The 55,150-nt window shown below is 62.4% G+C and carries 56 protein-coding genes and 2 tRNA genes (1 of these 58 cut by a window edge); 36 read left to right on the top strand and 22 right to left on the bottom strand.

Features of this window, described 5'->3' with window-relative positions:
- The 8 genes from ligA to WA904_RS06985 all read left to right on the top strand — a co-directional run.
- Positions 1 to 389, top strand: the 3' portion of a protein-coding gene (gene ligA / locus WA904_RS07020) for a protocatechuate 4,5-dioxygenase subunit alpha (protein WP_425196409.1). It extends 55 nt beyond the left edge of the window; 389 of the gene's 444 nt are visible here — the last part of the coding sequence; the start codon falls outside the window, past its left edge; its stop codon occupies positions 387 to 389.
- 2 nt (positions 390 to 391) lie between these two features.
- Complete coding sequence (locus WA904_RS07015) at positions 392 to 1,246, top strand: class III extradiol dioxygenase subunit beta (protein WP_425196408.1); 855 nt, start codon at positions 392 to 394, stop codon at positions 1,244 to 1,246.
- A complete protein-coding gene (locus tag WA904_RS07010) occupies positions 1,246 to 2,199 on the top strand; it encodes a Gfo/Idh/MocA family oxidoreductase (protein ID WP_425196407.1) in 954 nt (317 codons plus the stop codon). Before WA904_RS07015 ends, WA904_RS07010 begins: the two co-directional genes overlap by 1 nt.
- Before the next feature lie 144 nt (positions 2,200 to 2,343).
- A complete protein-coding gene (locus WA904_RS07005) occupies positions 2,344 to 2,715 on the top strand; it encodes a GIY-YIG nuclease family protein (RefSeq protein WP_425196406.1) in 372 nt (123 codons plus the stop codon).
- Positions 2,712 to 3,137, top strand: coding sequence for a MarR family winged helix-turn-helix transcriptional regulator (locus WA904_RS07000; RefSeq protein ID WP_425196405.1), 426 nt, complete (start codon positions 2,712 to 2,714; stop codon positions 3,135 to 3,137). The genes WA904_RS07005 and WA904_RS07000 overlap by 4 nt, the downstream gene beginning before the upstream one ends.
- The gene (locus tag WA904_RS06995; RefSeq protein ID WP_425196404.1) at positions 3,134 to 3,616 is read left to right on the top strand and encodes a hypothetical protein; all 483 of its coding nucleotides are present in this window, start codon (positions 3,134 to 3,136) and stop codon (positions 3,614 to 3,616) included. Before WA904_RS07000 ends, WA904_RS06995 begins: the two co-directional genes overlap by 4 nt.
- Positions 3,617 to 3,625: 9 nt before the next feature.
- The gene (locus WA904_RS06990; protein WP_425196403.1) at positions 3,626 to 4,624 is read left to right on the top strand and encodes an aldo/keto reductase; all 999 of its coding nucleotides are present in this window, start codon (positions 3,626 to 3,628) and stop codon (positions 4,622 to 4,624) included.
- Positions 4,625 to 4,795: 171 nt separating this feature from the next.
- Positions 4,796 to 5,503 (top strand): alpha/beta fold hydrolase, encoded by a 708-nt coding sequence (locus tag WA904_RS06985; RefSeq protein WP_425196402.1) that lies wholly within the window; start codon positions 4,796 to 4,798, stop codon positions 5,501 to 5,503.
- A gap of 47 nt (positions 5,504 to 5,550) precedes the next feature.
- Here the strand turns inward: WA904_RS06985 and WA904_RS06980 are convergent, their stop codons facing one another.
- Positions 5,551 to 6,501 carry a LysR family transcriptional regulator gene (locus tag WA904_RS06980; protein ID WP_425196401.1) on the bottom strand — a complete coding sequence of 317 codons (951 nt, stop codon included), beginning with the start codon at positions 6,499 to 6,501 and terminating at the stop codon, positions 5,551 to 5,553.
- A 77-nt stretch (positions 6,502 to 6,578) separates the two neighbouring features.
- Here WA904_RS06980 and WA904_RS06975 point away from each other — a divergent pair, with 77 nt between their 5' ends.
- Positions 6,579 to 6,953: a protocatechuate 4,5-dioxygenase subunit alpha gene (locus WA904_RS06975; RefSeq protein WP_425196400.1), complete on the top strand. Its 375-nt coding sequence runs from the start codon at positions 6,579 to 6,581 to the stop codon at positions 6,951 to 6,953.
- A gap of 11 nt (positions 6,954 to 6,964) precedes the next feature.
- A complete protein-coding gene (locus WA904_RS06970) occupies positions 6,965 to 7,804 on the top strand; it encodes a class III extradiol dioxygenase family protein (protein ID WP_425196399.1) in 840 nt (279 codons plus the stop codon).
- Between the two features lie 101 nt (positions 7,805 to 7,905).
- On the opposite strand, the gene rpoD is transcribed toward WA904_RS06970, so the two are convergent.
- Together rpoD and dnaG are read right to left on the bottom strand one after the other, a co-directional pair.
- Positions 7,906 to 10,305, bottom strand: coding sequence for an RNA polymerase sigma factor RpoD (rpoD, locus tag WA904_RS06965; RefSeq protein ID WP_425196398.1), 2,400 nt, complete (start codon positions 10,303 to 10,305; stop codon positions 7,906 to 7,908).
- A 287-nt stretch (positions 10,306 to 10,592) separates the two neighbouring features.
- A complete protein-coding gene (gene dnaG / locus WA904_RS06960; RefSeq protein ID WP_425196397.1) occupies positions 10,593 to 12,533 on the bottom strand; it encodes a DNA primase in 1,941 nt (646 codons plus the stop codon).
- 78 nt (positions 12,534 to 12,611) lie between these two features.
- Here dnaG and WA904_RS06955 point away from each other — a divergent pair, with 78 nt between their 5' ends.
- On the top strand, positions 12,612 to 13,517 hold the full coding sequence (locus WA904_RS06955; RefSeq protein WP_425196489.1) for a YihY/virulence factor BrkB family protein: 906 nt from the start codon (positions 12,612 to 12,614) through the stop codon (positions 13,515 to 13,517).
- 112 nt (positions 13,518 to 13,629) lie between these two features.
- Here the strand turns inward: WA904_RS06955 and ggt are convergent, their stop codons facing one another.
- Positions 13,630 to 15,498, bottom strand: coding sequence for a gamma-glutamyltransferase (gene ggt, locus WA904_RS06950; protein ID WP_425196396.1), 1,869 nt, complete (start codon positions 15,496 to 15,498; stop codon positions 13,630 to 13,632).
- Between the two features lie 222 nt (positions 15,499 to 15,720).
- On the opposite strand from ggt, the gene WA904_RS06945 reads away from it, so the two are divergent.
- Positions 15,721 to 16,293 (top strand): hypothetical protein, encoded by a 573-nt coding sequence (locus WA904_RS06945; protein WP_425196395.1) that lies wholly within the window; start codon positions 15,721 to 15,723, stop codon positions 16,291 to 16,293.
- A gap of 110 nt (positions 16,294 to 16,403) precedes the next feature.
- On the opposite strand, the gene WA904_RS06940 is transcribed toward WA904_RS06945, so the two are convergent.
- Together WA904_RS06940 and WA904_RS06935 are read right to left on the bottom strand one after the other, a co-directional pair.
- Positions 16,404 to 17,162 (bottom strand): 3-hydroxyacyl-CoA dehydrogenase, encoded by a 759-nt coding sequence (locus WA904_RS06940; protein ID WP_425196394.1) that lies wholly within the window; start codon positions 17,160 to 17,162, stop codon positions 16,404 to 16,406.
- Positions 17,163 to 17,305: 143 nt separating this feature from the next.
- Positions 17,306 to 18,361 carry an extracellular solute-binding protein gene (locus WA904_RS06935; RefSeq protein WP_425196393.1) on the bottom strand — a complete coding sequence of 352 codons (1,056 nt, stop codon included), beginning with the start codon at positions 18,359 to 18,361 and terminating at the stop codon, positions 17,306 to 17,308.
- Positions 18,362 to 18,462: 101 nt separating this feature from the next.
- On the opposite strand from WA904_RS06935, the gene WA904_RS06930 reads away from it, so the two are divergent.
- A complete protein-coding gene (locus WA904_RS06930) occupies positions 18,463 to 19,380 on the top strand; it encodes a patatin-like phospholipase family protein (RefSeq protein ID WP_425196488.1) in 918 nt (305 codons plus the stop codon).
- A 287-nt stretch (positions 19,381 to 19,667) separates the two neighbouring features.
- Here the strand turns inward: WA904_RS06930 and WA904_RS06925 are convergent, their stop codons facing one another.
- The 3 genes from WA904_RS06925 to WA904_RS06915 form a co-directional block, all read right to left on the bottom strand.
- Positions 19,668 to 20,210: a phasin family protein gene (locus WA904_RS06925; protein ID WP_348068079.1), complete on the bottom strand. Its 543-nt coding sequence runs from the start codon at positions 20,208 to 20,210 to the stop codon at positions 19,668 to 19,670.
- Between the two features lie 258 nt (positions 20,211 to 20,468).
- On the bottom strand, positions 20,469 to 21,599 hold the full coding sequence (locus WA904_RS06920; RefSeq protein ID WP_425196392.1) for an ABC transporter substrate-binding protein: 1,131 nt from the start codon (positions 21,597 to 21,599) through the stop codon (positions 20,469 to 20,471).
- Between the two features lie 26 nt (positions 21,600 to 21,625).
- Positions 21,626 to 22,018, bottom strand: a complete 393-nt coding sequence (locus tag WA904_RS06915; protein WP_425196391.1) for a hypothetical protein — start codon at positions 22,016 to 22,018, stop codon at positions 21,626 to 21,628.
- A 187-nt stretch (positions 22,019 to 22,205) separates the two neighbouring features.
- Between WA904_RS06915 and WA904_RS06910 the strand changes: the two genes are divergently transcribed.
- From WA904_RS06910 to WA904_RS06870, 9 genes are all read left to right on the top strand, one after another.
- Positions 22,206 to 23,159, top strand: a complete 954-nt coding sequence (locus WA904_RS06910) for a histone deacetylase family protein (protein ID WP_425196390.1) — start codon at positions 22,206 to 22,208, stop codon at positions 23,157 to 23,159.
- Between the two features lie 6 nt (positions 23,160 to 23,165).
- Positions 23,166 to 23,621, top strand: coding sequence for an acyl-CoA thioesterase (locus WA904_RS06905; protein ID WP_425196389.1), 456 nt, complete (start codon positions 23,166 to 23,168; stop codon positions 23,619 to 23,621).
- Positions 23,622 to 23,662: 41 nt separating this feature from the next.
- Entirely contained in the window at positions 23,663 to 24,319 is a 657-nt protein-coding gene (locus WA904_RS06900) for a nitroreductase (protein ID WP_425196487.1), read from the top strand.
- Positions 24,320 to 24,432: 113 nt separating this feature from the next.
- A complete protein-coding gene (locus tag WA904_RS06895; RefSeq protein ID WP_077591948.1) occupies positions 24,433 to 24,783 on the top strand; it encodes an FKBP-type peptidyl-prolyl cis-trans isomerase in 351 nt (116 codons plus the stop codon).
- A 171-nt stretch (positions 24,784 to 24,954) separates the two neighbouring features.
- Positions 24,955 to 26,142, top strand: coding sequence for a nicotinate phosphoribosyltransferase (pncB, locus tag WA904_RS06890; RefSeq protein WP_425196388.1), 1,188 nt, complete (start codon positions 24,955 to 24,957; stop codon positions 26,140 to 26,142).
- Between the two features lie 59 nt (positions 26,143 to 26,201).
- Positions 26,202 to 27,611 carry a sodium:proton antiporter gene (locus WA904_RS06885; RefSeq protein ID WP_425196387.1) on the top strand — a complete coding sequence of 470 codons (1,410 nt, stop codon included), beginning with the start codon at positions 26,202 to 26,204 and terminating at the stop codon, positions 27,609 to 27,611.
- A 23-nt stretch (positions 27,612 to 27,634) separates the two neighbouring features.
- The gene (locus tag WA904_RS06880) at positions 27,635 to 28,621 is read left to right on the top strand and encodes a 2-hydroxyacid dehydrogenase (RefSeq protein ID WP_425196386.1); all 987 of its coding nucleotides are present in this window, start codon (positions 27,635 to 27,637) and stop codon (positions 28,619 to 28,621) included.
- 9 nt (positions 28,622 to 28,630) lie between these two features.
- Complete coding sequence (locus WA904_RS06875; RefSeq protein ID WP_425196385.1) at positions 28,631 to 29,983, top strand: DNA recombination protein RmuC; 1,353 nt, start codon at positions 28,631 to 28,633, stop codon at positions 29,981 to 29,983.
- A 79-nt stretch (positions 29,984 to 30,062) separates the two neighbouring features.
- The gene (locus WA904_RS06870; protein ID WP_425196384.1) at positions 30,063 to 31,256 is read left to right on the top strand and encodes an MFS transporter; all 1,194 of its coding nucleotides are present in this window, start codon (positions 30,063 to 30,065) and stop codon (positions 31,254 to 31,256) included.
- Here WA904_RS06870 and WA904_RS06865 read toward each other — a convergent pair.
- The 3 genes from WA904_RS06865 to earP form a co-directional block, all read right to left on the bottom strand.
- Positions 31,234 to 32,097 (bottom strand): TIGR00730 family Rossman fold protein, encoded by an 864-nt coding sequence (locus tag WA904_RS06865; RefSeq protein ID WP_425196383.1) that lies wholly within the window; start codon positions 32,095 to 32,097, stop codon positions 31,234 to 31,236. The two genes, WA904_RS06870 and WA904_RS06865, sit on opposite strands and share 23 nt — an antisense overlap.
- 75 nt (positions 32,098 to 32,172) lie before the next feature.
- Positions 32,173 to 32,727, bottom strand: coding sequence for an elongation factor P (efp, locus tag WA904_RS06860; protein WP_425196382.1), 555 nt, complete (start codon positions 32,725 to 32,727; stop codon positions 32,173 to 32,175).
- Between the two features lie 180 nt (positions 32,728 to 32,907).
- Positions 32,908 to 34,032, bottom strand: a complete 1,125-nt coding sequence (gene earP, locus WA904_RS06855; protein WP_425196381.1) for an elongation factor P maturation arginine rhamnosyltransferase EarP — start codon at positions 34,030 to 34,032, stop codon at positions 32,908 to 32,910.
- Positions 34,033 to 34,070: 38 nt separating this feature from the next.
- On the opposite strand from earP, the gene uvrC reads away from it, so the two are divergent.
- The 3 genes from uvrC (at position 34,071) to WA904_RS06840 (ending at position 37,570) form a co-directional block, all read left to right on the top strand.
- A complete protein-coding gene (gene uvrC / locus WA904_RS06850; protein ID WP_425196380.1) occupies positions 34,071 to 35,978 on the top strand; it encodes an excinuclease ABC subunit UvrC in 1,908 nt (635 codons plus the stop codon).
- Between the two features lie 117 nt (positions 35,979 to 36,095).
- Positions 36,096 to 36,662, top strand: a complete 567-nt coding sequence (pgsA, locus tag WA904_RS06845) for a CDP-diacylglycerol--glycerol-3-phosphate 3-phosphatidyltransferase (protein ID WP_425196379.1) — start codon at positions 36,096 to 36,098, stop codon at positions 36,660 to 36,662.
- On the top strand, positions 36,659 to 37,570 hold the full coding sequence (locus WA904_RS06840) for a DMT family transporter (protein WP_425196378.1): 912 nt from the start codon (positions 36,659 to 36,661) through the stop codon (positions 37,568 to 37,570). The genes pgsA and WA904_RS06840 overlap by 4 nt, the downstream gene beginning before the upstream one ends.
- Positions 37,571 to 37,594: 24 nt before the next feature.
- Here the strand turns inward: WA904_RS06840 and WA904_RS06835 are convergent, their stop codons facing one another.
- Positions 37,595 to 38,551, bottom strand: a complete 957-nt coding sequence (locus tag WA904_RS06835) for a LysR family transcriptional regulator (RefSeq protein WP_425196377.1) — start codon at positions 38,549 to 38,551, stop codon at positions 37,595 to 37,597.
- A gap of 65 nt (positions 38,552 to 38,616) precedes the next feature.
- Here WA904_RS06835 and WA904_RS06830 point away from each other — a divergent pair, with 65 nt between their 5' ends.
- The 6 genes from WA904_RS06830 to WA904_RS06805 all read left to right on the top strand — a co-directional run bounded on the left by WA904_RS06830 (position 38,617) and on the right by WA904_RS06805 (position 43,391).
- Positions 38,617 to 39,516 (top strand): alpha/beta fold hydrolase, encoded by a 900-nt coding sequence (locus WA904_RS06830; protein ID WP_425196376.1) that lies wholly within the window; start codon positions 38,617 to 38,619, stop codon positions 39,514 to 39,516.
- A complete protein-coding gene (locus WA904_RS06825) occupies positions 39,513 to 40,613 on the top strand; it encodes a tartrate dehydrogenase (protein ID WP_425196375.1) in 1,101 nt (366 codons plus the stop codon). Before WA904_RS06830 ends, WA904_RS06825 begins: the two co-directional genes overlap by 4 nt.
- A gap of 264 nt (positions 40,614 to 40,877) precedes the next feature.
- Positions 40,878 to 41,150, top strand: a complete 273-nt coding sequence (locus WA904_RS06820; RefSeq protein ID WP_026779519.1) for an HU family DNA-binding protein — start codon at positions 40,878 to 40,880, stop codon at positions 41,148 to 41,150.
- 25 nt (positions 41,151 to 41,175) lie between these two features.
- Positions 41,176 to 41,251, top strand: a tRNA-Val gene (locus WA904_RS06815).
- Between the two features lie 99 nt (positions 41,252 to 41,350).
- Complete coding sequence (locus tag WA904_RS06810) at positions 41,351 to 43,261, top strand: SurA N-terminal domain-containing protein (RefSeq protein ID WP_425196374.1); 1,911 nt, start codon at positions 41,351 to 41,353, stop codon at positions 43,259 to 43,261.
- Positions 43,262 to 43,315: 54 nt separating this feature from the next.
- Positions 43,316 to 43,391: transfer RNA gene (locus WA904_RS06805), tRNA-His, on the top strand.
- Between the two features lie 67 nt (positions 43,392 to 43,458).
- Here the strand turns inward: WA904_RS06805 and WA904_RS06800 are convergent.
- Entirely contained in the window at positions 43,459 to 43,899 is a 441-nt protein-coding gene (locus WA904_RS06800) for a response regulator (RefSeq protein ID WP_425196373.1), read from the bottom strand.
- 119 nt (positions 43,900 to 44,018) lie between these two features.
- A complete protein-coding gene (locus tag WA904_RS06795) occupies positions 44,019 to 45,002 on the bottom strand; it encodes an NADPH:quinone oxidoreductase family protein (RefSeq protein WP_425196372.1) in 984 nt (327 codons plus the stop codon).
- Between the two features lie 105 nt (positions 45,003 to 45,107).
- Between WA904_RS06795 and surE the strand changes: the two genes are divergently transcribed.
- From surE to WA904_RS06780, 3 genes are all read left to right on the top strand, one after another.
- Positions 45,108 to 45,929, top strand: a complete 822-nt coding sequence (gene surE / locus WA904_RS06790; RefSeq protein ID WP_425196371.1) for a 5'/3'-nucleotidase SurE — start codon at positions 45,108 to 45,110, stop codon at positions 45,927 to 45,929.
- Complete coding sequence (locus WA904_RS06785) at positions 45,926 to 46,789, top strand: protein-L-isoaspartate(D-aspartate) O-methyltransferase (RefSeq protein WP_425196370.1); 864 nt, start codon at positions 45,926 to 45,928, stop codon at positions 46,787 to 46,789. Before surE ends, WA904_RS06785 begins: the two co-directional genes overlap by 4 nt.
- A gap of 113 nt (positions 46,790 to 46,902) precedes the next feature.
- Complete coding sequence (locus WA904_RS06780; RefSeq protein ID WP_425196369.1) at positions 46,903 to 47,793, top strand: peptidoglycan DD-metalloendopeptidase family protein; 891 nt, start codon at positions 46,903 to 46,905, stop codon at positions 47,791 to 47,793.
- A 119-nt stretch (positions 47,794 to 47,912) separates the two neighbouring features.
- On the opposite strand, the gene WA904_RS06775 is transcribed toward WA904_RS06780, so the two are convergent.
- The gene (locus tag WA904_RS06775; protein WP_425196368.1) at positions 47,913 to 48,338 is read right to left on the bottom strand and encodes a VOC family protein; all 426 of its coding nucleotides are present in this window, start codon (positions 48,336 to 48,338) and stop codon (positions 47,913 to 47,915) included.
- A 64-nt stretch (positions 48,339 to 48,402) separates the two neighbouring features.
- Here WA904_RS06775 and rlmD point away from each other — a divergent pair, with 64 nt between their 5' ends.
- Complete coding sequence (gene rlmD, locus WA904_RS06770) at positions 48,403 to 49,893, top strand: 23S rRNA (uracil(1939)-C(5))-methyltransferase RlmD (protein WP_425196367.1); 1,491 nt, start codon at positions 48,403 to 48,405, stop codon at positions 49,891 to 49,893.
- 69 nt (positions 49,894 to 49,962) lie between these two features.
- Here rlmD and nirK read toward each other — a convergent pair whose 3' ends face one another.
- Together nirK and WA904_RS06760 are read right to left on the bottom strand one after the other, a co-directional pair.
- Positions 49,963 to 51,456, bottom strand: a complete 1,494-nt coding sequence (gene nirK / locus WA904_RS06765; protein ID WP_425196366.1) for a copper-containing nitrite reductase — start codon at positions 51,454 to 51,456, stop codon at positions 49,963 to 49,965.
- 303 nt (positions 51,457 to 51,759) lie between these two features.
- Positions 51,760 to 52,449 carry a Bax inhibitor-1/YccA family protein gene (locus WA904_RS06760; protein WP_425196365.1) on the bottom strand — a complete coding sequence of 230 codons (690 nt, stop codon included), beginning with the start codon at positions 52,447 to 52,449 and terminating at the stop codon, positions 51,760 to 51,762.
- Between the two features lie 194 nt (positions 52,450 to 52,643).
- On the opposite strand from WA904_RS06760, the gene WA904_RS06755 reads away from it, so the two are divergent.
- Positions 52,644 to 53,051 (top strand): GlcG/HbpS family heme-binding protein, encoded by a 408-nt coding sequence (locus WA904_RS06755; RefSeq protein ID WP_425196364.1) that lies wholly within the window; start codon positions 52,644 to 52,646, stop codon positions 53,049 to 53,051.
- Positions 53,052 to 53,222: 171 nt separating this feature from the next.
- Here the strand turns inward: WA904_RS06755 and hemP are convergent, their stop codons facing one another.
- The 4 genes from hemP to WA904_RS06735 form a co-directional block, all read right to left on the bottom strand.
- A complete protein-coding gene (hemP, locus tag WA904_RS06750; RefSeq protein ID WP_425196363.1) occupies positions 53,223 to 53,444 on the bottom strand; it encodes a hemin uptake protein HemP in 222 nt (73 codons plus the stop codon).
- Positions 53,445 to 53,654: 210 nt separating this feature from the next.
- On the bottom strand, positions 53,655 to 54,068 hold the full coding sequence (locus WA904_RS06745; protein WP_425196362.1) for an ExbD/TolR family protein: 414 nt from the start codon (positions 54,066 to 54,068) through the stop codon (positions 53,655 to 53,657).
- A 17-nt stretch (positions 54,069 to 54,085) separates the two neighbouring features.
- Complete coding sequence (locus WA904_RS06740; protein ID WP_425196361.1) at positions 54,086 to 54,799, bottom strand: MotA/TolQ/ExbB proton channel family protein; 714 nt, start codon at positions 54,797 to 54,799, stop codon at positions 54,086 to 54,088.
- A gap of 3 nt (positions 54,800 to 54,802) precedes the next feature.
- The coding region (locus WA904_RS06735; protein ID WP_425196360.1) for an energy transducer TonB at positions 54,803 to 55,150 on the bottom strand (348 nt) is incomplete at its 5' end.

Genomic DNA, 55,150 nt, shown 5'->3' with positions numbered 1-55,150 from the left:
AGCAGTCGCGCCTGGGCTACCACCTGAACCAGTTTTGCATGTCGCTCATGAAAGCCGAGAACCGTGCGCGCTTCAAGGCCAACGAACGTGCCTACCTCGACGAGTGGCCCATGAGCGAAGAGCAGAAGCAGGCGGTGCTGGTGCGTGACCTGAATCGCTGCATCAAGGCGGGCGGCAACATTTATTTCCTGGCCAAGATCGGCGCCACCGACGGCAAGAGCTTCCAGCAGATGGCGGGCAGCATGACCGGCATGACCGAGGAGGAATACCGCGACATGATGATTGGCGGAGGCCGCTCTGTCGAGGGCAACCGCGTGGTCGGTGAAGACGGAACCGCGCAGGCCCACCGCCAACCCCAAGGCCGAGCCGGCCAGACCCGGAATACCTGAACATGGCCAAAATCACCGCATCCGTTTACACCTCCCACGTGCCAGCCATCGGCGCGGCGCTGGACCTGGGCAAAAGCGGCGAGCCTTACTGGCAGCCCGTGTTCAAGGGTTACGACTTCTCCAAACAATGGCTCAAGGACAACACGCCCGACGTGATTTTCCTGGTCTACAACGACCATGCCACGGCCTTCAGCCTGGAGATGATTCCCACCTTCGCCATCGGCACCGCTGCCGAGTTCACGCCGGCCGACGAGGGCTGGGGCCCGCGCCCGGTGCCCAAGGTCATCGGCCACCCCGAACTGGCCGCGCACATTGCGCAGTCGGTGATCCAGCAGGACTTCGACCTGACCATCGTCAACAAAATGGACGTGGACCACGGCCTGACCGTGCCCTTGTCGCTGATGTGCGGCCAGCCGCAGGCCTGGCCCTGCCCGGTGATTCCGTTTGCCGTCAACGTGGTGCAGTACCCTGTGCCCTCGGGCCGGCGCTGCTTCGAACTGGGCAAGGCCATCCGCAAGGCGGTCGAGAGTTTTGACAAGCCGCTGAAGGTGCAGATCTGGGGCACGGGCGGCATGAGCCACCAGCTGCAGGGCCCGCGAGCCGGCCTGATCAACAAGGAGTTCGACAACGCTTTCCTGGACCAGCTGATTGCCGACCCCGAGAGTCTGGCGTCCAAGCCGCACATCGACTATGTACGCGAAGCCGGCTCCGAAGGGATCGAGCTTGTGATGTGGCTGATCGCCCGTGGCGCCATGGCCGATGTGGCCGGCGGCCCCGCGCCAAAAGTCGCGCACCGCTTCTACCATGTGCCTGCCAGCAACACCGCGGTAGGCCACCTGATTCTGGAGAACAAGTAATGGCAAAAACCATCAAAGTCGCGCTGGCAGGCGCCGGTGCCTTCGGCATCAAACACCTCGACGGCATCAAGAACATCGAAGGCGTGGAGGTTGTCTCGCTGGTCAGCCGCGAGCTGGAGAAAACAAAAGAAGTCGCCGCCAAATACGGCATTGCCCATGTCACCACCGACCTGGCCGACAGCCTGGCGCTCAAGGAGGTGGATGCCGTCATCCTGTGCACGCCGACCCAGATGCATGCCGAACAAAGCATGGCTTGCATGAAGGCCGGTAAACATGTGCAGGTGGAAATTCCACTGGCCGACACTCTCAAAGGTGCGCAGGAGGTGGTGGCCCTGCAGAAGCAGACCGGGCTGGTTGCCATGTGCGGCCACACGCGCCGCTTCAACCCCAGCCACCAGTACGTGCACAAGGAAATTGCGGCGGGCAGGTTCAACATCCAGCAGATGGATGTGCAGACCTATTTCTTCCGCCGCAGCAACATGAATGCGCTGGGCCAGCCACGCAGCTGGACCGACCACCTGCTGTGGCATCACGCGGCCCACACGGTGGACCTGTTCGCTTACCAGTGCGGCAGCCCCATCGTGAAAGCCAATGCCATCCAGGGCCCGATTCACCCGACGCTGGGCATTGCGATGGACATGAGCATCCAGCTCAAGGCGGCCAACGGCGCCATCTGCACGCTGTCACTGAGTTTCAACAACGACGGCCCGCTGGGCACCTTCTTCCGCTACATCGGCGACCGCGCTACCTACATTGCGCGGTATGACGACCTCTTCAACGGCAAGGAAGAAAAAATCGATGTGAGCAAGGTGGATGTGTCCATGAACGGCATCGAGCTGCAGGACCGCGAGTTTTTCGCCGCCATTCGCGAAGGCCGCGAGCCGAACAGCAGCGTGGCCAAAGTGCTGCCGTGCTACCAGGTGCTGCATGATCTTGAACAGCAACTGAGCTAATCGATATAATTGCGGTTCAGGCGCTGAGGGGCGCCTGCCCGCACAAGAGGCTCTCACCCTCCTTCAATTTTTTCTTCAACCTGACAGATCACGGGTTCGTTGGCCAAGCGCGGGATTGGCCTATACGCACCCAGGAGTCTTGTCATGGCATCAATCCCTTCTTTTCCCCATCTTCCCGCGCCGGCTTCTGCCGGCCGCACCCGCAGCGAGCTGAAAAAGCAGTACCGGGAAACCCCGCCGCCCATGGGCGTCTACGCCATCCGCAGCCTGTCCAGTGGCCGCTTGATCGTGGAGGCAAGCACGAACGTGCACGCGGCGATGAACCGCGCCCGCTTCGAGCTGGACCGCAAGTCCTACCGCGACAAGCAACTGCAGCAGGACTGGCTGGCCTTCGGGCCGGACCATTGCCGCTTCGAAGTCATCGACCTCGTCAAGCAACGGGAAGACCCGGCCTTCGATTACAAGGCGGAGCTGGCCGGGCTGCTGACGATGTGGCGCGAGGAGCTGGGCGTATGAAAGCCAATGCACTTGACGATTGCCTGCAGGTCAGCTTGGCTCATGCAAGCCTCACACTGAAACTGGACGACGTTCTGGGCCTCTTCCATGGCCTGAGCCTCGGGGAGTTCATTCTGCTGCGCCTGCTGTCGCAGGCCGAAGGCGGGCGCTTGCCCCTGGCCGGCCTGGTGCGACCTCTGGGTGTGCGTATGTCGGCCGTGCTCCGGCAGCTTGCACCTCTGGAAAAGACGGGCTATCTCCAGCGTGAACCCGGGCGCATGGTGGCCGTGCGGCCGGCCGGACGGGCACGGGTGACCGAGGCTGCAGTGACCGCCGAGGCTGTTTGTTCGGAAGCGCTGGCGGGCATGGATGCCGCGGCGCGCGAGAGCGTGAAGACCGTGTTGTCACAGCTGTGCCGCAGCACCGCACTGGAGCTCGCATGACGGCGATGCTTGATGAACTGAAGACACGCGCGCGGCTTAGTCTCAATGCCGCCCGGCGGGAGGAGGCGGACTCTGCCGGGGTGCGCTTGCGCCATTGTCTGAACCAGGTGGCGCGTGATGTGGGCTTTGCCCACTGGGAGCACGCGCGGGCCGTGCTGGGAGGTTTGGCGACGCGGGAGGACGACATGGGGACGTTCTGGCACGCGCCGCGGACCGGTATTTTGCTGAATCTGTGGCTGGCAAGGTACGAGGAAGCGCGGGCGGCGCTGGAGGCTGACCCGCGGGCCTACCTGCTGCCTTACCGGCGCCAGTTCATGGTCGTTCAGGCAGATTTCATTCAGGAACTGGGCGTGGACGCGAACCATCCCGCATGGGCCGAGACCAACCATGACCTGGTGGCTGCTTATGGCGGCAGCCCCTGGTTGACATTGGCCGGCCAGCGGCTGAGGGCTCCACGGACGAGCTTCGTTTCCAGTTAAGCTTGAGTGATGCAAGAGCGAACCATAGGCCCTTTCCACGTTTCAGCCATCGGCCTGGGCTGCATGAACCTGAGCCACGCTTACGGCACGCCGCCGTCGGCAGAGCAGGGCGAACGTGTGCTGCTGGCGGCGCTGGACGCCGGTGTCACGCTGTTCGACACGGCGGCGCTGTACGGCTTTGGCGCCAACGAAACTCTGGTGGGCAAGGTGTTGTCAAAGCACCGCAGCCGCTTCACGCTGGCCAGCAAGGGCGGCATGGCAGGCGTTCAGTTTGAAGATGGCGTCAAGCGTGTCATCGACGGCCGGCCCGAGGCCATCCGGAAAAACTGCGAAGACAGCCTGAAGCGCCTGCAGACCGATGTGATTGATCTGTACTACCTGCATCGCTGGGACAAGAAGGTGCCGATTGAAGACAGCGTGGGCGCCATGGCCGAGCTGGTGCGTGCGGGCAAGGTGCGCAGCATCGGCCTGTCCGAGGTGTCGGCAGCCGCCTTGCGCAAAGCCCATGCCGTGCATCCCATCGCGGCCGTGCAGACCGAGTATTCGCTGTGGACGCGCAACCCCGAAATCGCGGTGCTCGAGGCCTGCCGCGAACTGGGCGCAACCTTCGTGGCCTTCAGCCCGGTGGCGCGCGGTTTTCTGTGCGACGCGGTGCACGACGTCGGCACCCTGGACGCGAAAGACATCCGGCGTTCGATGCCGCGTTTCGATGCGGCCAACCATGCAGCCAACCTGCGGCTTCTGCCGGGGTACAAGGCGCTGGCGGCGGAGGCCGGGTGCACGCCTGCCCAGTTGGCGCTGGCCTGGCTGCTGCACAAAGCGCCGCACATCATCCCGATTCCCGGCACCACTTCTGTGGAGCATCTGACAGAAGATCTCGCCGCCGCCGACGTGAAGCTCGATGCCGGCCTGCTCGCGCGGGTGCAAGTCCTGATCAACCAGCACACCGTGGCGGGCAATCGCTACAGCGCGCAGTCGCAGAGCGAAGTCGATACCGAAACGTACTAGTACTGCAACCCGAAAATATCGAAACATGAAAGCGCGTCTTCGCACCCATGGCGGCGTTGCAACCCTTGCGAAGGCGGCCAGCCTTCGCTGCGGTTTGCGCCTTGCCCTGGGCACGAATCCATCACTTTCATCTTGTTCCGATACTTCCAGGTTGCAGCACTAGGCGGCGGCATGCAAGGCACGCTGATGCTTCTGCCGGGCCTGATGTGCGACGCCGCCGCCTGGGCGCACCAGGTGGCGGCCTTGCCGGCCCGCTGCGTGGTACCGGCCTGGGGCTTGCGCAGTTCCCTTTCCGACATGGCCCGGCAAGTGCTGCAGGAAGCACCCACCGAACGTTTTGCGCTGGCCGGGCATTCCATGGGCGGGCGCGTTGCGCTGGAGGTGATGCGCCTGGCACCCCAGCGCGTCGACCGTCTGGCGCTACTGGATACCGGCACGCATCCCCTGGCCCCGGGTGAGGCTGGCGAGAAGGAGCGGGCAGGGCGCATGACCCTGCTGATGCTGGCCCGCAGCCGCGGCATGCGCGCGCTTGGCGAGCAGTGGGCGCGCGGCATGGTTCACCCGGACCAGCTGGACACGCCGCTTTTTGAATCCATTCTGGATATGCTGGAGCGCAGCAACCCCGACCAGTTCGCAGCACAGATCCACGCACTGCTGAACCGGCTCGATGCCGCCGCGCTGTTGCCCGGCATCGAGTGCCCCACACTGGTTTTGTGCGGACGCGACGACGCCTGGAGCCCGCCGCCGCAGCACCAGGCCATGCATGCCGCCATTGCCGGTTCCAGCCTGCGCCTTGTAGACCATTGCGGCCACATGAGCACCATGGAGCGGCCGGCAGAAGTCAGCGCCGCCATGGCGGACTGGCTGGCGCGCGACTGAATCTGATGCTTCAAAAACAATAGCGACTACGACCCGACTGACAAAGGCTAGCGGCCGATTTGACTTGAAAACTGACCCGACGCGGCGTCGGCCAGCGCAGGGGTTACCACGGCGTCCAGTTGCTGACGCAGCCAGCGGTGGGCCGGATCTTGCCGGTAGCGCAGGTGCCAGATCGCGTACATGGGCATGCCCGGGCAGGGCAGGGGCGGCGGGCAACTGACCAGGCCTTGCAGGGTGTGGCGCGCCAGCAGCCCGGGCACCGTCGCAAGCAGCGGGGTGCCGCGCAGAAAGGCGGGCAGTGCGCTGAAGGACGGCACCATCACCGTGAAGTTCCGCTTCAGGCCGCGTGCTGCGAGGACGCGGTCCAGCTCCAGGCTGCGGCGCGGCTCGTAGACCACCGTGGCATGACTGGCGGCCAGGTAGTCGGCCTCGGTACGCGGGGCCTCGCGCACCGCCGGGTCGTAGAAAACCCGGTACTGGTCTTCGAACAGCCGTTTTTGCACGATGTCGCTGCCTTCGGGCGGGCGCGGGCTGATGGCCAGTTGGCAGTCGTCGCTGCGCAGCATTTCCAGCCGCGGCACTGCCGACGGAATCACGCGCAGCACCACACCCGGCGCCTGCGCGCGCAGGCGCGCGGCCAGAGCAGGCAGCAGCAGGTCGCGCTGGAAGTCATTGGCGGCGATCGTGAAGTTGGTTTGCCACTGCGCGGGGTCGAAGTTGCCGAGCCGTGCAAAACGTCCCATGGCGCCCAGCAGTTCTCGCGCCGGTGCGGCCAGGGCCTCGGCGCGCGCGGTGGCCACGATGCCGCGGCCAGCCTTCACAAACAGCGGGTCACCGGTGATGGTGCGCAGCCGGTCCAGGCCGTGGCTCACGGCGGACTGCGTCACGCCCAGGCGCTGCGCCGCCACGGTCACGCTACCGGTTTCGATCACGCTCAGCAGCAGCTGCAACAGCCGGGCGTCCAGGCCGGACCCATCGGTTTCATTCATCTGTTTCATGAGCCTCCATCGGTTTATCTTTTGTAATCGGACGGCAATACTGGGGTACTGATACAGGTCAAGCTCAGGAGATTTCCGTGTCCCAATCCCCGCCGCTACCACCGATTCCCGGCACCACGCTGTTTGATGGCGAGCAGGCCCAAAAAGGGTATGCGCTCAACAAGATGTGTTTTTCCTTCAACAACGCGGACAGCCGTGCGGCCTTCAAGGCCGATGAGGTGGGCTACATGCTTCGCTACGGGCTGAACGAGCAGCAGGCCCAAGCCATACGCACGCGCAACGTCTTGGGCCTGCTGGCGGCCGGCGGCAATGTGTATTACCTGGCCAAGTTCGCCGGCATCCTGGGGCTGGACGTGCAGGACCTGGGCGCCGCGCAGACCGGCCTGAGCAAGGAGGCCTTCAAGGCGCGGCTGCTCGCGCAGAACGATCAACCCGCCACATTGTTGGCCTGAGGAAAAGCACCATGGCAAAAATCATCGGTGGCCTGACCACCTCCCACGTGCCCGCCATCGGCGGCGCGATCGCCCGGGGCGCCCAGCAGGAGCCTTACTGGAAACCTTTTTTTGACGGCTTCCTGCCGGTGCGGGCCTGGCTCGACGAGGTCAGGCCCGACATTGCCGTGGTGTTCTACAACGACCACGGCCTGAACTTCTTCCTGGACAAAATGCCGACCTTTGCCGTGGGCGCCGCGCCCGAGTACCGCAATGCCGACGAAGGCTGGGGCATTCCCACGCTGCCGCCGTTCAAGGGGGTGCCCACGCTGTCCTGGCACATCATCAACGAACTGGTGGACAAGGAGTTCGACATCACGACCTGCCAGGAAATGCTGGTGGACCATGCCTTCACGCTGCCGCTCAAGCTGTTCTGGCCCGAAGGCCCGTGCCCGGTGCTGACGGTGCCTATCTGCATCAACACCGTGCAGTTTCCGCTGCCCAGCGCCAAGCGCTGCCTGGCCCTTGGCAAGGCGGTGGGTGAGGCGATTGCCTCGTGGGACAGCGACAAGAAGGTGGTGGTGATAGGTACCGGCGGCCTGAGCCACCAGCTCGACGGCGAACGCGCCGGTTTCATCAACAAGGCCTTTGACCTGAAGTTCATGGACAGCCTGATCAGCGAGCCCGACTGGGCCGCGCAGTACAGCATCCATGAACTCGTCGAAAAAACCGGCACCCAGGGTGTGGAGCTGCTGATGTGGCTGGCCACGCGTGCTGCCGTGCCGGGCCGCGTGCGCAAGGTGCACACCAATTACCATATCCCGATCTCCAATACGGCCGCCGGCATGATGGCGCTGGCTGCGCTGGACTAGGCAAGCACTTCTGCTCCCAAAAAAATAGCGCCTCACGCCCGTTGAATAAGGGCCTGAGGCGCTTTTTATGCTGAATCCCGGGCCAGGCCCGGGATGGCTGTTTACAGCGTGTCGATGAAGCTGCGCAGCTTGTCCGAACGCGAAGGGTGCTTGAGCTTGCGCAGCGCCTTGGCTTCGATCTGGCGGATGCGTTCGCGCGTCACGTCGAACTGCTTGCCGACTTCTTCCAGCGTGTGGTCGGTGCTCATCTCGATGCCGAAACGCATGCGCAGCACCTTGGCTTCGCGCGGTGTCAGGCTGTCGAGGATGTCTTTGACCACATCGCGCAGGCCGGCCTGCATCGCCGCTTCCAGCGGTGCGGTGTTGGCGCTGTCCTCGATGAAGTCGCCGAGGTGCGAATCATCGTCGTCGCCGATCGGCGTTTCCATCGAGATCGGCTCTTTGGCGATCTTCATGATCTTGCGGATCTTGTCTTCAGGAATCTCCATCTTCTCGGCCAGGATGCTGGCGTCGGGCTCGAAGCCGAACTCCTGCAAGTGCTGGCGCGACAGACGGTTCATCTTGTTGATGGTCTCGATCATGTGCACCGGGATGCGGATGGTGCGCGCCTGGTCGGCGATCGAACGCGTGATCGCCTGGCGGATCCACCACGTGGCGTAGGTCGAGAACTTGTAGCCGCGGCGGTATTCAAACTTGTCGACCGCCTTCATCAGGCCGATGTTGCCCTCCTGGATCAAATCCAGGAACTGCAGGCCGCGGTTGGTGTACTTCTTCGCGATCGAAATCACCAGGCGCAAGTTGGCCTCGATCATCTCTTTCTTGGCGTCGCGCGAGTTGGTCTCGCCTTCGTTCATGCGCTTGTTGATGTCTTTCAGCTGGCCCAGGGGCACGACCACGCGGGCCTGCAGTTCACCGAGCTTGGTCTGCAGTTCCTGGATGGGCGGAACGTTGCGCGCCATGATGGTGGACCAGGGCTTGCCGGAAGCCACCTGTTTCTCGACCCATTTCAGGTTCAGCAGGTTGGGCGGAAAGTCCTTGATGAAGACTTCCTGCGGCATGCCGCATTTCTCGACGATGATGCGGCGCAGCTCGCGCTCTTTCTTGCGCACGTCCAGCACCTGGCCGCGCAGCAGGTCGCACAGCTTTTCAATCGTCTTGGCGGTGAAACGCACGGTCATGAGCTCGTCGCTCAGCGCTTTCTGTGCTTTCGTGTAGGCGGGCGTGCCCCAGCCTTCCTTGTCGTAGGTCTTGTGGACTTTTTCGAACAGGGAGGCGATGGTGTCGAAGCGGCTCAGCGCTTCCTTCTTCAGTTCCTCGAGTTTTTTGGTCAGCGCTTTGGAGCCGCCCTTGCCGTCGTCGTCGTCTTCCTCGTCGAACTCGTCGAAGTCTTCCTCGGCCACGTAATCGTCGGCTTCGTTGGGGTTGGAAAAACCGTCCACCACGGTGGAGATGACCACCTTGCCTTCGCGGATGTCTTCACCCAGGCGCAGGATCTCGGCAATCGTGGCCGGGCTTTCGGAGATGGCTTCCATCATCTTCATCAGGCCGCCCTCGATGCGCTTGGCGATCTCGATTTCGCCTTCGCGCGTGAGCAGCTCGACCGTACCCATTTCACGCATGTACATGCGGACCGGGTCGGTGGTGCGGCCGAACTCGCTGTCCACGGTGGACAGGGCGGCTTCGGCTTCTTCCTCGGCCTCTTCTTCGGTGGCCACCGTCGGGCCGGTGTTGTTCAGCAGCAGGGTTTCGGCGTCGGGCGCCTGTTCGTACACCGCCACGCCCATGTCGTTGAGCATGTTGACCACGACTTCCAGGGTCTCGGCATCGACCAGCTTGTCGGGCAGGTGGTCGGAGATTTCGCCGTGGGTCAGGTAGCCGCGTGTCTTGCCGAGCTTGATCAGGGTTTTCAGGCGCAGGCGGCGCTTGAGCATGTCTTCTTCGGACAGCACGGTTTCATCCAGGCCGAATTCCTTCATCAAGGCACGTTCCTTGGCCTTGCTGATTTTCATGCGCAGCGGCTTGACCTTCTCGGTCGTTTCCGCCACGGGTTCGCCGACCAGGTCGTCTTCGATGTCGGACAGGTCCTCGTCAATGTCGCCCTTGATGGCGATTTTCGGCTTGCGGCCGCGCTTGGCGCCGCCGGCTTCCACGGCTACGGCCGGGTTTTTCGGTGGGCGGCCGGGTTTCTTTTTCACGGGCACATCGGTGCCGGCTGCGGCCGGGGTGACCTTCAGTTCGGCTTCTTTTTTGGCAGCGGGCTTGGCAGTGGAGGCGGGAGACTTTGTCGGCACGGGGGACACTTTCTTGACTGGCTTTTCGGATTTCAGGGGAGCTTTGGGGACTGCGGTCTTTTTGCCGGGAACTGCTGTGGATATGGCGGTTTTTCGGGGTTTTTCAAGCTTGCTGGCCGCCTTCTTGACGGGCGGTCGGGCCGCAGGTTTGGCTGCGGCTTTGGACTTGGGCACGGCTTTGACGGACTTGCTGGACTTCTGGGCAGGCATGGCGAACTCCCGATGTAAAACTTCCTTCAACAGACTGGGTTCCCGGGCACCTGACGGAAGTCAGGACGCGGGCACAAAAAATGCCCGCGCCGGATGGCTGGGCATTTGCAGGCAAGTTGTTTGGGCGAACATTTGGTGTGCAGTCCTTGCGGGGAAGTTGCCCTTCAACCTGTGAGGTCCCGTTCTTGCGGGGGGCGGGTGCCGGAGGTGCTGCTGTCGCGCTTGCCGTAGCGGAAAATCGGATTATACCCTTCTGCCTCATTTTTGGGCAGAAAAACAAGGGAAATTCAGCTTGTTTTCAGGAGGGCGGAAAGTTCTTCATAACGCCGCCGGGCGGAAGGGTCGGCCATGACCTGGGGCAGCAAATCAACCATTTCCTGCTGGCGCTTGAGCTTGAGGAGCTGGTCCAGGATGCTGCGGACCTCGTCCCAGTCGCATTCGATGCCCTCGGGAAGCTGGGCGATCTGGTCAATCGCGTGTTTCTCGTGCGGGTGCTCGCGCAGGCCTTCGCGCAGGGCCGCCCAGGGCTGGGGGCCATGTTCATGCAGCTGGCTCTCCAGCCAGACAAACAGCGGGCCGTGCGGGGCCGGCAGCTCGCACAGCAGCACATGTTCCTCGCTGCTGAGCTTGTCCCAGCTCTGCGGGTCGGTCAGCATCAGGCGCAGCACGCGGTCTTCGCGGCTGGCGGGCAGCACCCGGCCTGCAATGCGCCGCGCAGGACGGCTTCGGCTGGTGCTGGCCGGCCCTGCCAGCGCCGGCAGCGAGGCGGCGTAGGCGCCTTCGTCATGCAGGTCGGCAAAGTTTCCCGAGAAATCCTCGAAATGCGGGGCGGCGCCTGATGTTTCAGGTGTTTTTTGTCGTTGACCCTTGCCAGGCGGGCGCTGACTGCTATTGTTTTTATAGCCTGTGACGGCTGGCTGCCAGATCTGCAGCAGTTCGCGGCTGTCGATCAGCACCTGGTCGGCGATTTCGGCCAGCAGCTGGCGCTTGAGCGTGCCGTCGGGCAGCAGGCTCCAAAGTGGCCTGGCATTGCTGGCCATGTGGGCGCGGCCTTCGGCGGTGTCCAGGTCGCAGCCTTCGCCGGCGGCTTCGAGCATGAATTTGCTCAGCGGCACGGCCTTGGCGACATAGGCGGCAAAGGCTTCCTGGCCGTGTTCGCGGATGTAGCTGTCGGGGTCGTGTTCCTGGGGCAGGAACAAAAACTTGACGGTGCGCACGTCGGTGGCAAAGGGCAGGGCCGCATCGAGTGCCTTGCGCGCCGCGCGGCGGCCGGCGCTGTCGCCGTCGAAGCTGAAGACCACCGAGTCGGTGAAACGGAAGAGTTTTTGAACATGGTCGGCCGTGCAGGCGGTGCCCAGGGTGGCCACCGCATTGGCAAAGCCGAGCTGGGCCAGCGCCACCACGTCCATATAGCCCTCGGTCACCAGCGCATAGCCGTGTTCGCGCAGGGCGGTACGTGCCTCGAACAGTCCGTAGAGCTCGCGGCCCTTGCTGAACACCGGAGTTTCCGGGGAGTTGAGGTATTTGGGTTTTTCGTCGCCCAGCACGCGCCCGCCGAAACCGATGCATTCGCCCTTGACGTTGCGGATGGGGAACATGATGCGGTCGCGGAAACGGTCGTAACGCTTGGCCTCGCCCTGCGCGTTTTCCTCGCCAGGCTCGCCGGTGATAACCAGGCCGCTTTCGACCAGCAGTGCGTCGTTGTAGTCGGGGAACACGCTGGCCAGCGCGCGCCAGCCTTCGGGCGCGTAACCCAGGCCGAAGGCCTTCGCGATTTCACCCGACAGGCCGCGGCCCTTGAGGTAGTCGACGGCGCGCGGCGAGCTGCGCAAATGCTTGATGTAGGCGATGCCGGCTTTTTCCAGCACGCTGGTCAGCGTGGCCTGCTGCTCGCGCGCCTGGGCGGCGCGGGCGCGCTCCTGCGGCGAGACATCGTCTTCCGGCACCTGCAGGCCGTACTGCTGGGCCAGGTCTTTCACGGCTTCGACAAAAGTCATGCCGCCGTGCTCCATCAGAAAACTGATGGCGTTGCCGTTTTTTCCGCAGCCGAAGCAGTGGTAGAACTGCTTGGACGGGCTGACGCTGAAGGAGGGGGATTTTTCGCCGTGGAAGGGGCACAGCCCCATGAAATTGGCCCCGCCTTTTTTGAGCTGCACATAACGCCCGACGATGTCCACCACGTCGGCGCGCGCTAAAAGCTCCTGGATAAACGATTGGGGAATGGCCACGGCTGTATTGTGCCTTCCCGACTCCGTGATTGGGCCGCCCGGGACTGCATGGCCCGGCTTCTGCGGCTACCATGGGCCATGCAGATCCTCAGCCACCAGGCCGCCCATGTGATGGCCAACCCGGCGGCCTTCGCCTGGCGGGTGCTCAAAAGCTTCCGGGCCAACCAGGGCCTGTTGCTGGCCGGCGCGGTGGCCTATTACGCGCTGCTGTCGATTGTTCCGTTGCTGATCCTGGCTGTGATCGCGCTGTCGCATGTGATCGACCAGGCCGAGCTGCTGCAGACCCTGGGCCGTTATCTGGAGTGGTTGATGCCGGTGCAGTCGCGCGCGGTGGTGGCCGAGCTGGCGACCTTTCTCGAACATCGCGACGTGGTCGGCTGGGTGCTGCTGGTGACCATGCTGTTTTTCAGCTCGCTGGCCTTCACGGTGCTGGAAAACGCGATGTCGGTGATCTTCCTGCACCGCATTGCGGTGCGGCGCCGGCACTTCATCGTCTCGGCCCTGCTGCCTTACTGCTACATCGTCAGCCTGGGCGCCGGGCTGCTGGTGGTGACGCTGGTCTCGGGCGGCCTGCGTGCCATGGGCGAAGAGAGCGTGGACGTGCTGGGCCGCGAATGGTCGCTCAGCGGTGTTTCTGGCCTGCTGCTTTACCTGCTGGGGCTGGCCGGGGAGATCTTCCTGCTGACCTCGGTCTACATGGTCATGCCGGTCGGCAAACTCTCCTGGCGGCACGCACTGATAGGCGGCGTGACGGCGGCGCTGCTGTGGGAGATCACACGCCACCTGCTGGTCTGGTACTTCAGCACGCTGTCGCAGGTGAACGTGGTGTACGGTTCCTTGACCACCGCCATCGTGGTCTTGCTGAGCCTGGAGATTGCCGCCACTCTGCTGCTGCTGGGTGCCCAGGTGATTTCCGAATACGAACGCATCGATAATCCGCCAGAGTCTGTACCGTCCAACCCCTTGCGCGCGGAAACGCCTTAGGTTTTCCTGGGCCGGGTCCGGGAGGACTTCTTCCCGTGCGCCACGCTGCGGTTGCTATCAAAATAAGAGCTGCCTGCGCCCGCCCTTTATGGGCTGGAACCTGTTTTTATGCTCAATCACCCATCACCACGCCCTCGCGGCGTGGATCAGCTCCACCCAGCCACACCGGGGTGCCGTGCGCCTGGCCGCGCGTGATCGCCTGCAGGCCGCTGGTCATGTTCATCTCGCGCACTTCGGCGCCGCGTGCCTTCAGGGCCTCGACGGTGGCGGGTGCAAAGCGCTTTTCCTCGAGCAGGCTCGGGCCGTTGAGCGAGCCGAAATTGGGCAGGTTGATGGCCTGCTGCGGCATCAGTCCCCAGTTGAGCACGCCGTACACGGTTTTGGCTGTGTAGTGAATGATCAGCGCGCCACCCGGGCTGCCGCCGCTCATCACCAGCTGGCCGGTGGCCTTGTCAAACACCAGGGTGGGTGCCATTGACGAGCGCGGCCGTTTGCCGGGCTGCACGCGGTTGGCCACTGGCACACCGCTGGCGTCCGTGGGGGCGTAGCTGAAGTCGGTCAATTCGTTGTTCAGCAGGAAACCGTTCACCATCTGGCGTGAGCCGAAAGCGTCTTCAATCGTCGTGGTCATTGCAATCGCGTTGCCATAGGCATCCACGATGCTGATGTGCGAGGTGCCGTACTCGGGCTGCTCCGGCATCGGGGCGTAGGCGCTTTTCACGCCGCCCGGTGCGCCCGGTTTGGCGACCTTCATGCTTTGCCCGCCGGGTTGGGCTGCGATCAGCTTCGCGCGTTCGGCCAGGTAGGCCGGGTCCAGCAGGCTCATCCAGTTGCCGCCGGGTGCCTGCACGAAGTCGGGGTCACCCAGGTATTGCGCGCGGTCGGCAAAGGCCAGGCGCGAGGCCTCGGTGTACAGGTGCAGCCAGTCGGCTGACGGTACGGGGCCGGTGGTGCCCGGTAGGCCGCCCATGCCGGTGTCCAGTGCCAGGGTGGCGGCGGGTGTGTTGTTCAGGATGCCGAGGATTTGCCCGACGGCAATTGCGCCTGAACTTGGCGGCGGCATGCCGCAGATGCGGTAGTCGCGTGCCTGGGCCCGGTAGTCGTGGCAGATCGGCTCGCGTTTTTTGACCTGGTAGCCGGCCAGGTCGGCCAGGCTGAGTTTGCCGGGATTGGTCGGATGGCTTTGCACCTTGGTCACGATGGCCTGGGCGACCTCGCCTTCCAGCAAGGCTTTAGAGCCGCCGGCAGCGATCTTTTTCAGGACATCGGCCAGCGCCGGGTTGCGCAGCGTGGTGCCCACGTCCAGTGGTTCACCGCCGGGTTTGTAGAAGTAGGCCGCGGCGACCGGGTCTTTCTTCAGGTGCTGCTCGGTCTTGAGCAGAGTGGCCAGGCGCGCGCTGACCTTGAAGCCGCCCTCGGCCAGCGTGATGGCCGGGACAAACAGTTGCGCCCAGGGCAGCCGGCCATGCTGCCTGTGCGCCATCTCCAGCATGCGCACCGTGCCCGGCACGCCGACCGAGCGGCCACCAACCACGCCGTCGATGAAGACCATGGGTTTGCCGTCAGCGCCGACAAAGAGTTTTTCATCCGCGGCCGCAGGTGCGGTTTCCCGGCCGTCGAAGGCCTCGACCTTGCTGCCGCTGGCATGCAGCAAAAACGCGCCGCCGCCTATGCCGCTCGATTGCGGCTCGACCAGCGTGAGCACCATCTGGACGGCAATCGCCGCATCGATCGCCGAGCCGCCGGCCTTGAGCACCTGGTAGCCGGCATCGGTGGCCAGCGGATTGGCCGCAGCCACCGCAAACTTCGTCGTGGCCCAGCCGGGTTTTTCGGTGTAGCCGGAGCCGCCTTCTGGCTGCTGCGGCACGCTGTAGGCAAAGGGTGGGGCAGTGGCACAGCCCGCGGCCAGCAAGGTGGCCGCCAGGGCAGCTGCCAGCAGGCGAAAGGCAGGGCGCTTCAGGGCGGGGGCGTTGTTGTTCATGGCTTCTCCGGGTGATGAGCGCTTCATGGTAAACCGAAGCTGGCGTTGTTCCCGCAGGACAAGGCCTTGCCCTTCGCGGCCATTTGTAAGCAGCTGAAAAGAGGCGGGCCTGCCCCGGACCCGTGAACGAAGGCGCTGAAGTGTTGCGCTGCATCAATCAGCGCAGCGCCAGAGCGGGTCATGCTGTGCGCTTCAACGACCTGCTTTTTCGGAGCGCGCATCATGCACATCGGACACCTCCTGATCCTGATCCCCTTGCTTGCCGGAACGGCCCGACTGGCTGCGCAAGAGCCGGCGAAGCCGCCGCCCATTGCTCGGGTTGCAGCGCCATCGGCCAGCGCAGATGCGGCGAAATCCGGGCGTGATGCTGCGAGAGCCAGCCGCGGAACGGTTGCCGCCGTCGAAGCAGCGGCGAAGAAAGCGGAGCAGGCCGCTGGCGACATCTCGCAGCGCGTTTCGGACACGATCAGCCGGCTGGCCGGCAAGGCAGCGGATGCAGCGCGGCGCAGCCAGCAAAAAATCCGCGAAACCTCTGCAAAGGTGAACGAGGAAAACCGCGAGGCCTGGCGCAAAAGCGAAGAGGCAGCCGTGAAGGCTGTCACGGCCACGCAAGAGGCGGCCGACCGCGCCGAAGAGGCCGCTCGCGCTGCCGCGCGATCCGCGAAAGAAGACACGCACAAAGCCGCTCAGGCCGCTCGCGAGGCCCTTCAGAAAGCGGGCGAAGCCGCGAGAGAAGCAGCCCGGGCCGCCGCCGATGCTGCCGGGCGAGCCCGCCGCTCCGGCAAGGACGCCTGACAGCCGTCAGGCCGCAGCGGAATGCTTGCGGCGGGATCCGAGGTTTCAGGCGGCCATCGGACAAACACGGCTTCGCTGCGGCGCTTTCCCTGAAAGCGCCTGATCCGTGTTCAGCGCGGCGCCAGGCGGATCGCGCCGTCCAGGCGGATGACTTCGCCGTTGAGCATGTCGTTTTCAAAGATGTGCTGCGCCAGCTTGGCGTAGTCCTGCGGCGTGCCCAGGCGGCTGGGGAAAGGCACTGAGGCTGCCAGCGACTCCTGCACTTCTTTGGGCATGCCGAACATCATGGGCGTGCCGAAGATGCCGGGGGCAATTGTCATGTTGCGGATGCCGTTGCGCGCCAGGTCGCGCGCGATCGGCAGCGTCATGCCGACAATGCCGCCCTTGGACGCGCTGTAGGCGGCCTGGCCGATCTGGCCGTCGTAAGCTGCCACCGAGGCGGTGGAGATCATCACGCCGCGCTCGCCGGTGGCTTCGGGTTCGTTCTTGCACATGGCGTCGGCGGCCAGGCGGATCATGTTGAAGCTGCCGACCAGGTTGACCGTGATGGTCTTGCTGAACACGCCGAGGTTGTGCGCGCCGTTCTTGCCGACGGTTTTCTCGGCCGGTGCAATGCCGGCGCAGTTGACCAAACCCATGAGCTTGCCCATGGATACGGCCTTGGCGACCACGGCCTGGCCGTCTGCTTCCTGGCTCACGTCGCACTTGACGAAGGCGCCGCCGATGTCTTTCGCAATCGCTTCGCCCTTTTCAACCTGCATGTCCGCAATCACGACCTTGCCGCCCTTGGCCGCGAGCATGCGTGCGGTGCCTTCGCCGAGTCCCGATGCGCCGCCGGTGACGATGAATACTTTGCCTGCGATGTCCATGAGATGTTCCTTCGGGAAATGATGAGGGGAGGGTGTTTCGGAGTTGACGTTAACGTCAACGTCAATTGCAATTATCACGCATAAAAATCGCCCATAAAAAAGCCCGGCGAACCGGGCTTTTTCTTTCCTGACGACGCGTCGGCTTACTTGTAGCCGACGCGGTCCAGCATCTGCTGCACCTTCACCTGGTTGGCGCCGACGGTGCTGATCGGGATGGTTTCGGACTTGAAGCTGCCGCCCGACATGGCCTGCAGGGCCGCATTGCTGACCTTCACGCTGGCGACGGCGGGCCACTCGTTGTTGCCGTTGGCAAAGTAGTTCTGCGCCTCGGGGCTGGCCAGGTACTCCATGAATTTCACCGCATTGGCGCTGTTCTTGGCGTTTTTGGCGACGGCCGCACCGGCGATGTTCACATGGGTGCCCCAGGACTGCTGGTTGGGAAACACCACGCCGACCTTGTCGGCAATCGCCTTGTCTTCGGGTTTGGTGGAGCGCATGATGCGCGCCAGGTAGTAGCTGTTGGTGATCGCAATGCCGCATTCACCGCTGGCCACGCCCTTGATCTGGTCGGTGTCGCCGCCCTTGGGCGGACGGGCCATGTTGGCCACCATGCCCTTGAGCCACTCCTCGGCTTTGGACGGTCCCATGTGTTCGGTCACGGCCCCGAACAGCGAGAGGTTGTAGGGGTGCGAGCCCGAGCGTGTGCACAGCAGTCCCTTGTTCTTGGGATCGGCGAGTTCCTCGTAGGTGTCCACGTCGGCCTTCTTGACTTTGAGCTTGTCATACACGATGACGCGGGCGCGGGTGGAAAACCCAAACCAGGCCGTGCCTTCCGGTGTGGCCTGGGCGCGCAGCCGTGCAGGGATGGCGGCTTCCAGCACAGGGGACTTGATGGGTTGGAACAGGCCTTCGCTTTCGCCTTTGGCCAGGCGCGCGGCATCCACCAGCAAAATCACGTCGGCGGGAGAAGCCGCGCCTTCGGCTTTCAGCCGCGCCAGGATGCCGGCATCATCGGCGTCCACGCGGTTGATCTTGATGCCGGTGGTCTTGGTGAAATTGCTGTAAAGCGCCTCGTCGGTCTGGTAGTGACGGGCAGAATAGAGGTTGACCACCTGCTCCTGCGCGCTGGCGGTGCCAGCGACGCCGAAGAGGGCCGCAGCCATCGTCAGGCAAACCAGGGGCGGAGTTTTTTTATGCATGGGGCAGGTTTGTGAAGGTTGGAACACCATTGAGTCTAATACAAACGCGAATTGTTCTCAATAGCTTTGCTATTTCGTCCAATAAACCGGGGCGTTCCGTTTTGCGCCAGGCCCGGTTGTGCCTGACCGCAGCCGGGCTGGTCCTGCTGGCGGGTTGTGCCGGGTTCCAGGCAACTCCTGGCGGGCAGCCGGCCGCTCCTGCGCCAGCGGTGGAAGCCGGCGTAAAACGCTCACCGCGCATCGGGCTGGCACTGGGCGGCGGCGCGGCGCGCGGTTTTGCCCATGTGGGCGTGATTGCCGTGCTCGAAGAGGCCGGCCTCAAACCCTCCCTGGTGGTGGGCACCTCGGTCGGCAGCCTGGTGGCGGCGCTTTACGCCAGCGGTAAAAGCAGCGCACAACTGCAGCAGACCGCACTGAACATGGAGGAGGTGGCCATCACCGACTGGATGCTGCCGATTTTCGGCCGCGGCATGTTTCGCGGCGAAGCACTGGGCCGTTATGTGAACGATCTGGTGGCGGGCCGGCTGATTGAGAACATGGCCATCCCGCTCGGCATTGTGGCGACTGACCTGAACAGCGGCCGGGCTGTGCTGTTCCAGCGCGGCGACACCGGCACGGCCGTGCGTGCATCGAGCGCGGTGCCGGCAGTGTTTGTACCGGTCAAGATCAGCGGGCACGAGTATGTGGACGGCGGCCTGGTGTCGCCGGTGCCGGTGCGGTTTGCGCGGCAGATGGGTGCTGAACTGGTGATCGCGGTTGACATCTCCAGCCCGCCCGAGGCCAATCCGTCCGACGGAACGCTGCAGATCCTGCTGCAGACCTTTGCCATCATGGGGAAAAGCATCAACCAGTACGAACTCAAGGACGCCGACGTGGTGGTGCAGCCTTCTCAAGTCGGCCTGAAAAGCGCCGACTTCTCGGCCAGGCAGCGCGCCATCGACGCGGGGCGCGCTGCGATGCTGGCGGCGTTGCCGGCCCTTCGGGCAAAGCTGGAAACCATGCAGGCTGCAGCACGCTGAAACTCCTTTTTTGATAGCTGCTTGCGTATGACTGGCAAGGGCTGAAGGCATTTTCAAGCCAAAAAAAAGCCTGATTTTGCAATCAGGCTTTAAGGGGTCCGTGAAACTGGATTTCTGGAAGGACCCGAGGAGACAACTGGCCGGAGCACCGCTCCGATGGTTGAATGATCGGAGCCGCACCCCTGATTGGGGGAACCGGTATTTCAGGGAAAACCTTGCGGCCTTCCGTGGTACCGGCTCTGGCCTGAATCAGCTGGCGTTCAAGCCGGCAAATTCAAGCCCTGTCATTAACGCTTTTTGGAAGCAGTTTTCGAAGCGTTCACAGCGGTGTTGGTCACGGCGGTGATGTTGGCTTCAGCCATTTCACTGGCTTGCTTGACGGCTTTCTGGACCGACTCAAAAGCGTTGTTCGCAGCGGCGACGGCGCTTTTCATGACGGCCACAGCAGTTTCGGAACCTGCAGGAGCGTTCTTGGAGGCGCTGTCGATCAGGCCCATGAACTTGGCTTGGGCTTCAGCAGCCTGGCCTTCGAAGGCCTTGCCGACTTCAGCACCGGTACCGGTAGCGATGTCGTACAGGTGACGGCTGTAGGCAGCTGTTTTTTCAGCCAGGGGCTGCATCAGGCCGGCTTGCAGGGCGAGCAGTTCCTGGGCGTCTTTGGCACCCAGCATCGACTGGGTGTGGTTGGCGGTTTCAGCCAAGGCGGCCTTGGAAGCCTGGACATTGAGTTCCACCAGTTTTTCAACGCCTTCAAAGGCCTTGCTGGTCAGACCAAACAGGGTTTCGACGTTTGCTTTGTGGGAAGCCATGACTTGTTCAGCGGTCAACATATTTAAATCTCCAATATAGGTGGGTTAAGACTCAGGTAGTTGCGCTGCTGGACAATCTTGCTATGGACTCTCGTTGTCGATTGCTGCACTGCAACATAACTTAAGTATAGGCACTGGAGACGGGATTGCAAGTGGTTTTTGCTGCAGTGCAGCAATTTAGGGGGCAAGCTCTAGCTTCCGTGGGGAAACCGGTCCTCGGTCAGGACTGGTTTCCGCGCAGCGGTTTCGCCTGCGAGGCGGCTCCGGCCAGCACCGGCCTCAGTAGCGCAGTTGGCCTTCGTTGTCGATGATGGCCATCTCCACGTACGACGAGCCGTTGTGCGATTGAGGCGAATACTTCGCCACAAATCGGCCGAAGCTGATTTCGCCCGCGCCCTCCATGGCCTTGATGAAGGACTCGGTGGTCAGTGCGCGGCCGGCGCGGCGCAATCCCTCGACCAGCAGCTTGGCGTGCACAAATCCCTCGAACTGCGAGGCGGAAGGCCGGGCGTCCGGGGTCTTCTCGCGCAGCAGTTTCAGGTACTCCGCTACCACTGGAATGGTGGCGTTGCGCAGGGAGGGCATGATCTGGGTCAGAACGATTCCTCGCGCTTTTTCTTTCAGCTCGCGGTTGATGACATCCAGGCTCGCAACGGAAAAACCATAGAAACCTGGCTTGGCGGAAGTCTGCTGGACCGCCTTGACATAACTGGTGAAGGTGGTTCCCGCCGTGCCCAGGACCACGGCTTGTGGTTGCGCTTTTTCAGTTGCCGCAGCTGCCGCAGCGAAGTCCGGTTTGGCCGGATCGATCTTTGTTTCAACGACGAAGCTTATTTTTTCGAGGGTCGCGGCCTGGCGGAGTTCGGCGAGCAGGGTCTTGCCGAGGCCGTCGTCCTGGTAAAACACGGCAATGCGGGAAATGCCCATTTGCTTGAGCTGCGAAATAATGCGCCGCGCTTCATTGGCATAGCTGGCCCGCACGTGAAAAAGGTAGGGATTGAACTTGTCCCTGAATGTGGAAGCACCTGTCACCGGCCCGAAGACAATGGTCCGGGATTCTTCCAGCATGGGCAGGATCGCTCCGGTCTGTGCTGTACCGGTGTTGTTGTAGATCATGAAGACGCCGTCTTCCTCGATCAGCTTGCGGGTGTTTTCCACGGCACGCTTGACATCGAAGCCGTCGTCCAGCGTGGTGTAGCTGATCTTGCGGCCATGCACGCCACCCGCCGCATTCACCGCGTCGAAGTACAGCCGCGAGCCGACGCCATATTCCCTGGTCTGCGGCCCCAGCGGACCGCTGAGTACGGCGGACGATCCGAGGCGGATTTCTGTTGCCGTGACGCCTTTGTCGCCTGCAAGTGCCTGAACGCCTGCAAGCAGCGTCAATGCGATGAGTACTGAACGAAACATGTTTGTCTCCTTGAAAAGTGACCGCGCTATTCCGGGTTTGTGAAATTTTCCTGAAGCTGCGTCGTCTGCCAGCCTGTGCCCGAACCTGCGTGATGGCCGAGACCTGATGCCAGGCCCTTCGGCAGCACGTCGCGAAACATGCTTGTGATCAGCTGCAGTTTTTTGCTGGCGCAGGCCTCGCCTTGGTCGCTCGCCAGGGCTTTCATGAGTTCGCTTCGCAGGTCCCACATGCGCCGCGCGTCCACCGCGTACCTGATGCGGGTTTTCAGCCCCAGGAATCTGTCATCGCCGCTTTCATCCAGGACTGCGAGCATGGCGTCGCGTATCTCCTCGATCCTGGCCTCCTGCACAGGGCCTCGATGCCGGTGGGCCCGAAGGCTTCCAAGGCGGTGGGCCAGGCCGGGTATGAGCCAGGACATTTTTTCGCTCCTCAATGGGGTTGGACGAGAGGTTGTCTCTCGGAAAGCGCTGTGAATGTAGTTATTTTGTGTGACTATGGTTATCAACTGTAGTTATTTTGTATAACCAACTCAAGCAGAAATAACGCTGTTTATCCTAGGAGTTACCCTTGGGGTCCCGGACTTTTCCCTGCTTTTTTCAACGACCTTGCTAGCCTTCTACGCTGACCACTTTGTGCTTCCCCTGCCGCCGGGACACCGTTTCCCGATGGCGAAGTACCTGCGCCTGCGCGACCGCGTGGCACGCGAGTTGCCGCTGGTGCGCATGGATGCTGCGCCCCGCGCCAGCGACGGTGAGCTGGCGCTGGCACATGATCCGGCCTACATCCAGGCGGTGGCCGAGGGCTCACTGGATGCGGCCGCCATGCGCGAGATCGGATTTCCCTGGAGTCCTGAAATGGTTGAGCGCTCGCGCCGCTCGGCCGGAGCCACAGTGGCGGCGGCGCGCGCCGCGCTGGGTTTGCTGGGCTCATGCGAAGGGGTGGCCGCCAACATGGCGGGTGGCACGCATCACGCATTCAGGTGCAAGGGCAGCGGCTTTTGCGTCTTCAACGATGCGGCCGTCGCGGCCCGACAGATGCAGATGGAGTGGGCACGCCGCCATCGCACGCCGCTGCAGGTGGCAATCATCGACCTGGATGTGCACCAGGGCAACGGAACGGCGAGTATCTTCAGTGCCGATCCCGGCGTATTCACGCTGTCACTGCATGGCCTGAAGAATTTTCCATTCCGCAAGGAGGCGAGCGATCTCGATGTAGACCTGCCCGATGGCTGCACCGATGCGCCCTACCTGCAGGCGCTGGAGCACGCACTCGCCGAGCTGGACCGGCGCTTCGAGCCGAACCTGGTGATTTACCTGGCCGGAGCGGATCCGTTCGAGGGCGACCGGCTGGGACGGCTCAAGCTCAGTTATGACGGCCTGGAAGCCAGGGACCGGCGGGTATTTGACTGGGCCTGGCAGCGCCGTATTCCGCTGGCCTTTGCGATGGCCGGCGGCTACGGCATCGACATTGACGAGACCGTGCAGGTCCAGATGAACACCTGGCGCGTGGCTCTGGAATACTGGAGTCGATGGCGGGCTCTGCCGGCGCTGGCAAAATAGTCCTTCATGACAACCCCGATACGCCCTCAGGCCGAGCCATCCACCGCCTACAGGATCTTTCGGCCAATCGGCACCCGATGGTCTGACAACGATGTGTACGGCCACGTCAACAATGTCGTCTACTACAGCTGGTTTGACACCGCTGTTAACGGTTATCTGATCGACAGCGGTGCCATTGATATCCACGAGGGCCCGGTGATTGGGCTGGTGATCGAGACGCAGTGCAACTACTTTTCGCCGCTGTCATTTCCCGAGCCGGTGCTGGCCGGCATCCGGGTGGCGCATGTGGGTTCATCCAGTGTGCGTTACGAAGTCGGCCTTTTTCCGGGCCGCGACGGTGAACCGGCGGCGCAGATGACTGCTGCCAAAGGGCATTTCATTCATGTGTATGTGGACCGGCAAACCCGACGGCCCGTGCCTTTGCCGACCCGACTGTTGACTTTGCTGGAGACCCTGAAGTGACCGACACCCTCAATGCCGTGGATGCAGCCATCCACAGCCGCATGTCCACACGCGCTTTTCTGCCCCGGGCGGTTCCGCGCGAAACGCTGGAGCATCTGCTGAAAATCGCCAGCCGGGCGCCCTCGGGCACCAACACCCAGCCGTGGAAGGTGTATGTGCTGCAGGGCGCCAGCCGCGACAGCCTGGTCAGCAAGGTCTGCGCTGCGCATGACGCCATTCGTGCCAACCCCGAACTGGCCGCGCAGTACAAGGAGGAGTACGACTACTATCCGGAGAAATGGGTGCCGCCCTATATCGACCGGCGCCGCGAAAACGGCTGGGGCCTGTACGGCCTGCTCGGCATTGGCAAGGGCGACAAGGACAAGATGCACGCCCAGCACCAGCGCAACTACAGGTTTTTTGACGCGCCCGTCGGCCTGATGTTCACGCTGGACCGCGTCATGGGCCGTGGCAGCCTGGTGGACTACGGCATGTTCATGCAAAGCATCATGGTGGCTGCCCGCGGCCACGGTCTGCACACCTGTCCGCAGGCGGCCTGGAACGGCTTTGCCAGGATCATCCTGCCGCACATCGGCGCGGGCGACGACGAAATGCTGGTCTGTGGCATGGCGCTGGGTTATGCCGACGAGGCTGCACTGGTCAACACCTTCCGCACGCCGCGCGTCGGTGTGCAGGCCTTCACGACCTGGCTGGACTGATCAGCTTTGCCGCCCCGTCGCGCATCCCCGGCCTTGTGCCGGCGCTGGCGCTTGCGGGTAAAGTCAGGGGTTTGCGCACAGGCGCTTTCCCCACATTTTTTGAAAGACTTGTTATGGCACTGACCACCACCCCCTCTGGCCTCCAATACGAAGACACCGTGCTTGGCACCGGCGCCATCGCCAAGGCCGGCCAGAATGTCCGCGTGCATTACACAGGCTGGCTGTACAACGACGGGGTCCAGGGCGCCAAGTTTGATTCCAGCAAGGATCGCGGCGACCCGTTCCAGTTTTCGCTAGGCGCCGGCCAGGTCATCAAGGGCTGGGACGAAGGCGTGCAGGGCATGTCGGTGGGCGGCACGCGCCGCCTGGTGATTCCAGCCGAACTCGGTTACGGTGCCCGCGGCGCCGGCGGCGTGATCCCGCCGAACGCCACGCTGCTGTTCGAAGTCGATTTTCTGGGTTGAGCGTTTCGTGAGTCCGGACGGCGCGGGCACCTCCAGAAATTCAGCTTTTTGGGATGAAGTGCGAGGCGCCCGGCGCGCAGGATACCGGAATGCACTTGCGTGCACGAGGATTCCGAGCACCGCGCAACGAAGCAATTCGCCCAAAAAATGGATTTATGGAAGTGCCCGACCATGATTATTACCAGCCTGCTTGACACCGACCTGTACAAGTTCACCATGATGCAGGTGGTGTTGCATCAGTTCCCGGGTGCGCAGGTGGAATACCGCTTCAAGTGCCGCAACGCCGGTGCAACGGGTGTGAGCGACCTCGCGCCCTACATCCGCGAAATCCGCGAGGAAATTCGCGCACTGTGCAGCCTGCACTTCCAGGACGCCGAACTGGCCTATCTGCGTGGCATGCGTTTCATCAAAAGCGACTTTGTCGATTTTCTGGGGTTGTTCCGCCTGAACGAGAAATACGTCAGCGTGAAGGCCTTGCCTTCCGGTGAGATCGAAGTCGTGATCGAAGGGCCGTGGCTACACACCATCCTGTTCGAGATTCCGGTGCTGGCCATCATCAACGAGGTCTACTTCCGCAACACGCAAAAGCTCGCCGACGTGATGGAAGGGCGCAAGCGCCTGGACAACAAGATCGGGCTGTTGCAGGCCGAGGGCCTGGGGGCCCTGAAAATCGCCGATTACGGCACGCGTCGCCGTTTCGGCCAGGCCTGGCACGAAGAAGTGCTGCGCACCCTGATTGCCCGGCTGGGCGCCGGCAGCGCCGGCCAGTTTGCCGGCACCAGCAATGTGCTGTTCGCGATGAAACTGGGCCTGACCCCCCTGGGTACCATGGCTCATGAATACCTGCAGGCCTGCCAGGCGCTGGGGCCGCGCCTGCGCGACAGCCAGGTGTTCGGCTTCGAATCCTGGGCGAAGGAATACCGCGGCGACCTGGGCATCGCGCTCAGCGATGTTTATGGCATGAGCGCTTTCCTGCGCGATTTCGACCTTTATTTCTGCAAGCTGTTCGATGGCGCACGCCATGACAGCGGTGACCCTTTTGCCTGGGGTGAGCGGCTGATCGAACACTACCGCAAGAACCGGGTGGACCCCCAGACCAAGACGCTGATCTTCAGCGACGCACTGACAGTGCCGCGCACCATCGAGCTGTACCAGCAGTTTCGCGGCCGTTGCCAGCTGGCTTTTGGCATAGGCACCAACCTGACGAATGACCTGGGTTACGAGCCTCTCCAGATCGTCATCAAGATGGTGCGCTGCAACGGCCAGCCTGTCGCCAAACTTTCCGATACGCCCTCCAAGAACATGTGTGACGACGAAAAATACCTGGCCTATCTGCGTCAGGTATTTGACATCGCGTGAGGTGGACAATGAGCGGCCGGATGCCAGCCGTTCGGCTTCAAATAAAAACAGGAGACCTCATGAAAATATTGCGCTGGACCGCGCTCGCGGCCCTACTTTGTTTCCTGCCTGGCTGGGCCATGGCAGGGGATTTTGACGGCAGCCGCCTTTCCCCGCTCTGGGCCATTCCATTTGCGGGATTGTTGCTGTCAATCGCGGTGATGCCGCTGCTGCTTTCTTCCTTCTGGCACCATCATTTCGGCAAGGTGTCCGCGGCCTGGACGATGGCTTTTTTCCTGCCGTTTGCCGTGGTGTTCGGTCCGGCCGTGGCCGGTTCCAGCCTGGTTCATGCGCTGGCGGCCGAATACATTCCCTTCATCATCCTGCTGACCGCCTTGTTCACGGTGGCCGGCGGCATTTTCATTCGCGGCAACCTGCATGGCAGCCCCGGGCTGAACGCCGGACTGCTGCTGATCGGTGCCGTGCTGGCCAGCTTCATGGGCACCACCGGTGCGTCCATGCTGATGATCCGTCCGCTGATTCGCGCCAACGACAACCGCAAACATGCTGCTCACATCGTCGTGTTCTTCATTTTCATCGTCTCCAATGCGGGCGGGTCCCTGACCCCGCTGGGTGATCCGCCCCTGTTCCTGGGTTTCCTCAAAGGCGTGGATTTTTTCTGGACGGTGAAGCATATTTTTCCGGAAACCCTGTTCCTGATCGGCAGCCTGCTGGCGATCTTTTATGTGCTGGACAGCTGGTACTACCGCAAGGAGGGTGTGCAGCCGATGGATCCGACGCCGGACACCGGTCGCCTCGGTTTTGACGGCGCCTTCAACTTTGCGCTGCTGGCCTGCATCGCCGGCCTGGTGCTGCTCAGCGGCATGTGGAAGTCAGCCGTGGTGTTCGATATTTACGGCACCGAGGTCGGGTTGCCCGGGCTGGTGCGTGACGCCGGACTGATTGCCATTACCTTCTTGTCACTGAAGATCACCGCGGACAAGGTCCATGAAGACAACCAGTTTTCGTGGGGACCGATGGCCGAGGTGGCCAAGCTGTTTGCCGGCATCTTCCTGACCATCATCCCGGTTATTGCCATGCTCAAGGCCGGCACCGCCGGGCCTTTTGGCGCAGTGGTGTCGGCCGTCACCCGGCCCGACGGCCAGCCCGATCCGGCCATGTACTTCTGGGCCGCAGGTGCGCTGAGTTCCTTCCTCGACAACGCACCGACCTACCTGGTGTTCTTCAACACGGCCGGCGGCGACCCGGCTGTCCTGATGACAACGCTGGCGCCGACGCTGGCCGCCATTTCAGCCGGCGCAGTGTTCATGGGCGCCAACACCTACATCGGCAATGCGCCCAACCTGATGGTCAAGGCCATTGCTGAGGACCGCGGCGTGAAGATGCCCAGCTTCTTTGGCTATATGGCATGGTCGGGCGCGGTGCTGATTCCGCTGTTTGTCCTGATGACATTCATCTGGTTCCGGTAAACCGTTTCAATCTGGAAAAAACCATGAGCAAACCCAAAATCCTCGTCGCGCGCGCGATTTTTCCTGAAATCATTACCTACCTGGAGCAGCACTTTGAGGTGTATTCCAACCAGACAGATGAAACCTGGCCGAAGGCGCAGCTGATCGAAAAGCTGAAGGGCATGGAGGGTGCTTTCACCACCGGTGGTGATCGCATCGATGCGGAGGTGCTGGCCGCCTGCCCGGCGCTGAGAATCTGCGCCAACATGGCCGTGGGCTACAACAACTTCGACATCGATGCCATGACCGCGGCCGGCGTGCTGGCCACCAACGCACCGGATGTGCTGACCGAAACCACCGCCGACTTCGGCTTTGCCCTGCTCATGGCCACAGCCCGGCGTATCAGCGAGAGCGAGCATTTCCTGCGCGCCGGCAAGTGGAGCAAATGGAGTTTTGACATGTTTGCCGGCGCCGACATCCATGGCAGCACGCTGGGCATTCTCGGTATGGGTCGCATCGGGCAGGGCATTGCCAGGCGCGGGGCGCACGGCTTTGGCATGAGGGTGATTTACCACAACCGTTCGCGGCTCGACGCAAACCTGGAGGCTGAATGCAAGGCCTCTTATGTCAGCAAGGAAGTATTGCTGAAAACAGCTGATCACCTGGTGCTGGTGTTGCCGTATTCCCCTTCATCCCACCACACCATAGGTGCGGCCGAACTGGCGCAGATGAGGCCCACGGCAACGCTGGTCAACATCGCACGCGGTGGCATTGTGGACGACGCAGCGCTGGCTGCGGCCTTGCGGGAGAAGCGCATTGCCGCGGCGGGGCTGGACGTGTTCGAAGGCGAGCCCAAAGTCCATCCCGATCTCTTGACCGTTCCCAACGTCGTATTGACACCGCATATTGCAAGTGCCACCGTACCCACACGTCTGGCCATGGCCAGGCTGGCTGCGAATAACCTGATCGGGTTTTTCAAGGATAAAAAGCCGCTGACCCCTTTGAATCCAGCGGTGCTAGCTACGAAATAAATAGCAGATATGGATTCCCTCCAAGCCTGGCTGGCACTTCTCCTTTTACTCGCAAACCTGCTTTTGCTGGTGTGGCTGGTACTGCGCAAACCGGCCGCGAACGGCCGCGACGAATTGCTGGCCGGCCTTGCGGCCGGCAACGACAAGCTCGAGAGGGAGTTGCGCCGCGAAATCACCGATAGTGCACGCAGCGGCCGACAGGAGCTCGCTGGCACATTTGCGACCTTTCAGCAAACCCTGGTTCAGCAGAGTGCCGAAGCCATCCGCACGCAGAACACACAGATAGACGCGTTTGCGCAGCAGTTAACCCTGCTGCAGAAAACACTGTCCGATACCCTCAGTACCCAGTTGCAATCGCTCAGCGAGTCGAACGCCAGGCGCATGGTGGAAGTGCGCGAGACACTGGAGCAGCAACTCGCGCAGCTGCAGCAAACCAACGCGGCCAAGCTCGACGAAATGCGCAAGACTGTGGACGAAAAACTCCAGACCACGCTGGAAACGCGCCTCGGTGAAAGCTTCAAACAGGTGGCTGACCGGCTTGAGCAGGTACACAAGGGCCTGGGTGAGATGCAGTCGCTGGCGGTGGGTGTGGGCAGCCTGCAGCGCGTGCTGACCAACGTCAAGACGCGCGGTGTGTTTGGTGAGGTGCAACTCGAGGCCCTGCTCGAGCAGGTGCTGACCACCGACCAGTACGCCAAGCAGGTTGAAACCAAGCCACGCAGCGGTCAGCGCGTGGACTTCGCGATCCGCTTTCCGGGCCGTGGTGACGACGGCGCACCGGTGTGGTTGCCGGTGGATGCCAAATTTCCGCGCGACGACTACGAGCGCCTGCTCGACGCGCATGAACGTGTAGACCCCGCCGCGGTGGAAATCGCCGGCAAGGCGCTGGAAGCGCGTATTCGCAGCGAAGCGAAATCCATTGCCGAGAACTACCTGGCTGCGCCGCACACCACCGACTTCGCCATTCTCTTCCTGCCGGTCGAAAGCCTCTATGCCGAGGTATTGCGCCGGCCTGGGCTGATGGACGCAATCCAGCGCCAGCACCGCGTGACGCTCGCCGGGCCGACCACGCTGCTGGCCATGCTCAACAGTCTGCACATGGGTTTCCGTACGCTGGCCCTGGAGCAGCAGGCATCCGAAGTCTGGAAAGTGCTGGGCGCCGTCAAGACCGAGTTCGAGCGGTATGGTGAATGGGTCGCGCGCATCAAGGAGCAGGTGGCCAAGGCCTCCGACACGCTGGACAAGGCCGACACCCGCGCCAAACAGATGCGGCTGGCCCTGCGCAAGGTCGAAGCCCTGCCTGATGCCGAGACCCAGGTGCTGCTGCCGCCGGTGGCTGACATCGATATGCCGGACGAGTGACGATTTTTGAGGATGCTTCTGATTTGATAGCTGCTTGCGACCGTGGAAAAAGGGCTAGAGCCTGATTTGACTACTATTCATGACACCTGAACTGGCCCGTCTGATTCTGGCCCAGGTTTGCCTTCATGCCTGCATGGCCGGCACCCGCATGGCGGCGCCGCTGCTCGCGCTGCGCGAGGGTTACAGCCCGGCGGCAGTCGGTGTGCTTTTGGCACTGTTTGCCCTGACGCAGGTTTTCCTCGCGCTGCCGGCGGGCCGTTTTGCCGACCGCCATGGTCTCAAACGCCCCATCGGCTACAGCGTCATGGCTGCCATGCTGGGTGCGGGCCTGGCGGTGGCCTTTCCGGTGTTCCCGGTTCTGTGCCTGGCGGCATTGCTGACGGGTGGTGCCACCGGCGCGGCGGTCATTTCCCTGCAGCGTCATGTGGGGCGCGCGGCGGCAGGTGCACTGCAATTGCGGCGCGTGTTCAGCTGGCTGTCGATCGGGCCGGCAGTGTCCAATTTTCTCGGCCCCTTCACCGCCGGACTGCTGATCGACCACGCGGGCGCCTTGCCCAACAGCACGACCGGTTACCGGGCTGCGTTTTTCCTGATGGCCGTGCTGCCGCTGGCCTGCTGGCTGCTGGTGCGGAAAACCCGGGAACTCCCACCCGTGGTCGTGGCGCAGGGCACAGTGCCGCGCAGTGCCTGGCACCTGCTGCGCGAGCCCACCTTTCGCCGCCTGATGCTGGTCAACTGGTTTTTGTCATCCTGCTGGGATGTGCATACCTTTGTGGTGCCGGTGCTGGGTTTTGAAAGAGGCATCAGTGCCTCGGTGATCGGCTCCATCCTGGGTGCCTTTGCCGTGGCTGCTGCGGCAATCCGCATGGTGATGCCGCTGCTGGCAGCCCATTTGCGCGAGTGGCGCGTGCTGGCCACTGCCATGCTGGTGACCGCCGTGCTGTTTGCCGTCTACCCGTTCATGCGGACAGCGTTGGGCATGGGCGTGTGTTCCGTGCTTCTGGGCTTTGCGCTCGGCACGGTGCAGCCCATGATCATGAGCATGTTGCACCAGATCACGCCAGAGGCACGCCATGGGGAAGCGCTAGGGCTCCGTCTGATGGCCATCAACGCGTCAAGCGTGGTGATGCCTATGCTCTTCGGTACCCTGGGCGCCGTGATCGGCATCGCCGGCGTGTTCTGGGCCACCGGTGCCGTCGTGGGTGCCGGTGCGCGCGTCGCCTGGTTGCTGCGGCCGGCGGAGGCTGGCCCTAAAGTTGATAAAACGTCTTGATTGCGTTCCAGGCGGTTTCGGGATCATCGACATACTGGAACAGCTTGAGGTCCTCAGGTGAAATCGCGCCTTCATCGATCATCACGTCAAAGTTGACCAGGCGTTTCCAGTAGTCCGATCCGAACAGGATGATGGGCACCGGTTTGGCCTTGCGGGTCTGCACCAGCGTGATGACTTCGAACAGCTCGTCCAGCGTGCCAAACCCTCCCGGAAAAGCCACCAGTGCCTTGGCGCGCATCATGAAGTGCATTTTGCGCAGTGCAAAGTAGTGAAACTTGAAACTCAGCGAGGGCGTCACGTAGGGGTTGGAGTTTTGCTCGTGCGGCAGTGCGATGTTCAGGCCTACCGTCGGCACGCCCATCTCCTGCGCACCCCGGTTGGCGGCTTCCATGATGCCGGGACCGCCCCCGGTGCAGATGAACAGTTGCTCTTCGGGGGTTCGGGTTTTGCTATGGGCACCGACCAGGCGCGAGAACAGCCGGGCCTGGTCGTAGTAGGCGGCGTTGCGCATTTGCCGCTCGGCCACTGCCAGGGCCTGCGCATCCCCGGACGCTTTGGCGAGTTTCAGTGCCTGCTCGGCCTGTTCTGGCGCCGGGAAACGGGCGCTGCCAAAGACCACGATGGTATTTTCAATGCCCTGGGCCTGCTGCTCCATGTCCGGTTTGAGCATTTCCAGCTGGAAGCGGATGCCGCGGGTTTCGCGGCGCAGTAAAAATTCAGGGTCGGCAAAGGCCAGCCGGTACGCGTCGGCGTCCAGTGGGTTGCCCTTGTCGGCATGCGACTGCAGCTCAGCCCAGGCGTCGGCGAGCCGTCTGCCAATGTGATCGTCTGTTTGTTCCATAAGCCGTACCTGGTAGTTGTGGGATATAAAAAGGCTCCATCAGGAGCCTTTTAACGAAACGCCGCTTGGGCAGGATCAGACGCGTTTGCGGTATTCGCCGGTACGCGTGTCGATCTCGACGACGTCGCCCTGTGCCACAAAAATCGGCACGCCGATTTCAAAACCGGTGGCAATCTTGGCGGGCTTGAGCACCTTGCCGGACGTGTCGCCCTTGACGGCAGGCTCGGTCCAGGTGATTTCGCGGTTGACGCTGGTCGGCAGTTCGACAGAGATGGCCTTGCCGTCGTAAAACACAACTTCGAGTTCCATGCCATCCTGCAGGTAATTCAGCGAGTCGCCCATGTTTTCGGCTTCGACTTCGTACTGGTTGTAGTCGGCGTCCATGCAGATGTACATCGGGTCGGCGAAGTAGGAGTAGGTGCAGTCCTTCTTGTCCAGGATGACCTGATCGATCTTGTCGTCGGCCTTGAACACCTGTTCGGTGTTGAAGTTGGCAATCAGGCTTTTGAGCTTCATGCGCACGGTGGCGGAGTTGCGGCCGCCGCGGCTGTATTCGGTCTTGAGCACCACCATCGGGTCCTTGCCGTGCATGATGACATTGCCAGCGCGTATTTCTTGAGCGATTTTCATAACAGTTTCTAGTAGTGAGTTGGCCGCCAATGCGTCTGGGATGATGCGGGTCTGCGGCGGGAGTGCGGCATGGCCCCTACCGGGCCGTGCAAAGCCCTGTATTTTAACGTTTTTTTGCCAGCAGCCTGAAATCCGGCTCCCGGACCGTGCCACGGCGATGTTGACGTTTGCAGCGGCCGCCTATGCGTGTGGCGGGCGCTTGTGCGTGACAAAGTCCAGCAGCTGCGTTGCCAGGTCGGTCTGGTTTTGCAGGCGCTGCCGGGCTGCCTGGGTGCAGGCCGACCACAGCGGCAGATCCGGTGCCGGCAATTCACCCGGCAGGCCATTCCACACCTGGTGAAAATGCCGCAGCGAAGGCGGCGCCTCCAGCATGTCCAGAAAGGCTTCCAGCTTGGGCAGGTGGGCCTGGTCGCCTTGGGGATAAATCTGCCAGACGAAAGCGTGCCCGGCCCAGAGCCCCCGCACCACCGAGTCTTCCCCTCGCACGAAGTTCAGGTCGCAGGCCCAGAGCAGATGGTCAAAATCGCGCTGGCTGAGCCAGGGGAGGTATGAAATAGATAGCGGCTCACGCCCATCCTGCCTGGGCTGGCGCCACTTTTGACCATGAACCACGGCCTGAACGGCGCTGGTCGCACGGCCTGCCGTCACGAGAAGCCGTACCGGCGCCGAGCTTGTGCCAGCGCGGGCGAGATGGTCCAGCAGCTGCGCCAGGGCAGGGGGCTCGTAACAGAACAGCGACACCAGTGTCTCGCCCTTCCACGGGATGCCGCAGCCGGCCAGCCAGGTCTGGCGATCGAAAGCTGCCTGGCGCGCCGGCAGTGCGTCTTCGCGCAGCAGGCCTCCGGTCGCCGGGGTGAATCCGGGGTAGAAAAACCACTTGGTCCAGCCCGCGGCGGGGCCATGCAGTACCGGCGAAGGCATGGCGTGGCAACGCTCCACATACGCTTCGGCGGACAGGTATTCAAGGTTCAGCCATACAGGTTTTTGGCCTGTAGCCCCCGCGCCTTCTGCGCAGGCGGCTATGAATTCAGGAGCGATCTCGCAGCCGAAAGCTTCCACCAGCACATCACAGGGCGCGGCATCGAGGCGCATGAGGTTCATGCCCAGCGGCTCCAGCCAGGGCAGCACCGCGACGCCGTCGCAGCCTTCAGGTGCCATCCACTGCAGGGCGGAGCCATCGTCGACCCAGAGCCGCACGCGCTGGCCGCGTGCGGCCAGTTCGGCGCTGAGCCGCCAGCAGACACCGATGTCGCCGTGGTTGTCGATGACCTTGCAAAAAATGTCCCATTGCGGGCGATGATCCATGCCGGGATTGTCCACAATACGGATATCCAGGCACAAGCATGACCCACGAATTTGATCCCCAACTGCTCAGCGAAGTCGCAGCGCTGCCGGCCATGCCGGGCGTTTACCGCTACTTCGATGCCGAAGGCGCGGTGCTTTATGTCGGCAAGGCACGCGACCTGAAGAAGCGCGTAGCCAGCTACTTCCAGAAAAACCATGGCGGCACGCGCATCGGCCATATGGTGACCAAGATAGCCCGCATGGAAACCACGGTGGTCCGCTCCGAGGCCGAGGCGCTGCTGCTCGAAAACAACCTGATCAAGACGCTCAACCCTAAGTACAACATCCTGTTCCGGGATGACAAGAGTTATCCCTATCTCAAGCTGGCGTCGTACAGCTTTCCGCGCGTGGCCTATTACCGCGGTTCGGTGGAAAAAAAGCACCGCTACTTCGGGCCTTACCCCAGTGCCTGGGCGGTAAAGGAAACCATCCTGCTACTGCAGAAGGTCTTCAAGCTGCGCACCTGTGAAGACACGGTGTTCAACAACCGCACGCGGCCCTGCCTGCTGTACCAGATCAAGCGCTGTTCCGCCCCCTGCGTCGGCCATGTGACGCCCGAGCAGTATGCGCTGGACGTGGCGAACGCCGAGCGCTTCCTGCAGGGGCAGGCCGAAGACATCCTGACGGAGCTGGAAAAACAGATGCGCGGCCATGCGGAGAAGCTGGAGTTCGAGCAGGCGGCCGAACTGCGCAACCAGATCTCGGCGCTGTCCAAGGTGCTGCACCAGCAGTCCATGGAAATCGGTGGCGACAAGGATGTGGACATCCTGGCGGTGAAGATGCAGGGCGGCAAGGCCTGCGTGAATCTGGCCATGGTGCGCGGTGGCCGGCATCTTGGCGACAGGGCGTATTTCCCCACCCATGTCGAGCATGCGGTTGACCTGGCCGCGCTCGATGAAGACAGCACGGAAGGTGGGGAAGGCATGCCGACCGGTAAAACCAAAAGCCTGGAAGCCCTCGTGCTGGAAGCCTTTATTGCCCAGCACTATGTCGATGTGCCAGTGCCGCCCGTGCTGGTCTGCAGCGAGCCGGTCGACAAGGAACTGATGGCCGCGCTGGTCATGCAGACGGGCAACAAGGTCACGGCGATTCACCAGCCGCGCGAGCAGCGCCGCATCTGGCTCGAAATGGCGCAGAAAAATGCCGACCTGCAATTGGCCCGCCTGCTGGCCGAGCAGGGCTCGCAGCAGGCGCGTACCCGCGCCCTGGCCGAGGCGCTGGACTTACCACTCGACAAACTCGACGTCTTGCGCATTGAATGTTTTGATATCTCCCACACTGCAGGCGAATCCACCCAGGCTTCATGCGTCGTGTTCCATGGCCACAAGATGCAGAGCGCCGAATACCGGCGCTACAACATCGAGGGCATCACGCCGGGCGACGACTACGCTGCCATGCGGCAGGTGCTGATGCGCCGCTACAGCAAGCTTGCCGAAGCGGCGCGCAATAACACGGCCCGCCTTCCCGACCTGGTGCTGGTCGACGGCGGCAAGGGCCAGGTGTCCATGGCGCGCGAGGTGTTCGAGGAACTCGGCCTGGACCTCGGCCTGATTGCGGGTGTCGAGAAAGGCGAGGGCCGCAAGGTCGGTCTCGAGGAACTGGTGTTTGCCGATGGCCGGGACAAGGTTTACTTGGGCCGCGACTCGGCCGCGCTGATGCTGATCGCCCAGATCCGCGACGAAGCCCACCGTTTCGCGATCACCGGCATGCGTGCCCGGCGCGCCAAGGTGCGTGTGGGCGCCAGCCGCCTGGAAGACATCGCCGGCATCGGTCCGAAGCGGCGCGCCAACCTGCTGCAGCGTTTTGGCGGCATACGCGGCGTGAGTTCGGCCAGCGCGGAAGACATCGCCACGGTGGAAGGCATTTCCCGCGAGCTGGCCGAGGAAATCTATCGCGCGCTGCACTGAGGGCCACGTGCCGGTGCAAGACGTATTTGCGCAACGAAGCAGGCGGAAAGCAGGGTATTTGGGGGATCTCTCCCGGCCGTCCCTCCGCCCCAGCTTGGGGCATGTCAAAATCAGCTGATGTTCCTGACCATACCCACCTTGATGACCTGGACCCGCATTGTTGCGATTCCTCTGATTGTGGGCATTTTCTACCTCGACATATTGCCGGCCAGCCAGAACCTGATCGCGACCATCATGTTCGTGGTTTTTGCCGCCACCGACTGGCTGGACGGCTTCCTGGCGCGCAGGCTGAACCAGACCTCGTCCTTCGGCGCATTTCTCGATCCAGTGGCTGACAAGTTCCTGGTCTGCGCGGCGTTGCTGGTGCTGGTGCACTTGCAGCGTACCGATGTGTTTGTGGCACTCATCATCATCGGGCGCGAGATCGCCATTTCCGCACTGCGCGAATGGATGGCACTGATAGGCGCCACTAAAAGCGTGGCGGTGCACATGCTGGGCAAGATCAAGACCACTGTGCAGATGGTGGCAATTCCCTTCCTGCTGTTCGACGGAATTTTGTTCGGCATCATCAACACCAACGTCTGGGGCACCTGGCTGATTTGGCTGTCGGCCATCCTGACGGTCTGGTCCATGGCCTACTACCTCAAAAAAGCCATTCCCGAAATCCGCGCGCGGGCCAAATGAGCTCTCCTGCGTCCACTGGCGCCCTGATCAGGGCCATGCCCGCCGTGTTTGTGCTGATCTGGAGCACCGGCTTCATCGTCGCCAAATACGGCCTGCCTTATGCGCCACCCTTGAGCTTTCTGGCCATCCGTTATGTGCTGTCGCTCGCCTGCTTCCTGGTCTGGATCGCCATCGCGCGTGTGGCCTGGCCGCGCAGTGGGGCACAGTGGCTGCACCTGGGGGTCACCGGCATCCTGATTCATGGGGGCTACCTCGGCGGTGTCTGGTCGGCCATCAAGGGTGGCATGGGGTCGGGCCTGTCGGCACTGATTGTTGGCCTGCAGCCTGTACTGACGGCGGTCTGGGTTTCACGCATGGGCGATAGCAGCCAAAGCGAAAACCGCGTCAGCGCGCGTCAATGGCTGGGCCTGGTGCTGGGGTTGGCCGGCCTGTTGCTGGTGGTGTCGCGCAAATTTGGCGCGGGCAATGAAGCCACGCCCTCTACCCTGGCCTTCGCGGTGTTTGCCCTGCTCAGCATCACCATCGGCACCCTGTACCAGAAGCGGTTTGTCCAGGCGGCGGATGTGCGCAGTGCCAATGCCATCCAGCTGGGTGCAGCCTTGTTGGTGACCTTGCCGTTTGCCTGGATGGAAACCGAGCCGGTGGTGCCGACGGCAGAGTTCCTCGGGGCGCTGGCGTGGTCTGTGCTGGCACTCACGCTGGGTGGCAGCTCGCTGCTCTACATGCTGATCCAGCGCGGTGCTGCGACCGCCGTGACCAGCCTGCTTTATCTGGTGCCGCCCACCACCGCGCTGATGGCCTGGCTGCTGTTTGGTGAAGCCATCACGGTGGTGACGGTGCTGGGGACGGCGTTGACTGCGCTGGGTGTCTGGCTGGTGGTGCGCACCGGGGCGAAAGCCGCCGCCTGAAGAGGGGAAGGCGGCCCGCTGTTTTCAAACAGGCGCGCGCCAGGGCTCATGCCTGAATTTTTCCGCGAGGCAATCGATCAGCAGGCGCACCCGCTTCGGCGTTTGCGGCCGATAGGGCGCCAGCCACTGTATGTCGGCATCCAGCATGGCGTACAGCGGAAGCAGCCGCACCAGCTTGCCTGAATCGAGCTGGGCCTGCACATCCCACAGGCTTCTGAGCATCACGCCGCGCCCCTGCAGGCACCAGTCGCGCACCAGTTCTCCCGAATTGGATGACAGTGTTCCCTGCACGCGAACACGCTGACCGGCGTCCGCGGTGTCGGAGGCCTTCCTGCGCGCGCCGCGCACCGTCTGCAGGTGCCAGGTGTCGAACTGGCGTTCGTTTTCGCGTGCGATCAGGCAATTGTGTTGCGCCAGCTCCGCCGGCGTGGCCGGCTTGCCGTGTTTGCGCACATAAGCGGGTGCAGCTACCACCACCCGCTGGTTGCTGGCCAGTTTACGCGCTGTCCACTCCGCGGCCCGTTGCGGCCGGGGCGACCAGAGCCACACGGCGCCGTCAAAACCTTCCGCTGACAGATCCGGCAGTTGTTCATAAAGCTGCAGCTGGATCTGGATGGCAGGATGCCTGGCCTGGAACTCCGCCAGCACCGGCCCCAGCCAGATGCGCCCGAAGCCGAAAGTGGCCGCCAGGCGAATCAATCCCGAGGCTTCCGTTTTGCGTTCCTGCAGGGATTGTTCCAGCGCATCGAACTGGTCCAGCATGGTCCGTGCGCCCTCGCACAGCAACTCGCCTTCCAGTGTGGCGGCCACCCGCCGCGTCGTGCGCTGAAACAGCAGCAGGCCGAGTTCGGCCTCCAGTTGGGCCAGGCGTTTGGTCACGGCGGAAGGTGCCATCTGCAGCGCCTCGGCGGTGGCCACGAGGCTGCCATGCTGTTGAATTGCCACCACCAGGGCCAGGTCGGCACGTTCCATAATTTCCATTCAGAGAATAATCAATTCTAGGATTATTTCTTGATTCAAGGTGGTCTGGCAATCACAATCACTGCATGTTTGAAGCATTCGAGACCTTCGAAGTCGGCCGGGGCGCGGTCCGGCTGCATGGCCGCAGGGGCGGGCAGGGCGCGCCCTTGCTGCTGCTGCACGGCCATCCGCAAACCCATGCGATGTGGCATGCGGTGGCGCCCGAACTGGCCCGGCACTTCACGGTGGTCATGATGGACTTGCGCGGTTATGGCGATTCCGCCCGCCCGCCAACAGACCCGGGCCATCTTGCCTATTCGAAGCGCGAGATGGCCCTGGATGCGCTGGCCGTGATGCAGCACCATGGCTTCAATACTTTCCAGGTGCTGGCGCACGACCGCGGTGCGCGGGTGGCGCACCGGCTGGCAGCCGATCATCCCGCCGCCGTGCAGCGGCTGATGCTGCTGGACATTGCACCCACACTGGCCATGTACGAAAACACCTCGGAGGCTTTTGCGCGCGCTTACTGGCACTGGTTCTTCCTGATTCAGCCGCCGCCCTTGCCCGAAGCGCTGATCGAATCCGATCCGGTACGTTACCTGCGCAGTGTGATGGGCAAGCGCCATGCGGGTCTTGGCGCCTTTATGCCGGCTGCGCTGGCTGAGTACGAGCGCTGCGCACAGATTCCCGGAACGGCAACAAGCATCTGTGAAGACTACCGAGCTTCGGCCACGGTGGACCTGCTGCACGATCGAACCGACGTGGACGAAGGACGGCGGCTGGTGCAGCCCCTGCGCGTGCTCTGGGGCGAGCATGGCGCCGTCGGCCAGTGTTTCGATGTGCTCGATCTCTGGCGCGCACGGGCAAAGGATGTGTCGGGCCTGAGCCTGCCCTGCGGGCACTATATTGCGGAAGAAGCGCCGTCCCTGCTGCTGGCGCAAGCCCTTGATTTTTTCAAACCCCCAACCCAAGGAAAACAGACATGAGCAAGAACACCGGCAAAAAGAGAATTGCGGTCATCGCCGGCGACGGCATCGGCAAGGAAACCATGCCAGAGGGCATTCGCGTGATGGAGGCGGCCGCGTCGAAGTTCGGTATTGACCTGCAGTTCGATCATTTCGATTTTTCGAGCTGGGACTACTACGAGAAACACGGCCAGATGATGCCGGACAACTGGAAGGAGCAGATAGGCGGGCATGACGCAATTTATTTCGGCGCGGTGGGCTGGCCGGAAAAAATCGCCGATCACGTGTCGCTTTGGGGTTCGCTGCTGCTCTTCCGCCGCGAGTTCGACCAGTACATCAACCTGCGGCCGGCCCGGCTGATGCCCGGCATCATTGCGCCGGTGGTGCGACGCGATGGCAGCGCGCGCTTGCCCGGCGAGATCGACATGTACATCGTGCGCGAAAACACCGAGGGTGAATACTCCAGCATAGGTGGACGCATGTACGCCGGCACCGAGCGGGAGATCGTGATGCAGGAAAGCGTCTTTTCACGCATTGGCGTGGACCGCGTGCTGAAGTTCGCTTTTGAGCTGGCGCAGTCACGCCCGAAAAAACACCTGACCAGTGCGACCAAGTCCAACGGTATCGCGATTACCATGCCTTACTGGGACGAACGCGTGGCCGAGATGGCAAAAGGGTATCCCGACCTGAAGCTCGACAAATTCCACATCGATATCCTGACGGCGCATTTTGTCCAGCGTCCCGATTTTTTCGATGTGGTGGTTGCCAGCAACCTGTTCGGCGACATCCTCAGTGACCTCGGCCCGGCCTGCACCGGAACCATCGGCATTGCGCCCAGTGCCAATCTGAATCCTGATCGGAAATTTCCTTCGCTGTTCGAGCCTGTGCATGGTTCGGCGCCCGATATTGCGGGGCGCGGCATCGCCAATCCCATCGGGCAGATCTGGTGTGGCGCGATGATGCTTGAATTTCTGGGACATAGAAATGCGCACGACGCGGTTCTCGCGGCCATTGAAAAAGTGCTGGCTCCCAAAAGTGGTGCGCCCAGAACGCCTGACCTGGGCGGCACTGGAAGCACGGCCGATGTGGGCAAAGCCATTGCCGCGGCATTGGGTTGAAACGTTTTGTTCGGGATGTGGCGGGGCTCACTGAAATGCAGGGTGTGCTTATGAATATGACGGGAAAGCGTGAAAAAAAGGGCTAGAATCCGCCACCGCACGTTGTAAAAATCTGATGTTGTATTGACACGATGGGAGTCCATGGCTCTAATTGGAATCAGCAGACGATCTGCACATGCCGCCTCCCGCTGCCATCTTTTGACAGGTGCCCAGGGGAGATCTCAAGAGACAACCAGATTAACTTTCAACAACGAGGGGCTCCTTGTGAACAAGACTGAACTGATCGAGCACATTGCCAAGAACGCTGACATTTCCAAAGCTGCCGCAACGCGCGCGCTGGAGTCAACCATTGGCGCTGTCAAATCAACCCTGAAAAAAGGAGGCTCCGTGTCTCTGGTGGGTTTTGGCACTTTTGCAGTGGGCAAACGTGCCGCCCGCACAGGCCGCAACCCGCGTACCGGCGATGCGATTAAAATCAAGGCAGCCAAAGTGCCCAAGTTCCGTCCCGGCAAAGCGCTCAAGGACGCCCTGAACTGAAACACATGAAGTAAAAGTTGAGGTGGGGTGCTTAGCTCAGTTGGTAGAGCAGCGCCCTTACACGGCGTAGGTCGGCGGTTCGAGCCCGTCAGCACCCACCACCGACTGGAACAAAAAAGGCGAACAGATGTTCGCCTTTTTCATTGATGGCTTAGCGCAAGTTTTAAATGGCCGATTGACAGCCGCACAGGAAATTCGAGATGTTTGATTTCATTCGCAAGCACACCAAAGTCACGATGGCATTGCTGTTTTTGCTGATTGTTCCGTCCTTTATTCTGGTCGGCATGAACAACAAGGGTCCCTCCGGGGGAAACGGCGGCGTCGTTGCTGTGGTCGATGGAAAGGACATCACCCAGCCGGAATGGGATGCGGCGCACCAGAACGAGGTGAACCGCCTCAGGGCTTCCATGCCAACGCTTGACATCAAGCTGCTGGATTCGCCCGAAGCGCGTTACGGCACACTCGAGCGCCTGGTGCGCGACCGGGTACTAGCAGCGGCGGCGGCCAAAGGCGGTCTGGTGGTAGCGGACCAGAAGCTGCAGAGGCTGTATGCCGAAGACAAGGCCATTGCCGCATTCAGGCTGCCGGACGGCAAGTTCGACCGCGCGGGTTTTATCGCGCAAACGGGCATGGCACCGGAGCAGTATGAAGCAGGCCTGCGTGCCGACCTGGCCACGCGGCAGGTCATGCTGGGTGTGGCGGGAACCGGCCTGGCTTCCAAGGCCATTGCCGATGTTTCGCTCAATGCCTTTTTCGAAAGGCGCGAGGCCCAGGTGGCGCATTTCAACACGGCCGACTATGCCGCCAGGGTCAATCCAGGCGATGCTGAGCTGGAGCAGTTCTACAAGGACAACCCGTCCCTGTTCCAGGCGCCGGAAGAGGCCAGCGTTGAATACGTCGTGCTTGATCTGGACTCAGTGAAAAAAAGCATCACGGTCAATGAGCAGGACTTGAAGACGTATTTCGAACAGAATGCCCGGCAACTTGCAGGCAATGAAGAGCGCCGTGCCAGCCACATCCTGATCGAGGCGCCGGGCTCTGCGCCGGCTGCCGCGCGCGAGAAAGCCAAAGAGAAAGCGCAGCAACTGCTGGCAGACGTCAAAAAAGCGCCCGACTCGTTTGCCGAAGTGGCGCGAAAGAATTCACAGGACACCGGTTCTGCGGCTGCCGGTGGCGATCTGGATTTCTTTGCCCACAATGCCATGGTCAAGCCTTTTGCCGATGCCGTGTTCGCCATGAAGAAGGGCGATATCAGCGATGTGGTGGAAACCGAATTCGGCTTCCATATCATCAAGCTGACGGACATCAAGGCGCCCAAGCAGAAAAGCTATGAAGAGATGAAGCCCGCACTGGAAGCCGAGTTGAAGCAGCAACTGGCGCAGAAGAAATTTGCCGAGACGGCGGAAACTTTCAGCAACGCGGTGTACGAACAGTCCGACACCCTGCGGCCGATCGCCGAGCGGCTCAAGCTCGAAATCAAGACAGCCGCCAAGCTGACGCGTACCCCCGTGGCAGGCGCCACCGGCGTGCTGGCCAACCCGAAGTTCCTGGCGGCCTTGTTCTCGCCCGATTCGGTGGAAAAAAAGCGCAACACCGAAGCCCTTGAAGCAGGCCCCAGCCAGCTCGTGTCCGGCCGCATCACCCAGTACACCCCGGCCCGCACGCTGCCGCTGGCAGAGGTCAAGGAACGCGTTCGTACACGCCTGCAGCAGCAGCGCGGTGCCGAAATGGCGCGCAAGGACGGCGCTGAAAAACTGGCTGCCTGGAAGGCCAGCCCTGCGGCCGCTGCGCTGCCTGCGGCGGTCGTGGTTTCGCGGGACCAGACGCAGCAAGTGCCGGCGCCGGTCGTCAGCGCCATACTGAGTGCCGACACGAGTGCGATGCCCGCGCTGGTGGGTGTGGACCTCGGGCCCCAGGGTTACGCTGTCGTCAATGTGCGCAAGGTGTTGCCGCGTCCGGAGCAGGCAGCCGCCGCTGCCCAGCAGGCCCAGGCCCAGTACACCCAGTGGTGGACGTCGGCTGAAAGCCTGGCGTACTACAACATCCTGAAAGAGCGTTTCAAGGCAGACATCAAGGTGTCGCGTCCTGCGGAGCAGAAGGCCGGCGCATAAAGCGGGGTGCGCGGCGTGGAAGGCGCGCAGTTCCCGCTATAATTTGAGGCTACGGTGGCTGTAGCTCAGTTGGTAGAGTCCAGGATTGTGATTCCTGTTGTCGTGGGTTCGAGCCCCATCAGCCACCCCAGTGTTTCAAAGAAAAAGCCCCTGCAACAGGGGCTTTTTCTTTGGCTGAACCGCGAGGCGCGTGCGGCTCAGGAACTCAGCGGCGCGAGGTTGGAGGTGCGCCAGTATTCCCTGACGTCTTCCAGCCTGGCCTGAAAGTCGCGGAAATCGAGTGGCTTGCTGACATAGCTGTTGAGCCCACCTTTCAATGCCAGGATTTCCTCGGACTGCTCGCTGGCGGAGGTCAGCATGACCACCGGCACAAAAAATGTCCGGGGGTCTTCACGCATGCGGCGCAAAACTTCGAGGCCGTTTACTTTTGGGAGTCCGAGATCCAGCAGGACCAGCTCAGGCTGCTCGTCCGGATTGCGGTTACTGTGAACGCCCTGGCAAAGCAGATAGTCCAGTGCTTCCATGCCGTCGCGGGCAACCACGATGTGGTGGGACTCCCCGTTTTGCTCCAGCGTGGTCAAGGTCAGTTCGAGGTGATCCGGATTGTCTTCCACCACCAGCATGGTCGGTACGTCCATTTTTTTCCCCAACTAATGAAGGAAACTCCAATGTACCGCGAAAGTGCGCTTGTAACTGAATGTGTCTCTATTATTTGTGTGCGAAAGTACCACGCGCCAGGGGCCTTCAGGTGCCTTGCTCAGGCGTCCTGGTTGACCATGACCAGCTTGCCTTTGACGCCGCGAGAGCCCATGTGGGCGTAGGCGGCCTTGAGTTCGGCCATGGGCATGGTGCGGTCAATGACCGGTTTGATCTTGCCTTGTGCATACCACTGCGCCAGTTCGGCCATGGCCGCTGCGCTGGCTTTGGGCTCGTTTTTGGCGAAGCCGCCCCAGAACACGCCGACGATGGAGGCGCCCTTGAGCAGGGTCAGGTTCAGTGGCAATGAGGGAATGGGGCCAGATGCAAAGCCCACCACCAGATAGCGCCCGCGCCAGGCGATGGAGCGGAAGGCCGGCTCGGCAAAGTCGCCGCCCACGGGGTCGTAAATCACGTCGGGGCCCTTGCCCTCGGTCAGCGTCTTGATGGCCTCACGCAGGTTCTCCGTGCTGTAGTTGATGGTGGCATCGGCGCCTATGGATTTGCAGAGCGCACATTTCTCGTCGGTGGAGGCTGCGGCAATCACCCTGGCGCCCATGGCCTTGGCGATCTGGATGGCCGAGGTGCCCACGCCCCCGGCCGCACCCAGCACCAGCACGGTTTCACCGGCCTTGAGCTGTGCGCGGTCCACCAGCGCGTGGTGCGAGGTCGCGTAAATCATGATGAAGGCTGCTGCATCCACATGCGGAAAACCGTCGGGCAGGGGCATGCACAGGGCCGCGGGCGCGATGGTGTGGGTCGCAAAACCACCGGTACCCGACAGGCAGGCCACGTTCTGGCCGACCTTCAGGTGTTTCACGCCTTCACCGATTGCCTGCACCACACCCGCGTATTCGGAGCCGGGCACAAAAGGCAGCGGCGGCTTGATCTGGTATTTGTTCTGCACGATCAGCAGGTCGGGGAAATTGAGGCTGGCGGCCTTGATTTCGATCAGCACCTCGCCGGCCTTGGGTTCGGGCGTGGGCAGTTCTTTCCATTGCAGGGCGTCAACGCCGGTGGGGTTTTCACAAAGCCAGGCATGCATGGGGGTCTCCGTTGGGGTCAAGTGAACACATCATAGGCAGGTTGCCGGGCCAAATAGACGCGGCATGCCCGCGGTTTGTCACTCTTGAGACCTTAAAATCGATTCATGAAAATCCTGATCTGCAACGACGACGGCTACCAGGCCTCCGGCATCATCGCCCTGTACGAGGCCCTGAAGGACATTGCCGACGTGGAGGTGGTCGCACCCGAGCAGAACAACAGCGCCAAATCGAATGCGCTGACCCTGCATTCGCCGATGTACGTGCAGACCGCGGCCAACGGCTTTCGCTACATCAACGGCACCCCGGCCGACTGCGTGCATATTGCGCTGACCGGACTGCTCGGTTATCGGCCCGACCTGGTGGTCTCGGGTATCAACAACGGTGCCAACATGGGCGACGACACGATTTACTCGGGCACCGTGGGTGCGGCCATGGAAGGTTATCTCTTCGGCATTCCCTCGATTGCCTTTTCGCAGACCGAAAAAGGCTGGGGCCATATCGATGTGGCGGGCCGGCGCGCGCGCGACCTGGTGCACCAGCTCATGCCATCGCTGGAAAAAATAGCCGAAGGTGCGCAGCCCACCGTGGCGCCCTGGCTGCTCAATGTGAACATTCCCAACCTGCCTGACGACCAGATCCAGGGCTTCAAGGTCTGCCGGCTGGGCCGGCGCCATGCGGCGGAGCGTGTGATCACGCAGACCAGTCCGCGCGGCGAAACCATGTACTGGATAGGCGGCGCCGGTCCGGCCAAGGAGGAGGGCGAGGGCACCGATTTTTTTGCCACCCGGCAGCACTTCATCTCGATCACGCCCTTGCAGGTGGACCTCACAGACCATGAGCGCCTGCCCTACTGGGCGCAGACGGCAGCCAAACTGACGCAGGGCGTTCACGAGGTACCGGCGCAGCACGTGGTGCAGGCGGCATGAAGCCTCCGTTAAAGCCGCCCCTCAGTTCTTCCGCCAAGCCCGCACCATCTGCGGCTGCCAAACGGCCCGGCTTCCCGGTCCGCCTGGAGCCCGATGCGGGTACGCCATCTGCTACTAAAAAGGTAGCTGGTCGCGCCCATCCGGAAAGGGCTACAGGCATTATTGACTCCAAAAAGCAGGTCAAAACCGTGGTTCCCGGCGGTGTCGGGCTGGACTCGAAGGCGGTGCGCGCGCGCATGGTGCACAAGCTCGCGGCGCAGGGCATCTCGGACGCCCAGGTGCTCGCCGCCATGGGCCATGTCGAGCGCCACCGTTTTGTCGATACGGCGCTGATCAACCAGGCTTATGAAGACACCAGCCTGCCTATCGGGCTGGGCCAGACGATTTCCAAGCCCAATGTGGTGGCGCGCATGCTGGAGCTGTTGCGCCAGGGCGCAGCCGGCTCCGGCGGCAAGCTCGGGCGCGTGCTTGAAATCGGGACGGGTTGCGGCTACCAGGCTGCGGTGCTGGGACAGCTGGCCACCGAGGTCTACAGCATCGAGCGCCTGCGCGGCTTGCATGACAAGGCGCGCGAGAATCTACGCGTTTTCCGCCTGGCCAACGTGCACCTGCTGTTCGGCGACGGCATGGCCGGTTATGCCAAAGGTGCGCCGTATGCAGCCATCATCGCGGCAGCCGGCGGTGAAGCCATTCCCCCCGCCTGGGTGGAGCAGCTTGCCGTTGGCGGCCGCCTGGTGGCGCCCATGCACATGGCAGGCGGTGCCCAGGCGCTGGTGGTGCTCGACAAGACTCCACAGGGTGTTACACAGACCGTACTCGAGGCGGTGCACTTTGTACCTTTAAAATCGGGAACCAGCTGAGCAAGCATGAACCCAAGCTGTTTCATGGCGTCTGACGGCGTCACGGCACGCAAACGGACTTCCGGTAGTTGTAAAAGGTGAATCAAGCAATGAATGAACACGCAGGGTCAGCCATGGCAGTCTCTTTTTCCACGGCTTGTCAGGAACGCAGCCCCCAGGGGCGGGCCGGCCGTCTGCTCATGTCCTGCCTGCTGGCCGCTTCCGTGTTGCTTGTTGCGGCCTGCGGCACCCGCAGCGGTGGCCGCGCGCCGGTGGAAGACCGTGGCAACGGGATGGGGCGGGCGCCAGTGACTGCGGTCGATGCAGGCGTCAAACAGCTGCCGGGCTTCGAGAATGCCGGCAAGCCCGGCTACTACACCGTCAAACCCGGCGACACGCTGATCCGCATCGGGCTGGACACCGGCCAGAACTGGCGCGACATCGGCCGCTGGAGCAACCTGGAAAATCCCAACCTCATCGAAGTCGGCCAGGTGCTGCGCGTGGCACCGCCGGTCGAAAGCTCGGTGGCGGTGGCGCGGCCGGTGACCTCGGGCTCGGTGACCCCGATCAGCCCGGCATCGCCTGCCAGTGCACCCACCCAGTCTGCCAGTGCTGCAAAGCCGGCAACGGCCACACCGCCTCCCGCTGGCGGTGACGAGGACGTCGCGTGGATCTGGCCGGCGCAGGGCTCCGTGCTCGCGGGCTTCGACGAGGCGAAGAACAAGGGCATGGACATCGCCGGCAAGGCCGGCGACCCGGTGATGGCGTCTGCCGACGGCCGGGTGGTGTACGCGGGTGCGGGATTGCGCGGCTATGGCAACCTGATCATCCTCAAACACAACAACACCTTCCTGACCGCTTATGCGCACAACCAGACCCTGCTGGTCAAGGAAGACCAGTCGGTGCGCAAGGGCCAGAAAATTGCCGAGATGGGTGCCAGCGATGCCGAACGCGTGAAGCTGCATTTTGAAATCCGCCGCCAGGGCAAGCCGGTGGACCCGGCGAAATTTCTGCCTACCAAATAGGCCGGCGCTTCGGTTCGAATTAAAAAGCCCTGCATGCAGGGCTTTTTTCCATGGCCGTGACAGCCCGGTTGATGCATCAAATCGGCATCCAGCCCTTATCCGGCGGACGCAAGCAGCTATCAAGCTGGTAGCTGCTCCTGGTCGGTGGGAATCTCGTCATAACCCCGTCCGGTGAACTGCAGCAGGTCAATGCCGTGGCCAAAAGGATCGGCCAGCCCGGCGATGCGGCCCCAGACGCGGTCGGTCACCGGCTGCTCCAGCACGGCGCCGTGTTGCAGCAGCCGGGCGACAGCCGCGTCGATGTCGTCCACCACAAAGTCCAGGTGCACCGGGGTCCAGTGGCGCTGGAAGCTGCGCGTGGCCGTACTGCCGGCAACCGGGTTGCTGCCTTCGGTTTGCAGCAGCAGGTCGATCGGGCTGCCAGCGCCCAGGAGCTCGACAAAGCCGCCCTGGAAGCGCCGGCCGCATCGAAGGCCCAGCCCTTCGGTGTAGAACGCGACGGCGCGTTCCATGTCGTTCACGTCGATGCAGATGCGTATGTCCATGTGTGTTCCTTGCCCGCCTGTTGGCAGAGCCGAAAATGTTATCGCAGCCTGAGACAATGCGGGGATGTCCAGAAGAAAACACCAGCAGCCGCAGCACAAGCCGGCTCCCGCGCAAACCAACTACCCGCCCGACCTGCTCATGGTCGAGTCGCTCGACATCGAAGCCCAGGGCATTGCTCACCGCGACGACGGCAAGGTGGTGTTCATCGAAGGCGCACTGCCGTTTGAGCAGGTCAGCGCCAGCGTCTACCGGAAGAAACCCAGTTTTGAAAAAGCCACATTGATGGCGGTGCTGCGCGAGTCGTCGCAGCGCGTGCGCCCACAATGCCCGCATTTCGGCTTGCACACCGGTGCCTGTGGCGGCTGCAAGATGCAGCACCTGCATGTGGGGGCGCAGGTTGCGGTCAAGCAGCGTGTGCTGGAAGACAACCTGCGGCACATTGGCAAGCTCAAGGCCGACAACATTCTCCGGCCCATCGAGGGGCCGGCCTGGGGCTATCGCTACCGGGCCCGGCTGTCGGTGCGTTATGTGCGCAAGAAGGGCGAAGTGCTGGTCGGCTTTCACGAACGCAAGAGCGGCTACGTTGCCGACATGCGCGAGTGCCATGTGTTGCCACGGCATGTCAGCGACCTGCTGCTGCCCCTGCGCGCATTGATCGCCGGCATGGATGCGAAGGAAACCCTGCCGCAGATCGAGCTGGCCTGCGGCGACACGGCGACCGCCATGGTGCTGCGCCACATGGAGGCTCTGTCCGTGGGTGACCTCGACAAGCTGCGTGCTTTTGCGTTGGCCCACCCGGGTGTCCAGTGGTGGCTGCAGCCCGGCGGACTGGAGACGGTCAAGCTGCTCGATGAGGGCGGGGCGGTGCTGAGTTACGGCCTACCCGAGTTTGGCGTGCTGATGCCTTTCAAGCCCACCGACTTCACCCAGGTCAACCCGCACATCAACCAGGTGCTGGTGTCGCGCGCCTTGCGTTTACTGGATGTCCAGTCGCATGAGCGGGTGATCGACTGGTTCTGCGGCCTCGGCAACTTCACCTTGCCGCTGGCCACGCGCGCGCGCGAGGTGCTGGGCATTGAGGGCAGCGAGGTGCTGGTCGCCCGCTCGCGCGAGAACTATGAGTCAAACAGGGCTGCAGCCCGGAAGGGACGGGCGCTGACAGCTACTGAATTTGTAGCGCGCAACCTGTTCGAGATGACGCCCGGCATGCTGGTCAAGGACGGCGCCGCCGACAAGTGGCTGGTCGATCCACCGCGCGAAGGTGCGTTCGAGCTGTTCAAGGCGCTGGCCGCGCTGCACCAGCAGATCGTCACCGGCGTGCCTTGCGACGATGCTGGCGGGCAGCAGAATCTGCAGATCGGCGACTGGACGCCGCCGCAGCGCATCGTGTATGTCAGCTGCAACCCGGCGACGCTGGCGCGTGATGCGGGCGTGCTGGTCAATGACGCGGGTTACCGCTGCACGGCGGCGGGCGTGGTCAACATGTTTCCACACACCGCGCATGTGGAGTCGATGGCCGTGTTCGAGCGGCTCCCGGTCGGCGCCGTCCCATGAGGACATAAAAAAGGCTGTCCGCCATGACAGCGGACAGCCTGGGCCAGACGGCCTTTTATCGGCAGCAGCTCAGTGTGTGGCGCCTGCCTTGCCTGCCGTGTCTGCCTTGTAGATGCTTGTATCGGCGGCACCGCTGACCTCCAGCATGCCGACCAGCCCCTTGCCGGCACGCGACAACGCGTGGTCCACCAGCAGGTAGCTGCCCGGGTAGTCCACCTTGAGCTCGACAATCGTCGCGCCGCCGGGTGCGACCAGCGTGGTCTGCACATCGCGTTTTGGCGAACTGATCGAGCCTTCGCTGTAGACCTTGTCGAAAATTTCGCCGATCACGTGGAAGGATGAGATCTTGTTCGGGCCACCCACGCCGAAGAAGATGCGCACCGTTTCGCCGACGTTGGCGGTGAGCTTGTGCTCCTTGGTCAGCGAGCCTACCGCGCCGTTGAAGACGTAGTAGTCAGGCAGTTCGGCCGCCAGCTTGTCCAGGTCGAACTCCTGGTGTGTCTTGGCACCGTGCGGCCGTGTGGTGTACATGTCGCCCTGCATCACGTAGTACTCGCGGTCCACCTTGGCCAGGCCACCTTCGGGCTCGACCAGGATCATGCCGTACATGCCGGCCGAGATGTGCTGCGGCACCAGCGGCGTGGCACAGTGGTACACATACAGCCCGGCGTTCAGCGCCTTGAAGGTGATGGTTTTTTCCTGGCCGGGGCCGACCTGGGTGTGTTCGCCGCCGCCGTGGCCGCCGGTCACCGCGTGCAGGTCGATGGAATGGATCATCTTGCTGTCGCGTGCATTGGCCAGGGTCAGCTCGATGGTGTCGCCGATGCGGGCGCGCAGCATGGGGCCGGGCACTTTGCGGTCGAAGGTCCAGTAGGTGAAGCTGGTGCCGTCGTCGAGTTTGCCGGTCAGCTCCACGGTTTCCATGCGGTACTTCAGGTGCTGGGGCGCGCGGGCGCCAATCGGGGCAGGCACGGCCGCCGGGTCCATGGCCACACTCACTGCGGCTGCGTCGGCAGGCCGTGCAGCTGGCGCGGTGTAGAGCTCGGCACCCGGAACGCCGGTGGTCTTCGCAGCGGCTTTCGGTGCCGCCTCGGCGATGCTGGTGCCGGCGACTTCAAACACGCCCTCCATGCCGATTTGGCGATGGCCTGCGATGGTGCAGTAGTAGGCGAATTTGCCGGCCTGCGTGACGGTGAAACGCACGGTGACGGGGCCGCTGGCGGTGTCGAATTTCTGCGACTGCACCTTCAGCTCGGGGATGGCGATGTCGTGCTGTGCACCTTCGCCGCTTTTGAGGCGGATTTCAACCGTGTCGCCCACATTGGCGCGCAGCACCGGGTTGGCCTGGCCACGGTCGTCGATGAACACCATCTTGCCGTTGACGATGCCGGTTTCGAGCGTGTACTTCTTGACAGCGCCCCTGGCCTGTTGTGTTGCCGGGGCTTGCGATGCACCGGCCTGGGCTGTTGCCGCGGGCGGCGCTGCCGCAGCACCCACGGTGGTCAAGGCCATGGCAGCAGCCAGTGCCAGCAGAGAAAAATTTCTTGAATGACGGGTACGCATACAACCTTCTTCCTTCTTTGAAGACCCCTGGATCTGTGTTGCCCTGGGGTCTGTTGAAAGTGTAATCAGAAGATGTATTTAGTATGAATCTTTTTAAGGGTTAACACTAAGTTGCTTGATGCAGCGCAAATCGGCGCTGCGCCGTATTTCATGAAAAATGTGGCTTGGACCCATATGCAGTAAAGATGGTTTGCTCCTGAATATGTAGCAACCGAAGGCAGGGCTGGTGGTGCGGGCGCAGGCCACGAGGGCATGAAAAAAGGGCCCGAAGGCCCTTTTTGTGTGCTGCATGAAGCGCTTTGCTCAGTCGCGCTCGCCGCCCATGATGCCCAGCAGGGCCAGCAGGGCCTGAAACACGTTGAACAGGTCCAGGTACAGGGCCAGCGTGGCGCTGATGTAGTTGGTTTCGCCGCCGTCGAGGATCTGCTTGAGGTCGTACAGCATGTAGGCGCTGAAGATGCCGATCACGGCGACCGAGATCGCCATCATGCCGGCGGTGGATCCGACAAACACGTTGATGATGGAACCCACCATCACGACCAGGGCGCCGACAAACAGCCACTTGCCCATGCCGGAGATGTCGCGCTTGATCACGCTGGCCAGCGTGGCCATCACAAAGAACACACCGGCCGTGCCGCCCATGGCGGTCATGATCAGTTCGCTGCCGTTGCGGAAACCCAGAATCATGCCGATCATGCGCGAGAGCATCAGGCCCATGAAGAACGTGAAGGCCAGCAGCACCGGCACGCCGGCGGCGGAATTCTTGGTTTTCTCGATGGCGTACATGAAGCCGAAAGCACCGCCGAGGAAGACGATCAGGCCGAGCCCACCCGTCAGCGAGGCCGTGATGCCAGTGGCGACACCCACCCACGCACCCAGTACCGTGGGCAGCAGGCTCAGCGCCAGCAGCCAGTAGGTATTGCGCAAAACCCGGTTGCGCTGCTCAAGTGCGCCAGCGTAGCCATGGTCCAGCGTTTGTACATTGTCATTCATGAGAGTCTTCTCCATAGAGGCCTGCATATGCGGGCACTGTCATTTTAGGGGCACGCAGCGATTTTCAAGCACTTGGCCCTGCCACTGCCTACTTTTTGTCAGGGTTCTTCAAGTCTCCGCGGTGGTAATGAGACTCCGGTGCCGCACGAAAAGTTGCGTATGCTTGCGTCTTTGCCCCTACAAACCTGGAAAACATGAAATCAAAAGCCGTGCTGGAATTTTCTGATGTGCAGACCATCGCCGCCGCTGCAGCCGCAGAGGCCACTGCCAACCACTGGGCTGTCACGATTGCCATCGTCGATGATGGCGGCCACTTGCTGCACCTGCAGCGCCTGGATGGCGCCGCGCCCATCTCCGCCCATATTGCCCCGGCCAAGGCCAATACCGCCGCCATGGGCCGCCGCGAAAGCAAGGTCTATGAAGACATGGTCAATGGCGGGCGGTTTTCCTTCCTGAGCGCGCCTGACCTCAAGGGCCTGCTGGAAGGCGGCGTGCCCATCCTGAAAGATGGCCAGTGCCTGGGTGCTGTCGGTGTCAGCGGCGTGAAGTCCAGCGAAGATGCGCAGATTGCGCGCGCCGGCCTGGCTGCCATCGGGCTGTAAGCTGTTTTCTGCATTAAAAAAAGCCGACTCTCAAGTCGGCTTTTTTGTTTGCGCGTGTGGGAAGAAAAAAAGCCTGGCTAATACAACTGCCCGAAAGCGGCCGGCTGGCTGGCAAAAACGACCTGTGAGACCTGTGATGGCCCCGGATCGTCCCACGATGAAACGGGTTGTTTATTTGGTCAGGATGAGTTTGCCCAGGCGCGTGGCCTGCAGGCGGTAGGTTGAACCGTTGTGCATGATGTCCACGGCCTTCTGGCCGCGCAGCAGCTCGGTGCTGTCGACCACACAGCCCGGATCGCTGCGAGCGGAGGTGGCGGGTGCTGCTGCCTCTGGCTGGCCATGGGGGCGGGAAGGCAGGCTCAGGGTGGAAGTGGCAGGCAGGGCGAAGGACATGATGGTTACCTGATGAAGTGTCGTTATCGTAATGATAATGATTCGCAATTAAAAGTCAAGACAAGCCCGGGCTTTTCCGTAAATTTTTCCGTAAATTCTTGTGAGGCAGGCGCAAGGCGGAAAGCGGAAAAAATCCAGGACTGCGCATTAAAAAGCCTGGCGGTCCTGTGAAGGGCTGACCAGGCGTTTGTACCCACAGCGCTGTTTGCCTCAGGGCGTGACCGGCTCGGTGATGAAACCGATCTTGCGCAGCCCGGCCTGCTGAGCGGCGGCCATGGCCTGGGCCACGCGTTCGTAGCGCACCGACTTGTCGCCGCGTATGTGCAGCTCGGGTTGTGGTTCCTGCGCGGCGGCCGCCTGGAAGCGGGGTGTCAGATCGGGGTCCTCAATCCTTGCTTCGTTGAGGTAATAGGCACCGTCTGCGTCCACGGTCAGCCGGACGGTTTCCGGCTTGACGTTTTGCGCCTCGTTGGTGGCACGCGGCAAATCGATGTTGATCGAATGTTTCATCACCGGCACGGTGATGATGAAGATGATCAGGAGCACCAGCATCACGTCGACCAGCGGCGTCATGTTGATCTCGTTCATCACCTCGTCGGTGTCGTCCTGGGTTCCGAAGGCCATGATGCTTCCTTGTGGGGTCAGGCTTTTTTCATGGGCACGACATTCGCCTGCCCACTGGTGCCTACGCGTGCGCCCGTCACAAAGTAGGCATGCAGGTCATGGGCAAAACGGTTGAGTTTGTGCAGCACACCCTTGTTGCCGCGCACCAGCGCGTTGTAGCCCAGCACCGCAGGAATGGCAACCGCCAGGCCCAGTGCGGTCATGATCAACGCCTCGCCGATGGGGCCGGCCACCTTGTCGATGGTGGCCTGGCCGGCCGTGCCTATGCTCAGCAGCGCGTGGTAAATGCCCCAGACCGTGCCGAACAGGCCAATGAAAGGCGCGGTGGAACCGACCGAGGCCAGGATGGCCAGGCCCGACTGCAGGCGTGAGGTGAATTCGTCGATGGTGTTGCGCAGGCTGCGCGTGACCCAGTCGCTCACGTCCAGCGTGTCATGCAGGTGTGCCTTGGTGTTGCGGTGGTGGGCGGTGGCTTCACGGCCTTCGATGGCCAGCTGGCGGAAGGGGTTGGCCGGGTCGTTGCCCAGCCTGGCCAGGCCGGCAGCGAAGTCTTCGCTGTGCCAGAAATCTTCCGCGCTGCGGGCAATCTTCTTGTACTTCAGCACGTCCAGCGTCTTCGTGAGGATGACGATCCAGGACACCAGCGACATGCCGATCAGCAGCACGGCCACGGCCTTGGTGACGAAGTCGCCCTGAGTCCAGACGTTCATCAGGCCAAATTGTGAATTCATGAGTTACTCCAGAACAAAATTAATCGGGGCTTTGAGCAGGAACTGGGTGTCTTCGTTGACACCTGCCCGCCGGAAAGGGGTGACCTGCGAGGCCAGCACGGCTTCGCGCGCCGCGCGGTCCAGGCGCTCGAAGCCGCTGGACTTGAAGACCTCGGCGCGTTTGGCATAACCGGAGGTGCTGTAGTAGACGGCAATGATGACCACGCCGGATTCGCCGCTGCGTTTGCTCAGCGCGGGGTAGACCGGCCTGGGGGGACGGATGTATTCCGTTTCGCCCTGCGTGATCTCGACCAGGCGCGGCGCGGCCGGTGGCGCTGGCGGCACGGGGGCGGGCGCCACCGGGGCCATGAC

The sequence above is a fragment of the Polaromonas sp. genome (assembly GCF_049790275.1).
In the GTDB taxonomy this organism is placed as follows: Bacteria; Pseudomonadota; Gammaproteobacteria; order Burkholderiales; family Burkholderiaceae_C; genus Polaromonas.
The sequence above is the reverse complement of the archived record's forward strand: the minus strand, read 5'-3'. Positions and strand labels throughout refer to the sequence as shown.

Excerpts from the sequence above, each read along its gene's own strand:
- WA904_RS07015 (WP_425196408.1), top strand. The coding sequence starts at position 392 with ATGGCCAAAATCACCGCATCCGTTTACACCTCCCACGTGCCAGCCATC.
- WA904_RS07010 (WP_425196407.1), top strand. The coding sequence starts at position 1,246 with ATGGCAAAAACCATCAAAGTCGCGCTGGCAGGCGCCGGTGCCTTCGGC.
- WA904_RS07005 (WP_425196406.1), top strand. The coding sequence starts at position 2,344 with ATGGCATCAATCCCTTCTTTTCCCCATCTTCCCGCGCCGGCTTCTGCC.
- WA904_RS07000 (WP_425196405.1), top strand. The coding sequence starts at position 2,712 with ATGAAAGCCAATGCACTTGACGATTGCCTGCAGGTCAGCTTGGCTCAT.
- WA904_RS06995 (WP_425196404.1), top strand. The coding sequence starts at position 3,134 with ATGACGGCGATGCTTGATGAACTGAAGACACGCGCGCGGCTTAGTCTC.
- WA904_RS06990 (WP_425196403.1), top strand. The coding sequence starts at position 3,626 with ATGCAAGAGCGAACCATAGGCCCTTTCCACGTTTCAGCCATCGGCCTG.
- WA904_RS06985 (WP_425196402.1), top strand. The coding sequence starts at position 4,796 with ATGCAAGGCACGCTGATGCTTCTGCCGGGCCTGATGTGCGACGCCGCC.
- WA904_RS06980 (WP_425196401.1), bottom strand. The coding sequence starts at position 6,501 with ATGAAACAGATGAATGAAACCGATGGGTCCGGCCTGGACGCCCGGCTG.
- WA904_RS06970 (WP_425196399.1), top strand. The coding sequence starts at position 6,965 with ATGGCAAAAATCATCGGTGGCCTGACCACCTCCCACGTGCCCGCCATC.
- rpoD (WP_425196398.1), bottom strand. The coding sequence starts at position 10,305 with ATGCCTGCCCAGAAGTCCAGCAAGTCCGTCAAAGCCGTGCCCAAGTCC.
- WA904_RS06955 (WP_425196489.1), top strand. The coding sequence starts at position 12,612 with ATGCAGATCCTCAGCCACCAGGCCGCCCATGTGATGGCCAACCCGGCG.
- ggt (WP_425196396.1), bottom strand. The coding sequence starts at position 15,498 with ATGAACAACAACGCCCCCGCCCTGAAGCGCCCTGCCTTTCGCCTGCTG.
- WA904_RS06945 (WP_425196395.1), top strand. The coding sequence starts at position 15,721 with ATGCACATCGGACACCTCCTGATCCTGATCCCCTTGCTTGCCGGAACG.
- WA904_RS06940 (WP_425196394.1), bottom strand. The coding sequence starts at position 17,162 with ATGGACATCGCAGGCAAAGTATTCATCGTCACCGGCGGCGCATCGGGA.
- WA904_RS06935 (WP_425196393.1), bottom strand. The coding sequence starts at position 18,361 with ATGCATAAAAAAACTCCGCCCCTGGTTTGCCTGACGATGGCTGCGGCC.
- WA904_RS06925 (WP_348068079.1), bottom strand. The coding sequence starts at position 20,210 with ATGTTGACCGCTGAACAAGTCATGGCTTCCCACAAAGCAAACGTCGAA.
- WA904_RS06920 (WP_425196392.1), bottom strand. The coding sequence starts at position 21,599 with ATGTTTCGTTCAGTACTCATCGCATTGACGCTGCTTGCAGGCGTTCAG.
- WA904_RS06915 (WP_425196391.1), bottom strand. The coding sequence starts at position 22,018 with ATGTCCTGGCTCATACCCGGCCTGGCCCACCGCCTTGGAAGCCTTCGG.
- WA904_RS06905 (WP_425196389.1), top strand. The coding sequence starts at position 23,166 with ATGACAACCCCGATACGCCCTCAGGCCGAGCCATCCACCGCCTACAGG.
- WA904_RS06900 (WP_425196487.1), top strand. The coding sequence starts at position 23,663 with ATGTCCACACGCGCTTTTCTGCCCCGGGCGGTTCCGCGCGAAACGCTG.
- WA904_RS06895 (WP_077591948.1), top strand. The coding sequence starts at position 24,433 with ATGGCACTGACCACCACCCCCTCTGGCCTCCAATACGAAGACACCGTG.
- pncB (WP_425196388.1), top strand. The coding sequence starts at position 24,955 with ATGATTATTACCAGCCTGCTTGACACCGACCTGTACAAGTTCACCATG.
- WA904_RS06885 (WP_425196387.1), top strand. The coding sequence starts at position 26,202 with ATGAAAATATTGCGCTGGACCGCGCTCGCGGCCCTACTTTGTTTCCTG.
- WA904_RS06880 (WP_425196386.1), top strand. The coding sequence starts at position 27,635 with ATGAGCAAACCCAAAATCCTCGTCGCGCGCGCGATTTTTCCTGAAATC.
- WA904_RS06875 (WP_425196385.1), top strand. The coding sequence starts at position 28,631 with ATGGATTCCCTCCAAGCCTGGCTGGCACTTCTCCTTTTACTCGCAAAC.
- WA904_RS06870 (WP_425196384.1), top strand. The coding sequence starts at position 30,063 with ATGACACCTGAACTGGCCCGTCTGATTCTGGCCCAGGTTTGCCTTCAT.
- WA904_RS06865 (WP_425196383.1), bottom strand. The coding sequence starts at position 32,097 with ATGGAACAAACAGACGATCACATTGGCAGACGGCTCGCCGACGCCTGG.
- efp (WP_425196382.1), bottom strand. The coding sequence starts at position 32,727 with ATGAAAATCGCTCAAGAAATACGCGCTGGCAATGTCATCATGCACGGC.
- earP (WP_425196381.1), bottom strand. The coding sequence starts at position 34,032 with ATGGATCATCGCCCGCAATGGGACATTTTTTGCAAGGTCATCGACAAC.
- uvrC (WP_425196380.1), top strand. The coding sequence starts at position 34,071 with ATGACCCACGAATTTGATCCCCAACTGCTCAGCGAAGTCGCAGCGCTG.
- pgsA (WP_425196379.1), top strand. The coding sequence starts at position 36,096 with ATGTTCCTGACCATACCCACCTTGATGACCTGGACCCGCATTGTTGCG.
- WA904_RS06840 (WP_425196378.1), top strand. The coding sequence starts at position 36,659 with ATGAGCTCTCCTGCGTCCACTGGCGCCCTGATCAGGGCCATGCCCGCC.
- WA904_RS06835 (WP_425196377.1), bottom strand. The coding sequence starts at position 38,551 with ATGGAAATTATGGAACGTGCCGACCTGGCCCTGGTGGTGGCAATTCAA.
- WA904_RS06830 (WP_425196376.1), top strand. The coding sequence starts at position 38,617 with ATGTTTGAAGCATTCGAGACCTTCGAAGTCGGCCGGGGCGCGGTCCGG.
- WA904_RS06825 (WP_425196375.1), top strand. The coding sequence starts at position 39,513 with ATGAGCAAGAACACCGGCAAAAAGAGAATTGCGGTCATCGCCGGCGAC.
- WA904_RS06810 (WP_425196374.1), top strand. The coding sequence starts at position 41,351 with ATGTTTGATTTCATTCGCAAGCACACCAAAGTCACGATGGCATTGCTG.
- WA904_RS06800 (WP_425196373.1), bottom strand. The coding sequence starts at position 43,899 with ATGGACGTACCGACCATGCTGGTGGTGGAAGACAATCCGGATCACCTC.
- WA904_RS06795 (WP_425196372.1), bottom strand. The coding sequence starts at position 45,002 with ATGCATGCCTGGCTTTGTGAAAACCCCACCGGCGTTGACGCCCTGCAA.
- surE (WP_425196371.1), top strand. The coding sequence starts at position 45,108 with ATGAAAATCCTGATCTGCAACGACGACGGCTACCAGGCCTCCGGCATC.
- WA904_RS06785 (WP_425196370.1), top strand. The coding sequence starts at position 45,926 with ATGAAGCCTCCGTTAAAGCCGCCCCTCAGTTCTTCCGCCAAGCCCGCA.
- WA904_RS06780 (WP_425196369.1), top strand. The coding sequence starts at position 46,903 with ATGGCAGTCTCTTTTTCCACGGCTTGTCAGGAACGCAGCCCCCAGGGG.
- WA904_RS06775 (WP_425196368.1), bottom strand. The coding sequence starts at position 48,338 with ATGGACATACGCATCTGCATCGACGTGAACGACATGGAACGCGCCGTC.
- rlmD (WP_425196367.1), top strand. The coding sequence starts at position 48,403 with ATGTCCAGAAGAAAACACCAGCAGCCGCAGCACAAGCCGGCTCCCGCG.
- nirK (WP_425196366.1), bottom strand. The coding sequence starts at position 51,456 with ATGCGTACCCGTCATTCAAGAAATTTTTCTCTGCTGGCACTGGCTGCT.
- WA904_RS06760 (WP_425196365.1), bottom strand. The coding sequence starts at position 52,449 with ATGAATGACAATGTACAAACGCTGGACCATGGCTACGCTGGCGCACTT.
- WA904_RS06755 (WP_425196364.1), top strand. The coding sequence starts at position 52,644 with ATGAAATCAAAAGCCGTGCTGGAATTTTCTGATGTGCAGACCATCGCC.
- hemP (WP_425196363.1), bottom strand. The coding sequence starts at position 53,444 with ATGTCCTTCGCCCTGCCTGCCACTTCCACCCTGAGCCTGCCTTCCCGC.
- WA904_RS06745 (WP_425196362.1), bottom strand. The coding sequence starts at position 54,068 with ATGGCCTTCGGAACCCAGGACGACACCGACGAGGTGATGAACGAGATC.
- WA904_RS06740 (WP_425196361.1), bottom strand. The coding sequence starts at position 54,799 with ATGAATTCACAATTTGGCCTGATGAACGTCTGGACTCAGGGCGACTTC.